This window comes from Pseudomonas sp. SK (assembly GCF_012975065.1).
Lineage (GTDB): Bacteria > Pseudomonadota > Gammaproteobacteria > Pseudomonadales > Pseudomonadaceae > Aquipseudomonas > Aquipseudomonas anuradhapurensis.
Genome location: NZ_CP051857.1, coordinates 4,494,624 through 4,550,720, shown reverse-complemented (window position 1 = coordinate 4,550,720; position 56,097 = coordinate 4,494,624). Strand labels below are relative to the sequence as shown.

Genomic DNA, 56,097 nt, shown 5'->3' with positions numbered 1-56,097 from the left:
TTCGCGCCCAGGCGCATGTAGGCCTTGAGCAGGGGCGGCATTTCGGCAATGACGTTGTTCGGCAAGGCCAGCTTGGGCAGCGGGTTTTTCGGTTCGGCGCGCAGGTGCTCGGTGCACAGGTAGCGGTCGCGCAGGCGTTGCATCACCGCATGGGCCTGTATTCCGCCATCCTGCATGGGGATGCTGGCGCAGCCCATCAGGTAGCTGTAGCGGCCTTCATTGAGGATTTCCGCCAGTTCGCTCCAGAGTACCGCGATGGTGCCGCCATTGCGGTAATCGGGCGCCACGCAGGTGCGCCCCAGCTCCAGGATCGGCCCCTGCAATTGCAACAGGCCATGCAGGCTGAATTCTTCTTCGCTGTAGAAGCGGCCCAGGCTGCTGGCGGCCTGGTGGTCGAGCAGGCGGGTGGTGGCAACCAATTCGCCGGTACTCAGGTCACGTACACCAATGTGCCGGCAGTGCACGTCGTAGTCATCCATGTCCAGGCCGTACTCGGCACCTTTGAGGCGGGCCTGGAATTCGGCGCTGAACACCTTGTAGCGCAGGGCCTGGGCCTCTTGCAGGGCCGCGGCGCCAACCAGGCGTTCGGCTTGCAGACGGCGTTCGGTGCTGTTGTCGCCAGCGTGAGCGATCCGAGTCATTACGAGTCTCCATGAGCCAGCCATGAAAGGTTGCGGCCGGTCGGCTTTGTTGTGCAAAGTCAGCCTAGGTAGACGCGGTGTCACCCCTGTGAAACTTTGGTGATGCTTGCGTGACATCCCACGGCGTTACTTGAAAGCCCCCAGCAAGGAGCCGCCCCATGGCCTGGTTGCAACGACTCAACGACCCGCTTCGCCAAGCGCCGGCGGGTACCCTTGGCGAAACCTACACCGCGCTGCTCGAGCGCCTTGGCCCGGTTGCCCCGTTCGAACTGGCGGTACTCGGCGGGCGGGCGATGGCCACGCCGGGGCTGGCGTTCCTGGTCGGCTACCAGGCCGCGTTGCGCGTGCTGTGGCCCAGTGCACCAGCCAGCCTTGGTGCCCTGTGCGCCAGCGAGCGGCGCAGCGTGCGGCCGGCGGACATGCGAACGCGCCTGGACAGCTTGCGCTTGACCGGCAGCAAGGATTTCGTCACTGCCGGCCTGGAGGCGGAGTGGCTGCTGGTGGCGGCGCGCAGCGAGGCGACGGGCGCGCCAGCGCAGTTGAAGCTGGCGGTGGTCTACCCCGGCGAACCAGGGGTCACGCTGGAAGCGTTGCCGACCCTGCCGTTGATGCCAGAGGTGGGCCATGGGCGGCTGCTGCTGGAACACGCGGCGTGCGAGCTGCTGGCGGGGGATGGCTGGGATGCCTATGTAAAACCGTTCCGTTCGCTGGAGGACTTGTATGTGCTCACGGCGCTGACGGCCTGGCTGTATGGCGTGGGCCAGGCGTGTGCCTGGCCGCAGGCCCTGCGCTTGCAGCTGCTCGGGCTGCTGGCCGGGTGTGCCGAGGGCAGCCGGCAGTGTGCCGATACCGTCGGTTGCCATTTGTTGCTGGGTGGGTTGTTTGCCCAGTTCCAGGCGCTACGGGGGCAAATCGATGCGGCGTTGGCAGCCGGGCCGGCGCATTGGGCAGAGAGCTGGCGGCGCGACCAGGGCGTGATGGCGTTGGCGGCGGCAGCGCGGGAGAAGCGCTTGAACAAGGCGTGGGCGGCTGCGGGATTGTCATGAATGCCGGTTAGGCTTGTGTGATTGCATGAATCCTGGGGCCGCACAGTCGCCCCCGCAAAAAGGCAATCCCGATGAAGGCATTGTTCGTCATTCTGGCGCTGGTTACGGGGTGTGCCTGGGCCGAGGACTGGCCCCAACCCGACTGGCCGATCGATGACGCCAGCCTCGACTGGCAGGCTGTCGACGCCTATGCCTTCCCTGCCCGCACCACCGCGGAACGCGCTGGCATTCGCACCGACGCCCTGCTGATCATCCGCGACGGCCGTATACTTCACGAGCGCTACACGGCACCCACCCGCGCAACCACTGCCCACCTCACCTGGTCGATCAGCAAAAGCGTGCTGGCCACGGTACTGGGCGTGGCCCAGGGCCAGGGGCGCTTCCAGCTGCAAGACCCGGTCAGCCGGTTTTATCCACCCATGCGCAGCCACCCTGGCGTGCGCATGGTCGACCTGCTGCACTGGGCCAGCGGCCTGGACTGGCAGGAAGACTACGAATACGCCCCGCTGAAATCTTCGGTGGTGGCCATGCTCTATACCCGCGGCCACGGGGACATGGCGGCGTACACGGCGGCACGGGGCACGGCAGCCGAACCAGGCCGGCGCTTTCTCTATTCCAGTGGCGACAGCAACCTGCTGGCCGCCGCGCTGCGCGGCATGCTCGGCGCCGACCAGTACCCGGATTACCCCTGGCACGCGCTGTTCACCCCGTTGGGCATCACCAGCGCAGTATGGGAACGTGACCGGGCCGGCACCTATGTCGGCTCTTCCTACCTGTACCTCACGGCGCGCGACCTGGCACGCATCGGCCTGTTGCTGCAGCGCGACGGGCGCTGGCAAGGGCGGCAACTGCTGCCAGAGGCCTGGGTGGTGTTCAACCGCACGCCGTTTGCCCATGCCGACACCGTAGCCGGCGAGGCCAACCCCGGCGGCCACTGGTGGCTCAACCAGCCGTTGGCCGGGGCGGCACGGCCCTGGCCGCATGCGCCCGCAGACACTTATGCCGCCCTTGGTCACTGGGGCCAGGCGCTGTACGTGCTGCCCAGGCAAAAGCTGGTGATCGTGCGCTATGCCGACGACCGCGACGGCAGCTACCGGCACGATGAACTGCTCAGGCGGGTGCTGGCGGTGCTGGCCGGGGAGGGCGCATGAAGCGGGTAGTGCTGCTGGTATTGCTGGGCCTGTCGTACTGGGCCTGGCACGAGCGCCAGGCCCTGGCAGACTTCCCCGACATCCTTGCGGCGTACTCGGCCAAGGAGTATTGCTCGTGCCGCTTCGTCATGGGGTTCGAGCCGGGGTACTGCCAAGGCTATGTGAAACAGTGGCTGGCGCTGAGCCTGCTGGAGGAAGACAGCCAGCAGCGGCTGGTGACCGCCGAAGGCCTGGGGCAGCGCCACCAGGCCGCCTGGCAAGGCCCGCGCGAGGGCTGCCGCTTGCTGCCGTGAAGGCGGGCGGGTAAGGTTGGCGGCCTGGTTTCACGAGATCCGTCATGTTCAAGCTGCCCCGTCTGCTACCCGCCTTGCTGCTGGCTTTGTGCCTACCTGCCCACGCCAACTGGCACCTCGATGGCGAGTCGTCGCGCCTGTCGTTCATAACCGGCAAGAACGGTGACACCGCCGAAGTGCACCGTTTTCTGGTGCTGCATGGCACCGTCGACCGCAAGGGCGCGGCTGGGCTCAGCATCGAGATGGATTCGGTAAGCAGCGGCATTCCCCAACGTGACGAACGCATGCGTGAGGACCTGTTCGAGGTCGAGCGTTTCGCCGAAGCCAAGGTGCAGGCCCAACTGGACCTGCGGCCGATAAACGACCTGGCCAATGGTGCCCAGGTCGAGCTGCGCCTGCCATTGACCGTGACCTTGCACGGCCAGTCCCACAGCTATAACGCCCTGCTGCTGGCGACCCGCCTGGACGAGCGACGCTTCCAGGTGGTGACCCTCGAGCCGCTGGTCCTGCGCGCCGAGGATTTCGGCCTGCTGCCAGGCCTGCAACGCCTGCGCAAGTTCGCTGGGCTCAAGTCCATCAACCCGTCGGTACCGGTGAGTGCGGTGCTGATCTTCACTGCCCGCTGACATGGCCGGGCCAGTCTTCCCCTGGCGGGATGGCAACCACTTCGAACTGCTGATCGACGGCCCCGAGTTCTTTCCGCGCATGCTCCTGGCAATCATGCGCGCCGAGTTCCAGATCGATCTGGAACTGTACCTGGTCGAGGCCGGCGACTGCGCCGATGCGGTGGTCGAAGCGCTTGAGCGGGCGGCGCTTCGCGGTGTGCGGGTACGCTGCCTGTTCGACGACTATGGCTCGTTGGCCTTCACCAGTACATTGCGCCAGCGCCTGCTGGATGCCGGCGTGTACCTGCGCTGGTACAACCGCCTGCGCTGGAAGCGCGGCCTGCGCAACCTGTACCGCGACCACCGCAAGCTGCTGCTAGTGGACCAGCGCTGGGCAGTGGTGGGCGGCACCGGTGTCACCGATGAATTCTGGACGCCGGGCGAGGCGACCAGTGAATGGCACGAGGTGATGGTGCAGATGCAGGGCCCGGTGGTGAACGACTGGCAGTTGCTGTTCGACCGCCAGTGGCACGCCAACAATCGCCGCACCGCCTGGCGCCCTGCCGAGGGCTTTGGCCTGCCGCGCCTGCCCAAGGTACCGGCGCAGGGGCAGGGCATGGGGCGGGTGGCCTATGCCGACGCCCGCCAGCACCAGGACATCCTGCATTCGCTGGTACGTGCGATCAACAGCGGCAAGCGCCGGGTGTGGCTGGCCACGCCCTACTTCCTGCCGACCTGGAGCGTGCGCCGCTCGCTACGCCGGGCTGCCGGCAAGGGCGTCGATGTGCGCTTGCTGCTGACCGGCCCGCGTACCGACCACCCTTCGGTGCGTTATGCAGGGCACCGCTATTATCCCCGGCTGCTGCGCGCCGGGGTGCGCATCTACGAATACCAGCCATGTTTCCTGCACCTGAAAATGGTGCTGATCGACGATTGGGTCAGTATCGGTTCGTGCAACTTCGACCACTGGAACCTGCGCTTCAACCTCGAGGCCAATATCGAGGCCCTCGACCCGCCATTGACGGCTGCCGTGCAAGCCAGCTTCGAGCGTGACTTCGCCTTGAGCGAGGTGGTCGACCTGGGCCACTGGCATGCCCGACCGCTATGGCGCCGGGTGAAGCAACGGCTGTGGGGCTGGCTGGACCGCCTGGTGGTCAACTTGCTCGACCGTCGCGACTGATACCGGCTATCGTGCAGTGACTGTCTCTAGGCAATCGAAGGAGTGGGTGCGATGACGGCGAAGAAGATTCTCATGTTGGTCGGCGACTTCGTTGAAGATTACGAGGTCATGGTGCCATTCCAGGCCTTGAGCATGGTGGGGCATACGGTGCATGCAGTTTGCCCGGAAAAGGTCGCGGGGCAGACCGTGCGCACGGCCATTCATGATTTCGAGGGTGACCAGACCTACAGCGAAAAGCCCGGGCACAACTTTGCCCTGAACTACGATTTCGTGCGGGTGCGCGCCGAGGGTTATGACGCGCTGCTGATTCCCGGTGGGCGCGCGCCGGAGTACCTGCGCCTGGATGAGCGGGTGCTGGAACTGGTACGGGCATTCGACCAGGCCGGCAAACCGATTGCGGCGGTGTGCCACGGGGCCCAGCTGCTGGCGGCTGCCGGCGTGCTGGAAGGGCGTGAATGCAGCGCTTATCCGGCGTGTGCGCCGGAGGTGCGGCTGGCCGGCGGCACATTCATCGATATTGCCGTGGACCAGGCGCATGTCGACCGCAACCTGGTGACCGCACCCGCCTGGCCGGCGCACCCGGCGTGGCTGGCGGCATTCCTCAAGGTGCTCGGTACCCGCATCGCCTGACCGGGCCCGGCTTCCTGGCACCTGCCAGGCAGTGCTCTGGTAGGAGCGGCCTTGTGTCGCGATGGGTGCGTAGCAGCCCTTGGTAATCCTGCATCACGGCTGAGCATCTGGGGCTGCTGCGCAGCCCATCGCGACGCAAGGCCGCTCCTACACACACACGCACACCGTTTTCAGGGTCGTTGCTGTTGGCCTCGTGCCACTCAACCGACCTGCTCAACCCAGTCATTGAGGTTGTAGTAGTTGGTCACCCGGGCAATCTTGCCGCAGTGGATATAGAAGAACGCCCCCGCCGGCAGCACGTAGGTCTGCCCGTTGGCCGGCGGCAGGCCTTCGTCATCGGCCAGGTATTCGCCATGCACGGTGAACTCCGCCGCCGCCCGGCTGCCATCTGCGTTCTGCATTACCACGATGTCGGCCAGGCGTTCGCGGTAGCAGCGGTTCATCTTGTCCATGAACGCGGCAAACCGTGCCTTGCCCATCTGCCGCTCACCCTGGTTGATGTCGTGGATCACGTCCTCGCTGAGCAGGGCGAGGAAGGCTGGCATGTCGCCGGCGTTGAAAGCCGCGTAGTACGCATTTACCAGTTCGGTAGCGGTCATGGAACAATACCTGTCGTAGAGGGAAAAGGCGGGTCGTGGCTTCGGATGATAGGGTTTCCCCTCAAGCCCGGCTTAGCCGAGCGCGTCATCCACATCGACAAAACGACCGCCAAGCATGGAAATACGCCTGTTGCACGGCGCCGCTATCGCGCCTTACATCGATGACCTCGCTCGCCTGCGCCTGACCGTGTTTCGCGAGTTTCCCTACCTTTACGACGGCACCCCGGAGTACGAGGCCGACTACCTGGCCACCTATGCCCGCTCCGGGCGCAGCCTGGTGGTGCTGGCGCTGGACGACGGCAAGGTGGTCGGCGCCTCCACCGGCCTGCCGCTGGTGGATGTCGGCGCCGAATTCCAGCAGCCATTCCTGGCCCAGGGGCGCGACCCGGCCAGCGTCTACTACTTCGGTGAATCGGTGGTGCTGCCGGAGTACCGTGGCAGGGGCCTGGGCGTGCGCTTTTTCATCGAGCGCGAGTCCTATGCGCACAAACTGGCCGAGTTCGATTACTGCGCGTTCTGCGCGGTGGAGCGGCCCGGCGTGCACCCGCGGCGGCCTGCAGACTACAAACCCCTGCATGGCTTCTGGCGTAATCGTGGCTTCCTGCACGACCCATCGCTGCGCACCCGCTACGCCTGGCGTGACCTGGACGAAGCGGAAAGCTCCGACAAACTGATGTCGTTCTGGCTCAAGGAACTGCCGATATGATCCGCCTGGCGGCCTGCCAGTATGCGATCGAGCTGCATGAAACCTGGGAGGCCTACGCCGCGCACCTGCAAGGCCTGTGCGCCGAGGCTGCGGCGGCGGGGGCGCGCCTGCTGCTGTTGCCGGAGTACGCCGGGCTGGTGCTCAGCGGGCAGTTGCCGGCCGAGCAGCGTGGCGACCTGAAGGCCTCGATTGCCGGTATCCAGCCGCTGGTCGAGCCGTGGCTGGCGCTGTGCGAGGGCATTGCCCGGCGCTGGGGGATCTATCTGCAGCCCGGCAGCCTGCCGGTGCAGGACGGCGACGGGCAGTACCGCAACCGAGCCTGGCTATTCGGCCCCGACGGCGTGCTGGGCTTCCAGGACAAATTGCTGATGACCCGTTTCGAACGCGAGCAGTGGGGCATCGCCGCGGGCCAGGGGCTGCAGGTGTTCGACACCGAACTGGGGCGCCTGGGGATCCTGATCTGCTACGACAATGAATTCCCGATGCTGGCCCGGCACCTGGCCGAGCAAGGCGCCGACCTGATCCTGGCGCCGAGCTGTACCGACACCGAGGCGGGCTACCACCGGGTGCGCATTGGCGCGCAGGCGCGGGCACTGGAGAACCAGATTGCGGTATTGCAGAGCCCCACGGTCGGGCTGGCCGCCTGGTCACCGGCGCTGGACGAGAATATCGGGCGGGCAGGCTTGTTCGTGCCACCGGATCATGGCATGCCGGGGGACGGCGTGATGGCGTTGAGTGAGCAACTGAGCCCGGTGCATAGCCAGTGGCTGCTGTGCGAGGTGGACCTGGAGGAAGTGCGGCGGGTGAGGCGGGAAGGGCAGGTGTTTACCCGCAGGGACTGGCCGGAGCAGTTTGACAAAATCCTGTGAAAACAGTGGCGGCCTCTTCGCGGGCTTGCCCGCTCCCACAGGTACAGCGCAAGCCTGAGGGCTACGCGTTACCTGTGGGAGCGGGCAAGCCCGCGAAGAAGCCGCCGCAGTTACATCAGGCTTACTTCACTTCGACTGCCAGGCTCTCGGCAATCTTGCTCTGCCACAGGGCAGGGCCAGTGATGTGTACCGACTCACCGTTGCTGTCCACGGCGACGGTCACCGGCATGTCCTTGACCTCGAACTCGTAGATCGCTTCCATGCCCAGCTCGGCGAAGGCCAGGACCTTCGACTTGCGGATGGCCTGGGCCACCAGGTAGGCGGCGCCGCCAACAGCCATCAGGTATACGGCCTTGTTGTCCTTGATCGCTTCGATGGCGGCAGGGCCGCGCTCGGACTTGCCGATCATGCCCAGCAGGCCAGTCTGCTCGAGGATCTGGCGGGTGAACTTGTCCATGCGGGTCGCGGTGGTCGGGCCGGCTGGGCCTACCACTTCGTCACCTACCGGGTCGACCGGGCCGACGTAGTAGATGAAGCGGCCTTTCAGGTCTACCGGCAGCTCTTCGCCACGGTTGAGCATCTCCACCATGCGCTTGTGCGCGGCATCGCGGCCGGTGAGCATCTTGCCGTTGAGCAGGATGGTCTCGCCCGGTTTCCAGCTGGCGACTTCTTCCGGGGTGATGGCGTCGAGGTTGACGCGACGGGCGCTCGGGCCGGCTTCCCAGACGATTTCCGGGTAGGCGTCCAGCGACGGCGCTTCCAGCTCGGCCGGGCCGGAACCATCGAGCACGAAGTGGGCGTGGCGGGTGGCGGCGCAGTTGGGGATCATGCACACCGGCAGCGAAGCGGCGTGGGTCGGGTAATCCATGATCTTGACGTCGAGCACGGTGGTCAGGCCACCCAGGCCCTGGGCGCCGATGCCCAGCTGGTTGACCTTGTCGAACAGCTCCAGGCGGATTTCTTCCAGACGGTTCTGCGGGCCACGGGCTTTCAGCTCGTGGATGTCGATGGACTCCATCAACACTTCCTTGGCCATCACCGCAGCCTTCTCGGCGGTACCGCCGATGCCGATGCCGAGCATGCCCGGCGGGCACCAGCCAGCACCCATGGTCGGCACGGTCTTGAGCACCCAGTCGACGATCGAGTCGGACGGGTTGAGCATGGCCATCTTCGACTTGTTCTCCGAGCCGCCGCCCTTGGCTGCGACATCGACCTCGACCTTGTCGCCGGGGACGATGGAGTAGTGGATCACTGCCGGAGTGTTGTCCTTGGTGTTCTTGCGGGCACCGGCCGGGTCGGCCAGGATCGACGCGCGCAGCACGTTTTCAGGCAGGTTGTAGGCGCGGCGCACACCTTCGTTGATCATGTCGTCGACGCTCATGGTGGCGCCGTCCCAGCGCACGTCCATGCCCACGCGGATGAACACGGTGACGATACCGGTGTCCTGGCAGATCGGGCGGTGGCCGGTGGCGCACATGCGCGAGTTGATCAGGATCTGGGCGATGGAATCGCGCGCGGCAGGCGATTCTTCACGCAGATAGGCCTCGTGCATGGCCTGGATGAAATCGACGGGGTGGTAGTACGAAATGAATTGCAGGGCGTCGGCGACGCTCTGAATCAGGTCGTCTTGCTTGATCACGGTCATGCAGCGCGCTCCTCTTAAAGACGGGAACATTCATAGAGACGCTCGACGGTGCCGACCAGCATGTCGAAACGCCTTGCAAAGGCGCGCCGGCGGCATGGCCGACGCAAAAAGGCGCGGCAGTATAGCGTGCCTCTCGGTGTGAAACACCTGCGTGTGGTCTGGACCATGGTCGGCAGGGCCCAGGCATCCTTTTTGCTGCCATTGCCCGCTTGGCATACAGTGGCCTGATGACCGATGGAGAAAGACCGACCATGCCTGAACTTTGCGTGGGCGAGCGCCGCTGGGCGGTGCCGACCGGCAGCAACCTGCTCGATGCCCTGAACGAGGCTGGGCTCGATGTGCCCTACAGTTGCCGCGCGGGCAGCTGCCATGCCTGCCTGGTGCATTGCCTGGCCGGGCAACCGCTGGATGCCCGGCCCGAGGCCCTGGCGCCGGACAAGCATGCCCAGGGTTGGCGCCTGGCGTGCCAGTGCCAGGTGGTCGAGGACCTGCGTGTGGCGCTGTTCGACCCGCAGCAGGATGGCGTAGCGGCCGAGGTCTGTGCGCTGGATTGGTACGGCGATGTGTTGCGCTTGCGCTTGCGGCCCGAGCGGGCGTTGCGTTACCAGGCCGGGCAGCATGTAGTGCTATGGCATGCTGCGGTCGCGCGGCCCTATTCGCTGGCCAGCCTGCCGGGTGAGGACGATTTCCTCGAGTTCCATATCGACTGCCGGCGCCCTGGCGCCTTTTGTGACCAGGCGCGCGGCTTGCGGCTGGGTGATGTGTTGCGCCTGGGGGCATTCCGGGGCGGCGCCTTGCACTACGACCCGGACTGGCAGGACCGGCCGCTGTGGTTGCTGGCGGCGGGCACCGGGCTGGCGCCGTTGTGGGGCATCCTGCGCGAAGCGTTGCGGCAGGGGCATCGGGGCGAGATCCGGCTGCTGCATGTGGCGCGGGAGCGGTCAGGGCACTATTTGGCGGAGCCGCTGCTGAAGTTGCCAGGGGTTGAGGTCGAGCTGGTGCTGGCGGAGCAGCTGGAGGATGTTCTGGCCGGCTTGCGGCCGTCATCGCGGCAGACGCTGGCGCTGCTGTGCGGGGCGCCGGGGAGCGTCGAGCGGTTTGCCCGGCGGCTGTTCATTGCCGGGGTGCCGCGGGGGCAGGTGTTTGCCGATGTGTTCGTCGAGCATGCCTGAGGCATTTTTGTGGATTGTGCCGGCCCTTTTGCGGGCACGCCCGCTCCCACAGGTACAGCGCTAGCCTCAAGCTTGGCGCGCATCCTGTGCGAGCGGGCGTGCCCGCGAAAGGGCCGCAAAGCGGCCCCTTGCAGCGGATCAACCGACCAGCGGGTCACCCACGTGCAGGATCTTCATGCCGTTGGTGCCACCGATGGTGTGGTAGCTGTCACCCTTGGTCAGGATCACCCAGTCACCTTGTTCCACCAGGCCACGCTTGAGCAGTTCGTCGACCGCCGCCTGGCTCACCTTGTCGGCCGGCAGCGAAGCCGGGTCGAAGGCGATCGGGTACACGCCGCGGAACATCGAGGCGCGAGCCTGGGTGGCGCGGTGCGGCGACAGGGCGAAGATCGGCACGTGCGAACGCAGGCGCGACATGATCAGCGGGGTGTAGCCACTCTCGGTCAGGGCGATGATCGCCTTCACGCCCGGGAAGTGGTTGGCGGTGTACATGGCCGCCAGGGCGATGCTTTCGTCGCAGCGCTCGAAGGTGGTGTGCAGGCGGTGGCTGGACTTCTGGCTGGTCGGGTGCTTTTCGGCACCCAGGCAGATGCGGGCCATGGCCTGGACGGCTTCGATCGGGTAGGCACCGGCGGCACTTTCTGCCGACAGCATGACCGCGTCGGTGTTGTCCAGCACGGCGTTGGCCACGTCGGACACTTCGGCACGGGTCGGCATCGGGTTCTGGATCATCGACTCCATCATCTGGGTCGCCACGATCACCGCCTTGTTGTTGCGGCGGGCGTGCTGGATGATCTTTTTCTGGATGGCGATCAGCTCGGCGTCGCCGATTTCCACGCCCAGGTCACCACGGGCGACCATCACGGCGTCGGAGGCGGCGATCAGCTTGTCGAGGGTGTCGTCGTCGGCAACGGCTTCGGCGCGTTCGATCTTGGCTACCAGCCAGGCGCTGCCGCCGGCCTCGTCACGCAGCTTGCGCGCATATTCCATGTCGCTGGCATCACGCGGGAACGACACGGCCAGGTAGTCCAGGTCCATTTCCGCGGCCAGCTTGATGTCGGCCTTGTCTTTTTCGGTCAGGGCCGGTGCGGTCAGGCCGCCACCTTTACGGTTGATACCCTTGTGGTCCGACAGCGGGCCGCCGATGATCACCACGCAGTGCAGGGCGTCTGCGGTGGCCGTTTCGACGCGCATGACCACGCGGCCATCGTCGAGCAGCAGTTCGTCGCCGACGCCGCAGTCCTTGACCAGGTCGGGGTAGTCGATACCGACGATGTCCTGGTTGCCTTCGGTCAGCGGGTGGGCGGTGGAGAAGGTGAACTTGTCACCGATCTTCAATTCGATGCGCTTGTTGGCGAACTTGGCGATGCGGATCTTCGGACCCTGCAGGTCACCCAGCAGCGCGACATGGCGGCCGTTCTTGGCGGCGATGTCACGGATCAGGCGGGCGCGGGCCTTGTGCTCGTCCGGGGTGCCGTGGGAGAAGTTCAGGCGTGCCACGTCCAGGCCGGCGAGGATCAGCTGTTCGATCACTTCCGGCGAATTGCTGGCGGGGCCAAGGGTGGCGACGATTTTGGTACGGCGGATGGTCATGCACAGACTCCTATAGTGAAGCGCAGCGAAAGGCTACTCCTGAATCTCGCTGTAGTCATTGTTCCGTTGCACTACCTGCGACTTCCTGGGTAGGGCAGCTGCAAGCTGACAGCAACAGGTTACAAGTTGAGGCATGGGCCCAATGCGTGCTGATTTTGCTGGCGCTGAAGAAAACCCGGCCGCGGCCGATATACTGGCCATCAAAGGAGATCCCCATGCGCGCCCTGATCGTTTTTGCCCTGGCTGCCAGCGCCGTCGGCTGCACCCGCTGGTCGATGGACCATCACCTGAACAACGCCTACCGCGCCTATGACCGTGGCGACTGCCAGCGGGTCATGCTCGAGTTGTCGCAAGTCGACCGCACCAGCCGTGCGCGGCCGTTCATCCACCCCGAGGTGTCGCTGCTGCGTGGCCAGTGCCTGGAGCGCCAGGCGCTGTACGTGGACGCTGCGCAGACCTACCAGTACCTGATCCAGCAGTATCCGGGCAACGAGTATGCCTATCGCGCCCAGGCGCGCCTGCAGACCCTGGAAAAACTCGGCCACCTGCGCGGCGAAGCGGCTGTAGCCAGCCCGGTGCAGAGCGCACCTTGGCGTTAACACCAAGGTGTGATTTATTTCACGGGATTTGCTGCGTGCGCTGCGCTAATCTGTAAATCAGCTGTTACAACAACCGCCAGTTCATCGTATTCCTGGCCCCTGGGTACGGACTGCACTGCGATCATGTTCAACAAGCGCTACATAGAACGACACCAGCTACCCTGTGTTCTCAAGGTGTTCAACCGCTTTACCGGCCAGCTCATCGGCCAGTTGGGTAACGCCTCCGAAGACGGGCTGATGCTGATCAGCCAACTGCCGGTGCTGGTAGGGCCCGACTACGAATTGCAATTGCGCTTGCCGTTGGTCGGCGGCGGGCATCAGTTCGTCAACCTGACTGCCAGTTGCCTGTGGTGCCGCGAAGACCAGACACCCGGCCATTACGATTCCGGTTTCATGCTGCTGCAAACGCCCCGCGAGTACGATGAATTCGTCGCTTCGTTGCGCGACTATTTCAGTTTTCTTCCCGCCGACGCTTCGGTCTGAGGCTGCGTTAGAATCGGTCGACCTCGATACAGGACGACCCCGTGACCTCCAGCATTTTCTGGCACGACTACGAAACCACCGGCATCAACCCGCGCTGCGACCGGCCGTTGCAGGTGGCCGGCGTGCGCACCGACTTCGACCTCAATGAAATCGACGAGCCGATCAGCCTTTATTGCCGGCCCTCCGACGACATCCTGCCGCACCCGGCTGCCTGCCTGGTAACCGGCATCACCCCGCAGCAGCTGGCTGAACAAGGGCTATGCGAAGCCGAATTCATGACCCGGGTGCATGAGCAACTGGCCCAGCCAGGCACCTGTGGTGCTGGCTACAACACCCTGCGCTTCGACGACGAAGTGACCCGCTACAGCCTGTACCGCAACTTCTTCGACCCCTATGGCCGTGAATGGCAGGGCGGCAACAGCCGCTGGGACCTCATCGACATCGTGCGCACGGCGTACGCATTGCGCCCTGACGGGATCGAATGGCCGCAGCAGGACGGGCGTGTCAGCCTGCGCCTGGAACTGCTGAGCAAGGCCAATGGCATCGACCATGGGCATGCCCACGAAGCACTTTCCGACGTGCGGGCCACCATCGCCCTGGCCCGTCTGATACGCCAGAAACAGCCGAAGTTGTATGAATGGCTGTTCCAGTTGCGCAGCAAGCATAAAGTCATGGAACAGGTCCGTTTGCTGCAACCGCTGGTACATATATCCGGGCGCTTTTCAGCGGCCCGCAACTACCTGGGTGTCGTTTTGCCACTGGCGTGGCACCCGCGTAATCGCAATGCGCTGGTTGTCTGCGACTTGCATCAGGAAACCCTACCTTTAATACGGGAAAGTGCTGAAGTTCTACGCCAGCGCTTGTATACCCGCCATGAACAACTGGCCGAGGGTGAACTACCCGTGCCGTTGAAACTGGTGCAGATCAACCGCTGCCCGGTACTCGCGCCACTTTCCGTACTGCGCCCGGCCGATCAACAACGGCTAGGCCTGGACTTGACCGCGCTGCAATTGCGCGGCGAACAACTGGCCCAGCAACAGTTGCAATGGCAAGACAAACTGCAACACATCTACGGCGAGGAAGACTTCGCCGCGAACGACGACCCGGAACAACAGTTGTATGACGGTTTTCTTGGCGACCGTGACCGCCGCTTATGCGAGCAAGTTCGCGCGCTGGAGCCGGCGCAGTTGGGCCGTGGCCAGTGGATGTTCGACGACCCGCGCCTGCCGGAATTGTTGTTCCGCTACCGGGCGCGCAACTTCCCCGACACCTTGAGCAGTGAAGAGCGGCAACGCTGGTTCAGCTTCTGCCAGCAGCGCCTGAGCGACCCGAAATGGGGCGCGCCGAATACCCTGGGCGACTTCGAGCAGGCGCGCCAGCAGGCCTGGGCGGGCGCTGACGAGGCGGGGCGGCGTGTGCTGGAGGCCTGGCATGAGCACGCCCGGCAGTTGCAGGCCAGGTTTGCCATTGGCTGAGTGCCAGGGAAAACGCAGGCAAACAAAAACGCCGGCAGGGTGCCGGCGTTGTTGCTGCGATAAGCAACAGGCGTAGATGGACAATCAGTCCAGCAGGGTCGCCCAGCTTTCAACCACATCGCCACCCCATTTGGCTTTCCACTCTTTCAGGGTCTTGTGGTTGCCGCCTTTGGTTTCAATCACTTCATTGTTGTGTGGGTTCTTGTATTGCTTGACCTTGCGCGCACGCTTGGTGGCGGTAGTCTTGACGGCACCGCGAGGCGCTTTGCTCAGTTTCGAATCGGGGTCGAGCAGGGCAATCACGTCGCGCAGCGACTTGGAGTATTCGCCCATCAGGTTGCGCAGTTTGCCTTCGAACTCCAGTTCTTTCTTCAGCTTGTCATCCTGCGACAGATTGGCCAGGCGAGCTTGAAGTTCCTTGATGGCTTCTTCGGTGGCGCGGTATTCGTTGATCAGGGACATGGAGTGTTCCTTAATGCGTGTTCAGAAATGTGTGGGCCAATAATAGACAGGCGATCCGCTCAAGTAAATATATTATTGGGCGGTTAACTGTTAATTAAGCTGTGACAACATTTCTCTAGGTGAACAAAAATTTACATTTAACCCCTGCATTTGTCCTGTCTGTCAGATGCTCTGCACAGCGCGCAGGGTAAGCCTCACAATCCCGGGCGGCTGCGATCAATACTGCGTTTTTGCTGGCGGGCCGCTAGAATGGGCGCCTTTGCGAAGTTCTGGAGTCTCATTCATGCGCACCTATCGTCTGGTGATCGCCTGCCCCGACCGTGTTGGCATCGTGGCGAAAGTCAGTAATTTCCTGGCCTTGTACAATGGCTGGATCAACGAAGCCAGCCATCACTCCGATGAGCAGAGTGGCTGGTTCTTCATGCGTCATGAAATTCGCGCCGAATCGCTGCCGTTCGGTATCGAAGCCTTCCGCGAAGCGTTCGCGCCGATTGCCGAAGAATTCTCCATGACCTGGCGGATTACCGACTCGGCGCAGAAAAAGCGCGTGGTGCTGATGGCCAGCCGCGAATCGCACTGCCTGGCCGACCTGCTGCACCGCTGGCACACCGATGAACTGGACTGCGAGATCCCCTGTGTAATCTCCAACCATAACGACCTGCGCAGCATGGTCGAGTGGCATGGCATTCCGTTCTTCCATGTACCGGTCGACCCCAAGGACAAGGCCCCGGCATTCGCCGAAGTGTCGCGCCTGGTGCAGGAGCACGCTGCCGATGTGGTGGTGCTGGCTCGCTACATGCAGATCCTGCCGCCGCAACTGTGCCAGGACTATGCCGAGAAGGTGATCAACATCCACCACAGCTTCCTGCCGTCGTTCGTCGGCGCCAAGCCTTACCACCAGGCTGCGCTGCGCGGCGTCAAGCTGATCGGCGCGACCTGCCACTACGTCACCGAGGAGCTCGATGCCGGCCCGATCATCGAACAGGACGTGGTGCGCGTCAGCCATGCCGACAGCATCGATGACATGGTTCGCTTTGGCCGTGACGTGGAAAAGATGGTGTTGGCCCGTGGCCTGCGCTATCACCTGGAAGACCGCGTGCTGGTGCATGGCAACAAGACCGTGGTATTCGACTGAGACAACTGGGTTGTCGGGATACCCTGGGGCTGCTTTGCAGCCCATCGCGACACAAGGCCGCTCCTGCAAGAGATGCGCGACGCAATGGCGGAACGCGATTTCTTGCAGGAGCGGCCTTGTGTCGCGATGGGGCGCAACGCGCCCCCGGCAATCCTGGAGGGAACATCAATGACCAAGCAGCGCAACCAACCCACCGCCGCCCCCCCGCCGACCCTCGGCGAAGGCTGCCTGGCCCGCTACGACCCAGAAGCCCTGGCCGACACCGACGGCACCGAGTTCCCCGGCGCCGCCGAACTCTGGCAGCAGCTCAACCAAGCTGACGCCGCCGCCAGCGCTCCAGCAACGGCCGCGCCAGCAGAAACACGAATACCGGCCCACCCGCCAACAGGTAGAAGTAGTAAGTAACCGCCCGCCATATCACGATCGCCGCCGCCGCGGTCGAGCTGCCCACCAAGGGTGTCAGCAGGCTCGCCGAGGTCAGCTCGGCGGCACCGGCACCGCCCGGCAGCAGGCTGAACTGGCCAGCGCTGAGCGACAGCATCTGCACCAGAAAGCTGGGTATCCATGCCAGGTTCACCCCCAGCCCCTGCAACACCAGGTACAACACGCTGTAGCGCAGCCCCCAGTGCACGCAGGTGAGGGTGAAAACCAGGATCAGCGTGCGTTTCGGCAGGCGCCAGGTTTGCGCCAGGGCATCGATGAAGTGCAGCAGTTTGCGCGCCCAGCGGCGTTTGCGCTGCGGGCTCATGCCCAGGCGGTGCAACAGGCGGCCATTCAGGCGCATCACCGTGCGCCGGTAGCGCAACAGCCCAAGCACCCCGGCCAGGGCCGTGCACAGGAGCAACGCGCTGCCCAGTAGCATGCCTTGCTGGCTACGCCCCAGGCTGTGGAACAAGGCGTAGCCGGCAATCGCCAGCATGGCGCAGAAGAAGAACACCAGGTCGTTCAACTGGTCCATGGCGAACACCGCGCCGCTGCGCGCCGGGCCGATCCGGTCGCGGGCCAGCAGGGCCATCAGCGCCAACGGGCCGCCGCTGCCGCCGGGCGTGGTGCAGATGGCGAACTCGGTGGCCATCACCACACCCAGGCTGCGCAGGCGCCCGAGCCTTGCACCTTGCTGGCCGAGCAGCAGGCGCAGGCGAAGGGTATTGATCACCCAGCACAGCAGGATCATGCCAAACAGGGTCAGCAGCAAGCTCGGATCGAAGCGTTGCAGCCTTGGCAGCAGCCCGCTGCCACCGAGCAAGGCCGGCACCAGCACCGCGCCGAGCAGGGCCAGGCCCAGCCATGCCAGGCGGTTCATGCGCCGACCTTGCGGTCCAGCCAGGCCGACTTGGTCAGAGGTTCGCGGCCCTGGGCCAGGAGGTTGCGCAAGGTGTTCAACCAGTAGTCGCGGGAGCTGCGATGGCGCATGTCCACCGGGTGCAGGCCCAGGCGCAGGGTTTCGGCCTCGCGCCAACGCCGGCATTGCCAGTCGCAGACCCACCGTGACAGGCCGCGGCGCCAGGCGCTGCGGGCACTCCAGACCAGGCCTGGGGCCTCGACCGCGGTGAACTCCGGCAAGCGATACAGGTGCTGCGGCGTGCTGGTGTAGCGCAGCGGCAGCTGACGCAAGGCCTGGCGGGTACCTTCGCTCATCAGCCAGGCGGGTGCGACAAAGCCGGCCACTGGCCACCCCTGCTGGCCGAACACGGCCAGGCCGTGCTGCAGGCGTTGCAGTGCCTGTTGCTGGTCGAGCGCGTAGAACTCGCCTTCATGGGTATAGATGCGGCGCATGAAGTACTCGCCGGGCGTGCGCGGCGGCGGGCCGTCATCGGCATGGTAATAGCCGTGCAGCGCCAACTCGTCGCCTTGTGCCAGGCGCCGTTCGAGCAGACGGCAGAAGGCGGGCGAGCGCAGCAGGGGGTTGCGCTGGTGAAAGTCCGGTACCACCAGCCAGGTCATGGGCACGCCGCCGATGGCGTCGACTGCCTGGACGAAGGGTTGGTAGTCCGGCCAGGTCTCGGGGGCCACATCGTGCAGCACCAGCATCAGGCTGCGCGCACCTGGCAATGGCTCAAGCATGGGCGCGAGCCTGCGGCTGGTGGCCGAGCACGGCCTGGTAGTGCTGCAGCAGGCCGGCAACCACATTGTCCCAGGAATAATGCTGTTCGACATGGCGGCGGGCCTGTGCCCCCAGTTTGCGTACGCCGGCCTCAAACGCCTCGCGCACGGCGTCCGCCATGGCCTGGCCATCGTTCGGCCGGCACAGGCGCCCGCAGTGTTCGTTGACGATCTCGCCGAATGCACCGGCGCGCACGGCCACCACCGGGGTGGCGCTGGCCATGGCTTCGAGAATGACCAGGCCGAAGGTCTCCTGGTCGCCGGCATGCACCAGCAGATCAGCGCTGGCCATCAGCCTGGCGACTTCCGGGGCAGGGCAGAAGTGGTCGATCACGCTGACGTTCTGCGGCACGTTGGCCGGCATGTTCGAGCCCACCAGCAACAGGTGGTAGGGGCGGCCAAGGTGCTGCATGCAGTCGAGCAGTACCGGCAGGTTCTTTTCCCGCGAGCCACGGCCGGCATAGATCAGCAACCGGCTGGTGTCGGCAATGCCCAGTTCGGCACGCAGCTGCGGGTCCCGCCGGCTGGGGTGGAAGGTGCCCAGGTCGACGCCCAGGCGCTGCACATGCACGTCCCGCACGCCCAGCCGGCGCAGTTTGTCGGCCATGACCTGGCTGGGCGCCAGGACCCGGTCGAAATTGCCATACAACTTGCTGACGTAAGCTTCGACATTGGGCGTGAACCAGTTGCCCATGCGGTTGCTGACCAGCAGTGGCAGGTCGGAATGGTAGAAGCCGATCACCGGCACATTCAACTGGCGCCTTGCTTCCAGCGCAGCCCAGGCGGTGAGGTAGGGGTCGCCGACTTCGATCAGGTCAGGCTTGAGCTTGCGCAGTACGTTGCACCAAGGGGCCAGGCGTACCGGGAAGCGGTAGCCGTTGCCGAATGGCAGCGGCGGTGCGGGCACCTGGTAGATGCCATCGGCATGTTGCGCGCTGGCGCCGGGTATCAGCAGGCTGTGGCGCACGCCGTGGATGGCGTCGAGGCGGTGGTGTTTGGCATCAAGATAGGTACGTACGCCGCCGCTGGCGGGGGCGTAGAACATGGTGATGTCGGCGATGTGCACGATCAGCATCCCTCCGGGATCGTCTTCGGGTCTGTCATCCGGCGGTAAAGGGCCGGCGATGACGCGCCTTAAAGTTGACCTATCAGAAGGATAGTTTGTTCGATCGGGGTTGGGCGGGGTAAGGCGGGGAGCGGTGTCGGCTCATTCACGGGCGTGCCCGCGAAGAAGCCGACGCGGTCCTGGGTCAGATACGGAAGCTGCCCACCAGGTGCTTCAGGCGGCTGGCCTGTTGCTCCAGGTCGGAACAGGCGCGCAGGGTGGCCTGCAGGTTCTCCACGCCCTCCTGGTTGAGCATGTTGATTTCGTTGATGTCCATGTTGATCGCTTCGACCACGGCGGTCTGCTCTTCGGTGGCGGTGGCCACCGACTGGTTCATCCCGTCGATTTCGCCGATGCGCACGGTAACGCTGTCCAGGCGTTCGCCGGCCTGGTTGGCGATCTGCATGCTGTCCTGGCTGTGGCGTTGGCTCTGGTCCATGGTCTCGACCGACTCGCGGGCGCCGACTTGCAGCTCTTCGATCATGGTCTGCACCTGCTGCGCCGATTCCTGGGTGCGGTGGGCCAGGTTGCGCACCTCGTCGGCGACCACGGCAAACCCGCGCCCGGCCTCGCCAGCACGGGCCGCTTCGATGGCCGCGTTCAGCGCCAGCAGGTTGGTCTGCTGGGAAATGCTGGTGATCACCTCGAGGATCTGGCCGATGTTGACGGTCTTGCTGTTCAGCGTCTCGATGTGCGCGCTGGAGGTGACGATCAGGTCGGACAGGCGGTTCATCGCCGCAATGTTGCGCTCCACCACCTGTTGCCCTTCTTCAGCCAGCAGGCGCGCCGAGCTGGCGTGCTGCGAAGCCTGGGCGGCGTTGCCGGCAATTTCCTGGGCCGCGGCGCCCAGTTCGTTGATGGCCGCGGCCACGCTGTTGGTGCGGTTGGCCTGCTCGTCGGAGTTGGTCATGGACGAGTTGGAGGCGCTGATCACCCGCAGCGCCACTTCGTTGACCTGCTCGGTGGCCGACGACACTTCGCGGATCGAACTGTGGATACGCTCGACGAAACGGTTGAAGGCGCTGCCCAGGATGCCGAATTCGTCGTGGTTGTGGATACGCAGGCGCTTGGTCAGGTCGCCTTCACCTTCGGCGATGTCCTCCATGGCGCGGGTCATGGTGTGCAGCGGCTGCATCAGCACACGGATCAGCAGGCCGAGCAGGCCGATGATGATCACCACCGCCACCAGCGTGGCGATCACGGCCGAGGTGCGGAAGGTGCTGAGCATCGAGAAGGCCTTGTCCTTGTCCACCGACAGGCCGATGTACCAGTTGGCCGACGGCAGCCCGGTGATCGGGGTGAAGGTCAGCAGGCGGGTCTGGCCATCGCTCTGCACTTCGGTCAGCTCACCGGTCAGTTTCGGCGTGTGCTGCGGGAACAGGTCCGACAGCGACTTCATCACCAGGTCTTTGTCCGGGTGCACCAGGATCTTGCCCTGGTCGTTGACCAGGAAGGCGTAGCCCATGCCGCCGAAGTTCAGCGAGTTGATGATCTGCACCAGGCCGTCGAGGGCCAGGTCGCCACCGACTACCCCGACATTGCCGGCGATCTTGCTGATGATGCCGATGACCATCTTGTTGGTGGCCATGTCGATATACGGCTCGGTCAGGATGGTGCCGGTGGCATTCATGCCGTCTTTGTACCAGGGGCGGGTGCGCGGGTCGTAACCGTCCGGCATCTTCGTATCGGGGCGCACGCTGAAGCCGCCATCGACCTTGCCCGCGTAGACCGTGAGGAAGCTCGAAATAAGGGCGTTCTGGCCCAGCAGGGTGTCGGAGCTGGCCGGCTCCTGGGCGATGTTCTGTGCCAGGTTTTCCACCAGCTTGATACGGCCGTCGAACAGGTTGCGGATATTGGTCGAAGTGGAATCGCCCATTTCAGCCAGATAGTTTTCCAGGTCTGCGCGGATCGCATTACGCTGGAGGTAATCGTTGTAGAGCGTGAAAAGGCTGAAGGCGAGGATCACGATCAGTGATGCGGCCAAAAGGATCTTGTGGCTGAAACGAAGGCTTTTGTTCATGGCGTAATCGGTTCCGCTAAGGTGTTGTATCAGGCGTTTGCACGCGTGGCGTCGCAGCCGTGCAAGATCCCGAAAAGTCCCTTTTCGGTTGTCCCTCTCTATTAAGGCGAATATCACCCACTGGTATCGGCCGAACTAAGGCAAAGCTTGAGAAGAGGATTAAAGAGATGTCGGAAATTTCGACCATCGTTGTAGGTGCTGGCCCGGATGGCCAACCAGTCGGGCAGGCGATGAGGCTGGCCAACCGCCATGGCCTGGTAGCGGGTGCTACAGGCACTGGCAAGACTGTCACCCTGCAGCACCTGGCGGAGGCGTTCAGTGATGCGGGAGTGGCGGTGTTCGCCGCCGATGTCAAAGGCGACCTGTGTGGCCTCGGCGCTGTCGGCGCGCCGCAGGGCAAGGTGGCCGAACGCATCGCCGGTATGCCTTGGCTGGGGCACCGGGCGCAGGCCTACCCGGTAAGCCTGTGGGACATCGCCGGGCAGTCCGGGCACCCGCTACGCACCACCCTCAGCGAGATGGGGCCGCTGCTGCTGGGCAATTTGCTGGAGCTGACCGACAGCCAGCAGGCGGCGCTGTATGCCGCGTTCAAGGTGGCCGACCGTGAAGGCCTGTTGCTGCTGGACCTCAAGGACCTGAAAGCGCTGCTGGCGCACCTGAAGGACAATCCGCAACTGCTCGGCGAAGACAGTGCACTGATGACCACGGCTTCCACCCAGGCCCTGTTGCGCAGGCTGGCTACCCTGGAACAGCAGGGGGCCGAGGCGCTGTTCGGTGAGCCGGCATTGCAGCTCGAGGACCTGCTGCGAGCAGACCCGGATGGCCGTGGGCGCATCCACTTGCTGGACGCCAGCCGCCTGGTGCACGAGGCACCCAAGGTGTATGCAACCTTCCTGTTGTGGCTGTTGGCCGAGCTGTTCGAGCAGTTGCCGGAGCGCGGCGATGCCGACAAGCCAGTACTGGCGCTGTTCTTCGATGAAGCGCACCTGCTGTTCAACGATACGCCCAAGGCCTTGCAGGACCGCCTGGAGCAGGTGGTGCGGCTGATCCGCTCCAAGGGGGTTGGGGTGTACTTCGTTACCCAGTCGCCAGGGGACTTGCCGGATGCAGTGCTGGCGCAGTTGGGCTTGCGCATCCAGCATGGCTTGCGGGCATTCACCGCCAAGGAGCAGAAATCGCTGCGAGCGGTGGCAGATGGCTTCCGCCCCAATCCGGCGTTCGACACCTTGGCGGTGCTGACCGAGCTGGGCATTGGCGAGGCGTTGATAGGGACGCTGGAAGAAAAGGGCACGCCGGCGATGGTGCAGCGCGTGTTGGTGGCACCGCCGCAGTCGCGTATCGGGCCGCTGAGCGCCGTCGAGCGTAGTGCGCTGATTGCGGCTTCCCCATTGGCCGGGCGTTATGACAAGCCGGTGGACCGTGAATCGGCTTATGAAATGCTCAGCCAGCGCAAGGGCGAGCCGGTAGAGCCGGCACCACAGCCCCAGGCGGACGAGGAAAGTTTTGCCGACAAGGCCGGCGAGTTTCTGCAGAGTGCGGCCGGGCAGGCGATCAAGTCGGCGGTGCGTCAGGCGGCCAACCAGTTGGGGCGACAGCTGGTGCGGGGGCTGATGGGGTCGTTGCTGGGGGGCAAGAAAAGGTAGGTTGCCTGTACCGGCGCCTTCGCGGCCTGCGCTGTACCTGGAGCGGCCTTGTGTCGCGATAGGGCTGCGCAGCAGCCCTATCGATTGCAAACCAATCGGTTGAACCAGACGTTTCCCGCTCACCATCCTGGGGCTGCTGCGCAGCCCTATCGCGACACAAGGCCGCTCCTACAACAGGCGTGCATGTTTGCGGATATGAAAAAGGCGCCCTCAGGCGCCTTTTTCATTGCGGTTGTCACTCAGCCAATGGCTTTGGACGCCAGCCAGAACAGGCCAGCCGCCAGGCCCATCGACGCCGGCAGGGTCAGGACCCAGGCCAGCAGGATGGTTTTCACGGTGCCGCCTTGCAGGCCGCTCTTGTTGGCGACCATGGTGCCAGCCACGCCGGACGACAGCACGTGAGTGGTCGATACCGGCAGGGCGAACACGTTGGCCATGCCGATGGCGCAGGCCGCAGTAATCTGCGCCGACATGCCCTGGGCATAGGTCATGCCCTGCTTGCCGATCTTCTCGCCAACGGTCAGCACCACGCGCTTCCAGCCAACCATGGTGCCCAGGCCCAGTGCCAGGGCGACTGCCACGATCACCCAGAACGGTGCGTATTCGGTGGTGGCGGTCAGGTCCTTGCGCAGTTTTTCCAGGTCGGCCTTTTCACGGGCCTCCAGGCCTGGCAGCTTGCCGACCTTTTTCGCGGTGTCGTCCAGGCACAGCAGGTAGCGGCGCACTTCAACGCGTTTTTCAGCATCCAGGCTGTGGTAGTCGGTTACGCCCTGCAGCGAAGACTGCAGCGCGGCGATGGTCGGCTCGGTCTGTTGCGGGTTGCAGCTGAACTGCTCCGGCAGGTCGCTGGCATTGGCCTTGCCCAACGCCAGGAATTCGCCCAGGGTGGCGGCATTGCGTTGGTAGAACTGGCTCATGTGCAGGGTGGCGTCGCGGGTACGCTCAATCTGGTAGGTGGTGCTGTTCAGGTCGAGGACGAACTTGGCCGGGACGATACCGATCAGTACCAGCATGATCAGGCCGATGCCTTTCTGGCCATCGTTGGAACCGTGCACGAAGCTCACGCCCATGGCCGAAACCACCAGTACCAGACGGTTCCAGAACGGCGGGTGCTTCTTGTCGTCGAGCTTGCGGCGCTGTTCGGGGGTCTTGTGCATCTTCGACAGCGGGCGCCACCACTTCAGGCCAATCAGCACCAGGGCTGCGACGGCGAAGCCGGCCATCGGCGAGACCACCAGCGACATGGCGATGTCGATCGCCTTTTGCCAGTTGACGCCATCACCAAGCGGGATGTCGTTGATCAGCGCGTTGGCCAGGCCGACACCAAGGATGGAGCCGATCAGCGTGTGCGAACTGGAGGCCGGGATACCGAAGTACCAGGTGCCCAGGTTCCAGGTGATGGCCGCAGCCAGCAACGAGAAAACCATGGCCAGGCCGTGTCCGGTGTTCACGTTGATCAGCAGCTCTACCGGCAGCAGGTGGACGATGGCATAGGCCACCCCGACACCGCCGAGCAGAACGCCAAGGAAGTTGAACACGCCGGAGAAGAACACGGCGAGGTGCGGCGGCATGGCTTTGGTATAGATGACGGTGGCTACCGCGTTAGCGGTGTCATGAAAGCCATTGATGAACTCGAAGGCGAGTACGAAGGTCAGGGCGAGCAGCAAGCTCACCAGTACCCAGGCATCCAGTCCGCTGAATAATTCGATCATGAAGGTTGTCTGGCGGTCATAGGGGGGCGGGATTATGCCAGAAAACCGCGGCAATCGATGCATCTGCTACAGACCGATGGCAGCCTTCCGGCAGTGAACTGAATCTGCGCGGGGAGCCGAGTGCCCAGGGAAATGTCGGCCAAAACGCTTGAAACAGGGCAAAAAATGGCAAAAGCATGAGGAAAATGCCGCTTTTGGATCATTCAAACGGCTGTATGAAATTTGTGTAATTCCATTTCACTCATCGGCTTGGCGGTAAAGATCGAGCGTGCCCGGGCTGGCCGGGCGACGACCCGCTGCTGGCGAGGCCGTGCTCAGGGATTATCGCTGCGCAGTTCCTTTTCCATGCGTTCCAGTTCCTGGCTGAAGGCCTGGTCACGCACGCTGGCACGCTTGCGCCAGGGTTTGCGTTCCGGATCCGGTTGTGCGGCGTAAGTCGTGACTTCACCACCGTAGACGTCCTTGTAACGTTCAGCCTGGCGCTCGAGTTCTGCGCGCAGTTCATCTTTCGTCACATGCAGTACCTGATATTAAGTTTGATGACTGTTTGTCATGCGCAGTGCAGTGTGCGCATGCGTGCTGGCCACGCTTGCGTGATACAGCGGAAGGTTCATTGCCGCGGCAGCGCCATGGCCTGCGCAAGCGATTATAGCAATCGCCATTTCGCCGGACATCGTTATTTACCCAACCGTGACATATCTGACATTAACTAATGAACGCTACCCGACAATAGCCTGCACTCTTCGTACAAGTTCGAAAGGCAAGGCGGATAAAAGTTCGTTCCAGTACCGGCGTGAGGGGGGCGGGCATGCAATGAAAAACGGCCTCGCCTGAAAGGCGAGGCCGTTGCCTGGGACTTCTACGGTGGGTACCTGACCAGTCTCTCCAAAGAAGCCACAAGTGGCCTGAGAAAGGTATAAGCAAAAGTGTCAGCGGTCAATTGCGATTATCGGCCGTTTGTTCGATAATCGCACGAGCTGGCGACTTTTTTTGAGGTATGCAATGAGCGACGAAACCCTGGCCAACGATTCCGTCAATCCAGAGTCGGCCACTCCAGAGCAGGCACGATCTGTCTCGACAGCCCTGGCTCCACCGATCGTGGCTTCCCCGGCCAAGCGCATCCAGGCCTTTACCGGTGACCCGGACTTCATGACCTCCCTGGCCCGTGGCCTGGCCGTGATCCAGGCTTTCCAGGAGCGCAAGCGCCACCTGACCATCGCCCAGATCAGCCACCGCACCGAAATTCCCCGGGCTGCGGTGCGCCGTTGCCTGCATACGCTGATCAAGCTGGGTTATGCCACCACCGACGGGCGTACCTATTCGCTGTTGCCCAAGGTGTTGACGCTGGGGCATGCATACCTGTCATCGACGCCGCTGGCGATTTCTGCCCAGCCATATCTGGATCGCATCAGCGACCAGTTGCACGAGGCGGCCAACATGGCCACCCTCGAAGGTGACGATATTCTTTATATAGCCCGCTCAGCCACGGTGGAGCGGCTGATTTCGGTCGATCTGTCGGTGGGTGGGCGCTTGCCGGCCTACTGCACCTCGATGGGGCGCATCCTGCTGGCGGCGATGGACGATACCAGCCTGCGCGAGTACCTCGAGCGCGCCGACCTGAAGGCGCGCACCAGCCGTACCTTGCACGACCCCGAGTCGCTGTTCGCTTGTATCCAGCAGGTACGCGCCCAGGGCTGGTGCGTGGTCGACCAGGAGCTGGAGCAGGGGCTGCGTTCGATAGCGGTACCGGTGTATGACGCTTCGGGGCAAGTGTTGGCGGCGTTGAACGTGAGCACGCATGTGGGGCGGGTGACGCGCAGCGAGCTGGAGCAGCGCTTCCTGCCGATTCTGCTGGCGGCCAGCCGCGACCTTTGCCACCAGTTGTTTGGTTAAGCCCGCTGCGGGCGCTTTGCGCCCAGCCCGCCGGCAAGCCTGGCTCCGACAGGTCAGCGCCAGCCCGGTATTTCGCGACAACCTGTGGGAGCCGCGCGATTGCGACGCAAAACGGCCGCTTTCAACTTTAGAACAGGCAAAACCCTTTCCTGTGCGATAAACGCACAGTGTCGTTCGCGGCGAATTGCTTCACCTCCGCCCGCTGATTAATGTCTCTCGCAGCGGTCGGCCGTGCTGACCGAACAAGAAAAATACAAGAGGCACTTAGCAATGAATACTGTCCCTTCGCTGGCGCGGCCGCACCCGCGCGCAGTCCCGTTGTATCCAGGCTGACGCAAGCCGCTTTATTGCAATGATTGCCTTCTGTGCCGGTTTACCGTGTGCAGTGGCGTGGCTGTGCCCTCATTCTGGATAACAATAATGAACCAAGTGCAATCCAACGTCGGCAAAAGCCTCGACGTCCAGTCGTTCATCAACCAGCAGCCGCTGTCCCGCTATCAATGGCGGGTGGTGCTGCTGTGCTTCCTGATCGTCTTCCTCGATGGCCTGGACACCGCGGCCATGGGCTTCATTGCCCCGGCCCTGTCGCAGGAATGGGGGATCGACCGGGCCAGCCTCGGCCCGGTCATGAGTGCCGCATTGATCGGCATGGTGTTCGGCGCCCTGGGCTCCGGCCCGCTGGCCGATCGGTTTGGCCGCAAGGGCGTACTGGTCGGGGCGGTGCTGGTGTTTGGCGGCTTCAGCCTGGCATCGGCCTACGCCACCAACGTCGACCAGTTGCTGGTGCTGCGTTTCCTGACCGGCCTGGGCCTTGGCGCGGGCATGCCCAACGCCACCACGCTGCTTTCCGAATACACGCCCGAGCGTCTCAAGTCGCTGCTGGTAACCAGCATGTTCTGCGGCTTCAACCTTGGCATGGCCGGTGGTGGCTTCATTTCCGCCAAGATGATCCCGGCCTACGGTTGGCATAGCCTGCTGGTGATCGGTGGTGTGCTGCCGTTGCTGCTGGCGCTGGTGCTCATAGCCTGGCTGCCGGAGTCGGCGCGGTTCCTGGTGGTGCGCAACCGCGGCACCGACAAGGTGCGCAAGACCTTGTCGCCGATCGCCCCGCAGGTGGTGGCCGAGGCGGGCAGCTTCAGCGTGCCGGAACAAAAGGCGGTGGCCGCACGCAACGTGTTTGCGGTGATCTTCTCCGGCACCTATGGCCTGGGCACCGTGCTGTTGTGGCTGACCTACTTCATGGGCCTGGTCATCGTCTATCTGCTGACCAGCTGGTTGCCGACGCTGATGCGCGACAGCGGCGCGAGCATGGAGCAAGCTGCTTTCATCGGCGCGCTGTTCCAGTTCGGTGGCGTGCTGAGCGCGGTCGGTGTGGGTTGGGCCATGGACCGCTTCAACCCGCACAAGGTGATCGGCATTTTCTACCTGCTGGCAGGGGTGTTTGCCTACGCCGTGGGGCAGAGCCTGGGCAACATCACCCTATTGGCTACCCTGGTGCTGGTTGCCGGCATGTGTGTGAACGGGGCGCAGTCGGCCATGCCGTCGCTGGCGGCGCGCTTCTACCCCACGCAGGGCCGGGCCACGGGGGTTTCGTGGATGCTGGGCATCGGCCGTTTCGGGGCGATTCTCGGGGCCTGGAGTGGCGCGACGCTGCTGGGCCTGGGCTGGAGTTTCGAGCAGGTACTGACGGCACTGCTGGTACCGGCAGGGTTGGCGACCATTGGTGTGATCGTGAAAGGTTTGGTGAGCCACGCTGACGCGACCTGATGTGACGGCCTGATCGCCGGCAAACCGGCTCCCACACGAGTGCGCCGACCGCCGTACCTGTGGCAGCTGGCTTGCCGGCGAAGGGGCCGCTACCGGTAACGAAAGGAGATAGGTAGGGATGCAATAATTGGTTCGATAATCGCACAAATAGTCGATTATCGGATTGTCAGCCCCCCGCGAGCCTCCTTAATCTGAGCTTACCGAAGCATCCTGACCAGGAGTCTCCAAATGGCCGCAATTCTCTCGCTTCACGAGGCCGTGAAGCAGTTCATCCAGGATGGCGATACCGTCGCCCTGGAAGGTTTCACCCACCTGATCCCGACCGCCGCTGGCCACGAAATCATCCGCCAGGGCAAGCGCGACCTGACCCTGGTGCGCATGACCCCCGACCTGATCTACGACCAGCTGATCGGTGCCGGTTGCGCCAGCAAGCTGATTTTCTCCTGGGGCGGCAACCCGGGTGTCGGTTCGCTGCACCGCCTGCGGGATGCCGTCGAAAAGCAATGGCCACATGCCATCGAGATTGAAGAACACAGCCACGCCGACCTGGCCAACGCATATGTTGCCGGTGCCTCCGGCCTGCCCTTCGCGGTGCTGCGTGCCTACGCCGGTTCCGATCTGCCGAAGGTCAACCCGCTGATCAAGAGCGTTACCTGCCCGTTCACCGGTGAAGTGCTGGCGGCGGTACCGTCGGTGCGCCCGGACGTGACCGTGATCCACGCGCAGAAGGCGGACCGCAAGGGCAACGTGCTGCTGTGGGGGATTCTCGGTGTGCAGAAGGAAGCTGCCCTGGCCGCCAAGCGTTGCATCGTCACCGTCGAGGAAATTGTCGACGACCTGCAGGCACCGATGAACGCCTGCGTGCTACCGACCTGGGCCCTGAGCGCAGTGTGCCTGGTGCCGGGTGGGGCACACCCGTCCTACGCTCACGGCTACTACGAGCGTGACAACCGCTTCTACCAGGCGTGGGACCCGATCGCCCGTAGCCGCGAATCGTTCACCGCCTGGATCGACACCTACATCCGCGGCACTGCCGATTTCAACGAATTCAAGGCCAGGCTGGCCAGCACTGCGGAGGCCGCACAATGAGCTACTCCACTTCCGAAATGATGACCGTCGCCGCAGCCCGGCGCCTGCGCAATGGTGCAGTGTGCTTCGTCGGCATCGGCTTGCCATCCAAGGCCGCCAACCTGGCGCGCCTGACCTCGTCGCCTGACGTGGTATTGATCTACGAATCCGGCCCGATCGGCGCCAAGCCAAGCGTGCTGCCGCTGTCGATCGGCGACGGCGAGCTGGCCGAGACTGCCGATACCGTGGTGCCGACCGGCGAGATCTTCCGCTACTGGCTGCAGGGTGGGCGCATCGATGTCGGTTTCCTGGGCGCCGCGCAGGTCGACCGCTTCGGCAACATCAATACCACCGTGGTCGGTGACTACCACGCCCCGAAAACCCGCCTGCCGGGTGCCGGCGGCGCACCGGAGATCGCCGGTTCCGCCAAGCAGGTGCTGATCATCCTCAAGCAGTCTCCGCGTGCCTTCGTCGACAAGCTGGATTTCATCACCTCGGTCGGCCACGGTGAAGGCGGCGACTCGCGCAAGCGTCTGGGCCTGCCAGGCGACGGCCCGGTCGGCATCATCACCGACCTGTGCATCATGGAGCCGGAAGCCGGCACCAACGAGTTCGTGGTCACCGCCATCCACCCAGGTGTGAGCCGTGAGCAGATCATCGCTGCCACTGGCTGGGCGATCCGCTTTGCCGACGATGTGCAGAGCACCGCCGAACCCACCGAAGTCGAGCTGTCCGCCCTGCGCGACCTCGAAGCCCGTACCGCCGCGGCGCATGGCCAGGCGGCAGGAGAAGCCTGATGCGCGACGTATTCATCTGTGATGCCATTCGTACCCCGATCGGCCGCTTCGGTGGCGCGCTGGCTGGCGTGCGTGCCGATGACCTGGCCGCCGTGCCGCTGAAGGCGCTGATCGAGCGCAACCCGAGCGTGCAATGGGAACAGCTCGACGAGGTGTTCTTCGGCTGCGCCAACCAGGCCGGTGAAGACAACCGCAACGTGGCGCGCATGGCCCTGTTGCTGGCCGGCCTGCCGCACAGCATCCCCGGCGTCACCCTGAACCGCCTGTGCGCTTCGGGCATGGATGCCATCGGCACCGCCTTCCGCGCCATCGCCAGCGGTGAAATGGAGCTGGCGATTGCCGGCGGCGTCGAGTCGATGTCGCGTGCCCCGTTCGTCATGGGCAAGGCCGAGAGCGGCTACTCGCGCAACATGAAGCTCGAAGACACCACCATTGGCTGGCGTTTCGTCAACCCGCTGATGAAGAGCCAGTACGGTGTGGATTCGATGCCGGAAACCGCCGACAACGTGGCTGACGATTACCAGGTTTCGCGCGCCGACCAGGACGCCTTCGCCCTGCGCAGCCAGCACAAGGCCGCCGCTGCCCAGGCCGCCGGGTTCTTTGCCGAAGAGATCGTGCCGGTGCGTATCGCCCACAAGAAGGGCGAAACCGTTGTCGAGCACGACGAACACCTGCGCCCGGAGACGACCCTGGAAGCCCTGGCCAGGCTCAAGCCGGTCAATGGCCCGGACAAGACCGTCACCGCTGGCAACGCTTCGGGTGTGAATGATGGCGCTGCGGCGCTGATCCTGGCATCGGCCGAGGCGGTGCACAAGCACGGCCTGACCCCACGTGCCCGGGTCCTGGGCATGGCCAGCGCCGGGGTCGCGCCGCGGGTGATGGGCATCGGCCCGGTGCCGGCGGTGCGCAAGCTGACCGAGCGCCTGGGGCTGGCAGTGCAGGATTTCGATGTGATCGAGCTTAACGAAGCCTTTGCCAGCCAGGGTCTGGCAGTGCTGCGTGAACTGGGCGTGGCCGACGATGCGCCACAAGTGAACCCCAACGGTGGCGCGATCGCCCTGGGCCACCCGCTGGGCATGAGCGGTGCGCGCCTGGTGCTGACGGCGTTGCACCAGCTGGAGAAGAGCGGTGGGCGCAAAGGCCTGGCGACCATGTGTGTGGGCGTTGGGCAAGGGTTGGCGTTGGCCATCGAGCGGGTTTGACCTGTACCGGCTTCTTCGCGGGCATGCCTGCTCTCACAGGGGAACCACGCCTCCTGCTGTGGGGGCGGGCATGCCGGCGAAGAGGCCGAACCTTAGACACAAGGCCAAGGCGGAACGAGCGTGTTACCAGGTGTGTCTAGAATTACCTGCGACCTTCCAGGAGTAAACTCACCATGACCTCAACCTATTACACCGGCGAAGAACGCGGCAAACGCATCTTCGCTATCGTTGGTGCCTCTTCAGGCAACCTGGTGGAATGGTTCGACTTCTACGTCTACGCTTTCTGCGCCATCTACTTTGCCCCGGCTTTCTTTCCCTCCGACGACCCTACCGTGCAGTTGCTGAACACGGCGGGCGTGTTTGCCGCAGGCTTTCTGATGCGCCCCATTGGTGGCTGGATCTTCGGCCGCCTCGCTGACCGCCATGGTCGCAAGAATTCCCTGATGATCTCGGTGCTGATGATGTGCTTCGGCTCGCTGATGATCGCCTGCCTGCCCACCTATGCCAGCATCGGCACCTGGGCCCCGGCATTGCTGTTGCTGGCCCGCCTGATCCAGGGCCTGTCGGTAGGCGGCGAGTACGGCACCACCGCCACCTACATGAGCGAAGTGGCCCTGCGCGGCCAGCGTGGTTTCTTCGCATCGTTCCAGTACGTCACCCTGATCGGCGGCCAGTTGCTGGCGGTGCTGGTGGTGGTGATCCTGCAGCAGTTGCTCACCGAGGACGAGCTGCGCGCCTGGGGCTGGCGCATTCCGTTCGTGGTGGGTGCCATCGCCGCGCTGATCTCGCTGATGCTGCGCCGCTCGCTGCACGAGACCAGCAGCGCCGAAGTCCGTCAAAGCAAGGAAGCCGGCACCATCAAGGGCCTGTTCAGCAACCACGCGGCGGCCTTCATCACCGTGCTCGGCTATACCGCCGGCGGCTCGCTGATCTTCTACACCTTCACCACCTACATGCAGAAATACCTGGTGAACACCGCCGGCATGACAGCGAAGAACGCCAGCTACGTGATGACCGGTGCGTTGTTCCTGTTCATGGTGCTGCAGCCGTTCTTCGGCATGCTCTCCGACCGCATCGGCCGGCGCAATTCGATGCTGCTGTTCGGCGCCCTGGGCACATTGTTCACGGTGCCGCTGCTGATGGCGTTGAAAACCGTGACCAGCCCGTTCATGGCCTTCGTGCTGATTACCCTGGCGCTGTGTATCGTCAGTTTCTACACCTCGATCAGCGGCCTGGTGAAGGCCGAGATGTTCCCGCCGCAGGTGCGCGCGTTGGGTGTGGGCCTGGCCTATGCGGTGGCCAACGCGGCGTTCGGCGGTTCGGCCGAATACGTGGCCCTGGGCCTGAAGACCCTGGGCATGGAAAACACTTTCTACTGGTACGTGACGGCGATGATGGCGATAGCCTTCCTGTTCAGCCTGCGCCTGCCGAGGCAGGCAGCGTACCTGCACCACGATGATTAAGGACGTGGCATGACCAACCAACTGTTCGACGCCTACTTCACCGCGCCGGCCATGCGCGAGATATTCTCCGATCGCGGCCGGCTGCAAGGCATGCTCGATTTCGAAGCGGCGCTGGCCCGTGCCGAAGCTGCAGCCGGGCTGGTCCCGCACAGCGCCGTCGCCGCCATCGAGGCGGCCTGCCACGCCGAACGCTATGAAGTGCGTGCGCTGGCCGACGCGATTGCCACCGCTGGCAACTCGGCAATCCCGCTGGTGAAGGCGTTGGGCAAGGTGATTGCCAGTGGCGTGCCCGAGGCCGAGCGCTACGTACACCTCGGCGCCACCAGCCAGGATGCGATGGATACCGGCCTGGTCCTGCAGCTGCGCGCAGCCCTCGACCTGATCGAGGCCGACCTGGCCAGGCTCGCCGATACCCTGTCGCACCAGGCCTTGCAGCACGCCGATACGCCGCTGGTGGGGCGCACCTGGCTGCAGCATGCCACCCCGGTGACCCTGGGTATGAAACTGGCAGGTGTGCTGGGCGCCTTGACCCGCCACCGACAACGCCTGCAGGAACTGCGCCCACGCCTGCTGGTGCTGCAGTTCGGTGGCGCCTCGGGTAGCCTGGCAGCCCTCGGCAGCAAGGCAATGCCGGTGGCCGAAGCCTTGGCCGCTCAGCTCAAGCTGACCTTGCCCGAGCAACCCTGGCATACCCAGCGCGACCGCCTGGTGGAGTTCGCCTCGGTGCTGGGCCTGGTTGCCGGCAGCCTGGGCAAGTTTGGCCGCGATGTCAGCCTGCTGATGCAGACCGAGGCGGGGGAGCTGTTCGAGCCTTCCGCGCCAGGCAAGGGCGGTTCCTCGACCATGCCGCACAAGCGCAACCCGGTGGGTGCCGCTGTGCTGATCGGTGCGGCGACGCGCGTGCCGGGCCTGGTCTCGACGCTGTTTGCCGCCATGCCCCAGGAGCACGAGCGCAGCCTTGGCCTGTGGCATGCCGAATGGGAAACCCTGCCAGACATCTGCTGCCTGGTCTCCGGTGCGTTGCGCCAGGCCCAGGTGATTGCCGAGGGCATGCAAGTGGATGCCGCGCGCATGCGCGCCAACCTCGACCTGACCCAGGGGCTGGTACTGGCCGAGGCAGTGAGCATCGTCCTCGCCCAGCGGGTGGGCCGCGACCGCGCCCACCACCTGCTGGAGCAATGCTGCCAGCGCGCCGTGGCCGAGCGGCGTCACTTGCGTGCGGTGCTGGGCGACGAACCGCAGGTCAGTGCCGAACTGTCTGGCGAAGAACTCGATCGCCTGCTCGACCCTGCCCATTACCTGGGCCAGGCCCGCGTCTGGGTGGCCCGCGCCGTATCTGAACATCAACGTTTTACTGCCTGAAGGAGACCGCTGTGGCGCACTTGCAATTGGCCGATGGCGTTTTGAACTACCAGCTCGATGGCCCGGAAAACGCCCCGGTGCTGGTCCTGTCCAACTCGTTGGGCACCGACCTGGGCATGTGGGACACGCAGATCCCGCTGTGGAGCCAGCACCTGCGGGTGCTGCGCTATGACACCCGTGGCCACGGCGCATCGCTGGTCACGCAGGGCCCATACACCATTGCACAGCTGGGCCGAGACGTATTGGCCCTGCTCGACGGCCTGGACATCGCCAAGGCGCACTTCGTCGGCCTGTCGATGGGCGGCCTGATCGGCCAGTGGCTGGGCATCAATGCCGGCCAGCGCCTGCACAGCCTGACGCTGTGCAACACCGCCGCCAAGATTGCCAACGACGAGGTGTGGAACAGCCGGATCGACACCGTGCTCAAGGGTGGCCAGCAGGCCATGGTCGACCTGCGCGACGCCTCCATCGCCCGCTGGTTCACCCCGGGGTTTGCCCAGGCCCAGCCAGCCCAGGCCCAGCGCATCTGCCAGATGCTCGCGCAGACCAGCCCGCAAGGGTATGCCAGCAACTGCGCGGCTGTGCGCGATGCCGACTACCGCGAGCAACTGGGCCGTATCCAGGTACCAACGCTGATCGTGGCCGGTAGCGAAGACGTGGTGACCACCCCTGAACACGGTCGCTTCATGCAGGCTGCGATCGAAGCTGCCGAATACGTCGACTTCCCGGCTGCGCACCTGTCCAACGTCGAGGTCGGCGAGCCGTTCAGCCGCCGTGTGCTCGACTTCCTGCTGGCTCATTGAGGATATCGGCATGGACGAGAAACAACGTTACGACGCCGGCATGCAGGTACGCCGGGCAGTGCTTGGCGATGCCCATGTGGACCGCAGCCTGGACAAGCTCAACGATTTCAATGGCGAGTTCCAGGAAATGATCACCCGCCACGCCTGGGGTGACATCTGGACTCGCCCGGGCCTGCCGCGCCATACGCGCAGCCTGATCACCATCGCCATGCTGATCGGCATGAACCGCAACGACGAGCTGAAGCTGCACCTGCGTGCGGCAGCCAACAACGGCGTGACCCGCGACGAAATCAAGGAAGTGCTGATGCAGAGTGCGATCTATTGCGGCATTCCGGCGGCCAATGCCACCTTCCACCTGGCCGAGTCGGTGTGGGATGAGCTGGGGGTGGAATCACGTAGCTGACTCCTGCGCGGTTGAGCTGCGCCCCGGATGTTGGGCACCTGTCCATCATCAGGGGCGCCGATCAGCTATCTGTAGGAGCGGCCTTGCGTCGCGATGGGCCGCAAAGCGGCCCCAGGATCTCAGCTTCGCAACCGCATCCCAGCTTCGCAGCCAATACCGCCGGGGCCGCTTTGCGGCCCATCGCGACGCAAGGCCGCTCCTACAACGAGCGCGCCACAACCGGGCCTGCGTTGCGCTCCACGGCCTGCTTCAGGGCCGGGCACAGGCCCAGCATGAACGCCGCTTCCGCCACCACGAACAGCGGCCCGATGATCAAGCCGCTGATGTCGTCGACAAACGCCGGTTTGCGGCCTTCGTAGTAATGGCCGACGAACTGGATGATCCAGCCCAGCACGAACGCTGCAAGCCCGCTGCCGAGCCACAGCGCCGTGGACTGTACTGCCAGCACCTGGCCGACCCACAGGCAAAGCCCCAGCAGCACGCCCATCACCAGCCCGAAGCGCAGGTCCAGGCGCAGGTAGAACCATACCGCGGCTGCCGCTGCCAGCATCGCCGGAGACAGCCACAGGCCGGCCACGTCCCAGCCAGGGCGTGACAGCAGGATGGTGACTGCCAGTACGATCAAGGGAATGCCCACGAAGTGGGTGGCGATGTTGCGTGGGTCGCGGTGGTAGCTGGCGTATTGGCTCAGGTGGTCGACGAGGTTCTTCATGTTGTGCCTCCCTGGTTTGCCGGATCGGGGTGAATTGCCGGCACCGGCCTGTTCTAACAGGGTTCGCTGGAAACCTCGTGGCAGCGGGGGTTAGCCGCGAAGCGGCCGGTGCAGCAACCGATATAGCTCAGGATAGACCGCTGTCACCACCATCATCAGCCAGGCGAATGGCAGTGGCCCGCACTGCCGTATCCAGCCTGTTCAAAGCAGGTTCAGCGGGTAACTTACAATCAACCGGTTCTCATCGAACGCGTTGGTGCTGAAGTCGCGGCGCATGGTGGAGTTGCGCCACTTCAGCGACAGGTCCTTGAAGCTGCCCGACTGCACCACATAGGCCAGTTCGGTTTCCCGTGCCCATTCCTTGCCGTCGTCCACGGCGCCTGCGGTGACGTTGTCACCCTTGATGTAGCGGTTCATCAGGGTCAGGCCGGGTACGCCGACGGTGGCGAAGTTGAAGTCGTAGCGTACCTGCCAGGAGCGCTCCTTGGCATTGTCGAAGCTGGAGTTGTAGCTGTCGTTGGCCAAGGTGCCGCCGCTGGTGCCGTTGACCCGCATCCAGGCGTTGTCGCCGCTGACCTTTTGCAGGCCGACATAGAAGGTGTGGCCTTGGTAGCGTGCCGAAAGCAGCGCCGAGGCGGTGCGGTTGTCCAGTTCGCCGGCGCGTTCGGCGCCGTCTTCCTTGCCGGTGAAGTAGCCCAGGTTGGCGCCCAGGGTCCAATCGCCCAGCGGCTGGCTGTGCACCAGGTTGAGGTACTGCTGACGGTAGATGTCCTTGAGCTGCGCATCCCACAGGCCAATCATGGTGCGCTTGTCGTTGAAGGTGTACTCGCCACCGGCAAAGTTGAAGCGGTCGGAGGTGAACGCCGCCTTGCCGTTCAGCGACATGTCTTCCATGCTGGCGTCGTTGCGCGGGCTGTTGCCGCGGAACTGGCCGGCGTACAGGGTCAGGCCGGCGATTTCCTTCGAGGTCAGCTGGCCACCGCGGAAGGTCTGCGGCAACGAGCGGCCGTCGTCCGAGCGCAGGATCGGCAGTACCGGCATCCATTCGCCGACCTTCAGCTCGGTTTCGGACAGCCTGGCTTTCAGCGCCACGCCCAGGCGGCCGAAGTCATCGGCAGGGCGGCCATCGTCGTGCACCGGCAACAGGTGGGTGTTGGTGGTGCCTTTGCCGCCGTCGAGCTTGACCGAGTACAGGCCCAATACGTCCATGCCGAAACCGACGGCACCCTGGGTGAAACCGGAGCGGGCGTCGAGGATGAAGCTTTGCGTCCATTCCTCGGCCTTGGCCTGCGGGTGGGCCGGGTCGACGAAGTTGCGGTTGATATAGAAGTTGCGCAGGTTGAGGGTGGCCTTGGCGTCTTCCATGAAGCCACCCTCGGCGGCGAACAGCGGGAAGGCGCAGGACATGGCCAACAGGCCTGGCAGCAGCTGGCGTGCGGGTTGCAAAGTGCTCATCTGTCGTCGATCTCTTGTTTTTATGGGCGAGCCGGTGTGCTGCAGGATGCGGCCTGCAGGTGCGGGTCTGTGGGATGAACCGGGGCAACGTTGCGTGGCGAGGATGGTGCGGGGTGGGGCGGGGGTGAGGCAATTCGCCACAAACGGAAACGGGCGATAATCGAACGGAATGTTCCGGTTGGTTAATTGTTTTCCTGTGCAGGCCTCTTCGCGGGCTCGCCCGCTCCCACAGGATTACCACAGCCTGTGAAACGGTGGTGATTCTGTGGCAGCGGGCGAGCCCGCGAAGAGGCCAGAGCAGGCAACAGAAAACAAAAAGCCCACCGCGAGGGTGGGCTTGATGCGGTTGCTGTCTCGATCAGCCTTGCGGTGCTTCCACCGAGGCCTGCTGGTTGGCCTGCCCGGTCTGCTCGTACCAGCCACCGCCAAGCGCCTTGTACAGGTTGACCTCGCTGGTCAGCTGCGAAAGGCGGTCGCCGATCAGGGCTTGCTGGGCGCTGAACAGGTTGCGCTGAGCATCGAGGAAGGTCAGGTTGCTGTCGATACCGATACGGTAGCGGCGTTCGGCCAGGCGGTAGTAATCCTGGTTCGCCTGCACCAGGTCGCGTTGCGCCTGCAGCTGCTCTTCGAAGGTCTTGCGCGCCGCCAGGCCATCGGAGACTTCCTGGAAGGCCGTCTGGATGGTTTTCTCGTACTTGGCGACGTTGATGTCCTTCTGGATCTTCGAGTAGTCCAGGCTGGCCTTCAGGCTGCCGGCGTTGAAGATCGGCAGGTTGATCTGCGGCTGGAACAGCCAGGTGCCTTGCCCACCCGAGAACAGGTGACCCATGTCCGGGCTCAGGCTGCCGGCATTGGCGGTCAGGCTGATGCTCGGGAAGAACGCTGCACGGGCGGCGCCGATGTTGGCGTTGGCGGCCTTGAGCAGGTGTTCGGCCTCCTGGATGTCCGGGCGCCGCTGGAGGATGTCCGAAGGCAGGCCGGCCGGTACTTCGGCCAGCTGGTCGGCATTGAGCTCCAGTGGTTTGGGCAGGTCGGCGGGGATGCCGGTGCCCAGCAGCACGGTCAGGCTGTTGACGTCCTGGGCGACCAGGCGCTGGTACTGCGAGTACTTGACCCGGGCGCCTTCCACGGCGGTGCGCGCCTGGCTGACATCGAGTGCCGAGGCGACGCCGACTTCATTGCTGCGACGGGTGAGGTTGTAGCTTTCCTCGTAGGTCTTCAGCGTTTCTTCGGTCAGCTTGAACAGCGCCTGGTCGGCCTGCCAGGTGTAGTAGGCGTTGGCCACGCTGGCCACCAGGCTGATCTGCGTGGAGCGCCGCGCCTGTTCGCTGGACAGGTAGGTTTCCAGGGCCTGCTCGGTCAGGCTGCGTACGCGGCCGAACAGGTCCAGCTCGTAGGCACTCACGCCGAGGGTGGCCGAATACTGGCTGCTGATGCCGGCTTCACCGGTTTGCGACATGTTCGCCGGCACCCGTTGGCGGCTGCCGCTGCCGTTGGCCGAAACCGCCGGGAACAGGTCGGCCCGCTGGATGCGGTACTGCGCGCGATAGGCGTCGATGTTCAGTGCCGCCACGCGCAGGTCGCGGTTGTTCACCAGCGCGGTCTGGATCAGCTGCTGCAGCGCCGGGTCATGGAAGAACTGGCGCCAGCCCTGTTCGGCAGCGGCAACGTCCGCCGACTGGGTCGGCGAATAGGCAGGGCCTTGCGGCCACTGCGCGGCCACCGGCGATTCCGGGGTCTGGTAGTCAGGGATCAGCGAGCAGCCGCCGAGAATGAAAGCGGTTACCGCCAGGGACAACAAAGACTTGGTCATTGCCCAGCCTCATAACGTGGAGTTTCAGGGGTGGCGTCCTGTTCCGGCTGTTTGCTGCCGAACAGCGACGACACTGCGACGAAGAACAGCGGTACCCAGAAGATAGCCAGTACGGTCGCACTGATCATGCCGCCGATCACACCGGTGCCGATGGCGTGCTGGCTGCCGGCGCCGGCGCCACTGGCGATGGTCAACGGTACCACGCCGAGGATGAACGCCAGCGAGGTCATGATGATCGGGCGCAGACGCATGCGGCATGCCTCGATCGCTGCGTCGTACAGGCTGCGGCCTTGTTCGTGCAATTCCTTGGCGAATTCGACGATCAGAATGGCGTTTTTCGCCGCCAGGCCGATGGTGGTCAACAGGCCGACCAGGAAGTACACGTCGTTGGACAACCCGCGCAGGTTGGTGGCGATCAGTGCACCGATGATGCCCAACGGCACGACCAGCACCACGGCGATCGGGATCGACCAGCTTTCATACAGGGCTGCCAGGCACAGGAACACGAACAGTACCGAAAGGGCGAACAGCGCCGGCATCTGCGAACCGGAGAGCTTTTCCTCGTAGGACATGCCGGTCCACGAGTAGCCGATACCGCTAGGCAGTTCGCCGGCGATGCGCTCGACTTCGGCCATGGCTTCACCGGTACTGTAGCCAGGTGCCGGTGCACCCAGGATTTCCATCGCTTCGACGCCGTTGTAACGCGACAGCTTGGGCGAGCCGTAGGTCCATTCGCCCTTGGCGAAGGAGGAGAACGGCACCATTTCGCCGGCGCCATTGCGCACGTACCACTTCTGCAGGTCTTCCGGGCTCATCCGCGCGTTCGGTTCGCCCTGGATGTACACCTTCTTGACCCGGCCACGGTCGATGAAGTCGTTGACGTAGCTGGCACCCAGGGCAATCGACAGGGTGTTGTTGATGTCGGCGATGGTCACGCCCAGGGCGCTGGCACGTTCGTCATCAATGGTCAGCTGGTACTGCGGCTCGTCGTTCAGGCCGTTCGGGCGCACGGCGCTGAGGATCTTGCTCTGCGCGGCCTTGGCCAGGAACTGGTTGCGCGCTTCCATCAGCTTGGCATGGCCGACACCGCCACGGTCCTGCAGGAACACGTCGAAACCGGTGGCGTTACCCAGTTCCAGCACTGCAGGCGGGGCGAAGGCGAACACCATCGCATCGCGGAAGGTGAAGAAATGCTGCTGGGCACGTTGGGCCAGGGCGAACACGCTGTTTTCCTTGGAGCGTTCATCCCACGGCTTGAGCATGATGAATGCCATGCCCGAGCTCTGGCCGCGGCCAGCGAAGTTGAAGCCGTTGACGGTGAACACCGACGCCACGGTGTCGGCTTCGTCCTTCAGCAGGTACTCACGCATCTGGTCGACCACCACCTGGGTGCGTTCAGCACTGGAGCCAGCCGGGGTCTGTACCTGGGCGAACAGCACGCCCTGGTCTTCTTCCGGCAGGAACGCGGTAGGGATGCGGGCGAACAGCCAGATCATGCCGACCACGATCAGGGCGTAGGCCAGCAGGAACGGCGCCTTGTTGCGCAGGATGGCACCTACGCTGCGCTCGTAGCCGGTAACGCTGCGGTCGAAGTTGCGGTTGAACCAGCCAAAGAAGCCGCGCTTGGCCACATGGTGCTCGCCCTTCTTCAGCGGCTTGAGCATGGTGGCGCACAGGGCCGGGGTGAAGATCAGCGCCACCAGCACCGACAGGCCCATGGCCGAGACGATGGTGATCGAGAACTGCCGGTAGATCACGCCGGTGGAGCCGCCGAAGAACGCCATGGGCAGCAGTACTGCCGACAGCACCAGGGCGATACCCACCAGGGCACCCTGGATCTGCTCCATCGAGCGCTTGGTCGCTTCCTTGGGCGGCAAGCCTTCCTCGGACATCACCCGCTCGACGTTTTCCACCACGACGATGGCATCGTCGACCAGCAAGCCGATGGCCAGCACCATGGCGAACATGGTCAGCGTGTTGATGCTGAAGCCTGCTGCGGCGAGGATGCCGAAGGTACCCAGCAATACCACCGGGACGGTCATGGTGGTGATGATGGTGGCGCGGAAGTTCTGCAGGAACAGGTACATCACCAGGAACACCAGGACCACGGCTTCGATCAGGGTGTGGATCACGCCGCTGATCGACTCGGTGACCACCGGGGTGGTGTCATACGGGAATACCGCTTTTACCCCAGGCGGGAAGAACGGTTCCAGGTCGGCGATGGTCTTGCGCAGGGCCTTGGCGGTGTCCAGGGCGTTGGCGCCGGTGGCCAGCTTTACCGCAAGACCGGAGGCCGGCTTGCCGTTGAACTGGGCGCTGACTGCATAGTTTTCGCCGCCCAGGCCAACCTGGGCGACGTCACCCAGGCGCACCTGCGAGCCGTCGCTGTTGACCTTGAGCAGGATCTTCTCGAACTGCTCGGCAGTCTGCAGGCGGGTCTTGCCGATGATGGTGGCGTTCAGCTGGGTACCCGGCATGGCAGGCAGGCCGCCGAGCTGGCCGGAAGACACCTGCACGTTCTGCGCGGCCACCGCGGTCTTGACGTCGACCGGGGTCAGCTGGAACTTGTTCAGCTTGGCCGGATCGAGCCAGATACGCATGGCGTACTGCGCACCGAACACCTGGAAGTCACCCACACCCGCAGTACGCGAAATCGGGTCCTGCATGTTGGAGACGATGTAGTTGGCCAGGTCGTCCTTGGACATGCTGCCGTCTTCGGACACCAGGCCGATCACCAGCAGGAAGTTCTTCACTGCCTTGGTGACACGAATACCTTGCTGCTGCACTTCCTGCGGCAACAGCGGGGTAGCCAGGTTCAGCTTGTTCTGTACCTGCACCTGCGCGGTGTCGGGGTTGGTGCCCTGCTCGAAGGTAGCGGTAATGGTCATGCTGCCGTCGGAGTTGCTTTCCGACGACACATAACGCAGGTGGTCGATACCGTTGAGCTGCTGCTCGATCACCTGTACCACGGTGTCCTGCACGGTTTGCGCCGAGGCGCCCGGGTAGGTCACGGCGATGGCGATGGCCGGCGGCGCGATGCTGGGGTACTGGTTGATCGGCAGCTTCAGGATCGACAAGGCGCCGACCAGCATGATCACCAAGGCGATCACCCAGGCGAAGATCGGGCGATCGATAAAGAACTTCGACATGGTTTACTCCGCTTTGGCGTCTGCTTTCGCCGCGTTGGCCTGATCGGGGCCTGCGGGTTTCTTGACGTTGGTGGCTTCGCTGACCTTGACCTCGACGCCCGGGCGCACGTACTGCAGCCCTTCGGTGATCAGGCGGTCACCGGGGTTCAGGCCTACCTCGATCAGCCAGTCGCTGCCCAGGGTACGGTTGGCCTTGAGCTGGCGCAGTTCGACCTTGTTCTGCTGGTTGACCACCAGCGCGGTCGGCGCGCCTTTCAGGTCGCGGGTCACGCCCTGTTGTGGCGCCAGGATGGCGTTGGCATTGACCCCGGCCTTGAGCCGCGCATGCACGAACATGCCAGGCAGCAGGGTGTGGTCAGGGTTGGGGAACAGCGCCCGCAGGGTGACCGAGCCGGTGGTCTCGTCGACCGCCACTTCGGAGAATTCCAGGCGGCCTTCCTGCTTGAACAGGCTGCCGTCTTCCAGCACCAGCTGCACCGAGGCGGCGTTGTCACCGGCCTTCTGCAACTGGCCGCTTTCCAGGTCACGGCGCAGCTTGAGCAGCTCGGCGGTGGACTGGGTGACGTCGACGTAGATCGGGTCGAGTTGCTGGATGGTCGCCATGGCGTTGGCCTGGCCATTGCTGACCAGCGCACCCTCGGTGACCGCGGAGCGGCCGATACGGCCGCTGATCGGTGCCAGCACCTTGGTGTAGCGCAGGTCGATCTGCGCGCTCTTCAGCGAAGCCTCGGCCTGCAATCGTTTGGCATTGGCGTCGTCGTATTCCTGTTTGGACACCGCCTGTTCGTCGATCAGCTGCTTGTAGCGTTCGGCCAGCGAGCGGGTGGCCTGCAGGTTGGCCTGGGCATTGGCCAGGTTGGCTTCGTACACGGAAGGGTCGATCTGGTACAGCTGCTGGCCTTCCTTGACTTCGCTGCCTTCCTTGAACAGGCGCTTGAGAATGATGCCATTGACCTGCGGGCGCACTTCGGCGACGCGGTAGGCACTGGTGCGCCCCGGCAGTTCCGAGGTCAGGGTGAAAGCTTGGGGCTGGATGGTCACGACGCCGACCAGAGGAGCCTGCGCCACAGGCGCTGCTTCTTCTTTCTTGCAGCCACTGAGCAGGGATGCCAGGGCGACGGCGGAAACCAGAGCGGTAACGGCTGGCTTGAATTGCATGAGGATCCTCGGGGCGCTGGAGCTGGGAGACGCTCAAGAGTAGTGGAAGTGTGTTGATCTGGAAAAATTGCTGTCCGGTGGATAAATAGCTTGCTAAGGAATATACTTACATTCATGGTTGTTTGTAAATACCGCTGGGTTGTACTTGGGTACTGCCACAGCCCTTGATTAGCTCATCCGCGAGGCGCCCTGCAGAGGTGCTCCGGAGCATTTCCCGTACGCGCCGAGCGTTCGGGCCAGACGAGGTTGGTACTGCCATGGTCCGTCGAACCAAAGAAGAAGCCCAGGAAACCCGCGCCCAGATCATCGAGGCGGCGGAAAGGGCCTTCTACAAGCGCGGGGTTGCGCGAACCACCCTGGCCGATATCGCCGAACAGGCGGGTGTGACGCGAGGGGCCATCTACTGGCACTTCAATAACAAGGCCGAGCTGGTGCAGGCCTTGCTCGACAGCGTGCACGAAACCCATGACCACCTGGCGCGAGCGAGCGAAAGCGAGGACGAAGTGGACCCGCTTGGCTGCATGCGCAAGCTGTTGCTGCAAGTGTTCAACGAGCTGGTGCTCGATGCCCGAACCCGGCGTATCAATGAAATCCTGCATCACAAGTGCGAGTTCACCGATGACATGTGTGAAATTCGCCAGCAGCGCCAGGCTGCGGTGCTGGATTGCCACCAGGGCATCACCCTGGCGTTGGCCAATGCCGTGCGCCGCGGGCAGTTGCCAGGCGAGCTGGATGTCGAGCGCGCGGCGGTGGCCATGTTTGCCTATGCCGATGGCCTGATCGGGCGCTGGCTGTTGCTGCCTGACAGTTTCGACCTGTTGCAAGATGTCGAAAAATGGGTCGACACCGGGCTGGATATGCTGCGCTTGAGCCCGGCGCTGCGCAAATGACACTTTGTTAAGGATTGTTAGGGAGTGTTTCCTCTTTGTATTAAGAGGGGATTAATGCGGCGGCCTTCAGCGGCCGCGCAACTGCCGGTCTGGCAATGCCAATGCGGCAAACAGCCCCAGCACCGCCACCCCGGCACTCCCCATCAACAGCTGCCGGAACGTTTCCAGCAAGCGCGCCTGCGTCACCAGGTCCACCTCACCGGCCTTGAGGCTGCCCAGCAAGGGATTGCCCAGCGACTCGAACCCGCCTTGCTGCAGCAGGGCCAGCAGCAGGCTGGACATGCATGCCACGCCCATGGCCCCGCCCAGCGAGCGGAACAGGTTGGTGGTGCTGGTGGCGACACCGATGTCCTGGCTGGCCACCGCGCTTTGCGTGCCCACCAGCGAGGTCGGAAACTGCAGCCCGCAGGCAATACCGGTCAGCAGCATGAACAGCGCGCTGAGCCCGCCCGCCTGTGGCGGGGTCAGCGCCATGGCCAAAATGGCCACTGGCATCAGCAGCGCACCGGCCAGGATCTGTGGCTTGTAGCGCCCGGTCCGGCTGGTCAGGCGGCCGCCAGAAAAGGCACCCACGGGCAAGCCCATCACCAGCGGTAGCAGATGCAGGGCAGCGCTGTCGGCACCGGCGCCGGTGATGCCCTGGAAGCGCAACGGCATCAGCATGGTCAGCGAGATCGACTGGAAGCTGGCGAAGAAAATGACGCCCCAGCACAGCACTGCCACACGGTTGCCGAACAGGCTGAGCGGTAGCAGCGGCTCCGGGCAGCGGCGCTCGTGGGCAATGAACAGCAGCAGGCCCAGCCCGGCACAGGCAAACAGGGCCAGTACGGCCGGGTCGGCCCAGGCGTGGCCTTGTCCGACCAAGGTGATGCCCAGCAACAGGCTGCCCAGGCCGAGGATCAATAGGACCGCGCCGAGATAGTCCACCTGCGCCTCGCGGCGTTGCGCCGGCATGCCGCCGAGCGCGCGGCGGATCGCCCACAGCGCGAGCAGCCCCAGGGGCAGGTTGATCCAGAACACCCAGCGCCACGACAAATACGCAGTCAGCCAGCCACCCAGCACCGGCCCGGCGACGCTCGCCACCGCGTACATGCTGCTGAAATAGCCCTGGTAACGGCCGCGCTCGCGCGGTGGTACGAAGTCACCGATGATCGCCTGGCTCACCGAAACCATGCCGCCCGCGCCGATGCCCTGCAGTACCCGAGCCAGCACCAGTTGCGGCATGTCCTGGGCCAGGGCGCAGGCGATCGAGGCCAGGGTGAACAGGCTGATGCCGGTAAGGATCATCCGTCGTCGCCCATACAGGTCACCCAGTTTGCCGTAGATCGGCACGGCCACGGTCATCGCCACCATATAACCGGAGATGACCCAGGCCAGCAGGCCGACATCGTTGAACTGTGCCGAGATCGCAGGCAGCGAGACGGCGACGATGCTCTGGTCCAGTGCGCCGAGAAAGATCGCCAGCATCAGGGCGGTGAGCACGTTGCGCAGGGTGGTGGGGGGTAAGGCGGCGGTCACGGGAATACCTTGTCTGTGTGTGGCGGCCTGTTCGCGGATATCGTTGGGCCCGGGGCCAACGGCGTACTGGTGGGCGCGGCTCTACGCGCGAAAAAGCCGTCCGATTGTAACCTGAGTTAGGTAGCTTCCTATGTACTATGTGCATCCCCTATGCAAGATCGGCATTGGCGCATTCATCCAGTGCTGCATGGCTGCGTGATATCGTTGGTATGCCACAAAGGCTGAAAACCGCGGCTTGCACCAGCTTGGTGCAACATTTTGCCGCAGCTGTTTTGCGCCTTTGTCTCCCACACCTTTTATTCCTCTGCCTGCATGTCGAGCATGACCGCCCAGATGGCGACGGTTGGAACAGGTCAGGTAGACCCGATTACAGGGGTCGGTAGTTACCGTTCGAATTTCAACTCATTTTGCGGAGTGATCATGCCCAAGGCTTCCCATCAAGATCTGCGTTTTGCCTTCCGCGAGCTGCTCGCTTCAGGTGCCTGTTACCACACCGCATCGGTGTTCGACCCGATGTCGGCACGCATTGCCGCAGACCTGGGCTTCGAGGTCGGCATTCTCGGCGGCTCCGTCGCTTCGTTGCAGGTACTGGCCGCGCCGGACTTCGCCCTGATCACCCTCAGCGAGTTCGTCGAGCAGGCCACCCGTATCGGTCGGGTGGCGCAACTGCCGGTGCTGGCTGACGCCGACCACGGCTACGGTAACGCGCTGAATGTCATGCGTACGGTCATCGAACTGGAGCGTGCCGGCGTGGCCGCACTGACCATCGAGGACACCCTGCTGCCGGCACAGTTCGGGCGCAAGTCCACCGACCTGATCCCGGTCGAAGAGGGCGTCGGCAAGATCCGCGCGGCGCTGGAGGCGCGGGTCGATTCCTCGTTGTCGATCATTGCCCGGACCAACGCTGGCGTGCTGCCCACCGAAGAGATCATCGTGCGTACCCAGAGCTACCAGAAGGCCGGTGCCGACGGTATCTGCATGGTCGGCGTGAAGGACTTCGAGCAGCTCGAGCAGATTGCCGAGCACCTGACGGTACCGTTGATGCTGGTCACCTATGGCAACCCGAACCTGCGCGACGACGAGCGCCTGGCGCGCCTTGGGGTACGCATCGTGGTCGATGGCCACGCCGCCTACTTTGCCGCGATCAAGGCTACCTACGACTGCCTGCGGCTGCAGCGCGGCCAGCAGAACAAGTCGGAAAACCTCAGCGCCACCGAGCTGTCGCACACCTACACCCAGCCTGAGGACTACATCCGCTGGGCCAAGGAATACATGAGTGTCGAGGAGTGACAGCGCGACCTCTGTAGGGGCGGCCTTGGGTCGCGAAAGGCTGTACGGCAGCCCCGGCATTTTTTGGGTTTTGAACAGGATCCTGGGACCGCTTTGCGGTCCTTTCGCGACACGAGGCCGCTCCTGCACCGGCGTCACAGGTCCCTGTCCCACTCCGGTTCGTCGCTGAACCGCTGCACCAGGAAGTCCAGCATGCTGCGCAAGGTCGCCGGCATGTGTTTGCGCGAGGTGTACACCGCATTCAGGTTCAGCTCGCGCGGCTTTGCCTCGGGCAGCAGGCGCACCAGCTCGCCCCGGCGCAGCGCCTCGGCGGCCTGATAGGTCGGCAGCATGGCGATGCCGGCGCCGGCCAGCGCCGCCTTCTGCAGGGTCATCGCCTCGTTGGCGCTGATATTCCCTGCCACGGGCACGGCGACCGGCTGCCCGGCCACCTCGAAATGCCACAAGCTGTGGCCGAAATAGGCATGAGTGAGGCAATTATGCCGGCTCAGGTCCTCGACCCGTTGCGGCGTGCCGTGTTCGCGCAGGTAGGCCGGTGCCGCGCAGACTGCCGAGCGGCACACGCTCAGGCGCCGGGCGATCAGGTTGGGGTCCAGGTCGTTGCTGGTGCGGATCGCCAGGTCGATGCGTTCGTCCACCAGGTTGACCGTGCGATCGAGCATTTGCAGCTCCACCTTCACTCCCGGGTAGCGCCGAACGTAGGCAGCGACCGCATCCACCAGCTGGGCCTGGCCGAACGAGGTGCTTACGCTGATGCGCAGCGCGCCTCTGGGGGCGTCATCCGGTTGCTGCACCGCGGCTTGCAGGTCGCCAGCCAGTTCCAGCAGTTGCCGGCAACGGGGCAGGGTTTCCTGGCCGGCGGCAGTGAGGCTGAGCCTGCGCGTGGTGCGCTGCATCAACCGCGCGCCAACCCAGTCTTCCAGCTCTGCCAGGTAGCGCGACACCACTGGCCGGGAAAGCTGCAGATGATCCGCCGCCGCTGACTGGCTGCCGAGGTCGACGACGGTGACGAAAACACGCATGGCGTTGAGGCGGTCCATGATCTGCCCGATTTCAGAAACAAACTATGTGCGAGGATCGCATTTTTTGGCATGGATCGGGCAACTAAGCTGTTGGGCATTGTTCATCTGACGAGCGTTCCCAATGCCTCTTTCCACCACCTTGCGTGGCCTGCTACTGGCCTGCGTTACCCTGGCCGGCCCGGCGCTGGCTGCCGAGCCCTTGCAGCTGGAGGTCTACAACCCAGGCCATGCAGCGATCTTCCCGGTCAGCTCAGTGATCATCAGCGGCGAACATGACGCCGTGCTGGTCGATGCCCAGTTCGGCAAGGCCCAGGCCGAGCAGCTGGTGCAGCGTTTGCGGGCTGGCGGCAAGCACCTGACCAGCATCTACATCAGCCATGGTGACCCGGACTACTACTTTGGCCTGGATACCCTGACCCGGGCCTTCCCCGACGCCAAGGTACTGGCCTCGGCCGCCACGGTTGCCCATATCCGCCAGACCATGGCGGCCAAGCTGGCCTACTGGGGGCCGCAGATGGGCGCGAACAAGCCGGTGCGGCTGGTGCTGCCGCAGGTGCTCGACGGCGACCGGCTGATGCTGGAGGGCCAGGCCCTCGAGGTGGTTGGCCTGGACGGCCCGCAACCCGACCGCAGTTTCGTATGGATCCCGTCGATCAAGGCGGTGGTCGGTGGCGTGGTGGTATCCGAGCACATCCATGTGTGGATGGCCGATACCGCATCGGCCAAATCGCAGGCTGACTGGCTCGCCACCCTGGCGCATATCGAAGCGCTGGCGCCGCGCACGGTCATCCCCGGGCACTACCTGGGGGACAGCAGCCGGTCGCTGCAGGCCGTGCAGTTCACGGCGAACTACATTGGTGATTTCGCTGCCGAGACCGCCAAGGCGAAAGATGCCGGGGCGTTGATCGAGGCGATGAAGCAACGTTACCCAGGCCTGGCCGATGAGAGTTCGCTGGTGTTGGGGGCCAAGGTCGCCAAGGGTGAGATGAAGTGGTAGTTCCTTACTGGATGGAGAGTATCCCATGAAGATCGCGATTATTGGTGCCACTGGCCGTGCTGGCAGCCAGTTGCTGGAAGAAGCCCTGCGCCGTGGCCACAGTGTGCTGGCCATCGCCCGTGACCCTTCGCGCTTGCAGGGGCGTGACGGGGTGACCGTCAAGGCGCTTGACGTCAAGGACAGCGCAGCCTTGCAAGCGGCGGTAGCCGGGATGGATGCCGTATTGAGCGCGGCGCACTTCGCGACCATCGAGCCGCACGCCATCATCGAGCCGGTCAAGCGGGCCGGGGTCCGGCGCCTGCTGGTGGTGGGCGGGGCCGGCAGCCTGTTGCTGCCCTCGGGGCACCGGGTGATCGACAGCCCGGACTTCCCGGAGGCGTACAAGGCCGAGGCGGCGGCCGGGGCGCATTTTCTGCAGGTGTTGCAACGGGAGCCGAACCTCGACTGGACCTTCCTGTCGCCGTCGGCGGAGTTCGTCGAGGGTGAGCGCAGCGGGCATTACACGCAGGGCAAGGACCACCTGCTGATCGGTGCCGACGGCCGGAGTTGGATCAGCTTTGCCGATTACGCGATAGCCATGCTCGACGAACTGGAAAAGCCGCAGCATTCGCGGCAGCGCTTCACAGTCGGCTATTGAGCGGCCCCATGCGCGGGTAAACCCGCTTCCCCTGCCAGGCTCTGTATGAAAAGTCTTGAGACGCAGGTCAGGCAAGGCGAAAACAGCCGAGGAAGCGGAGTGTACTGGAGTACATGAGCATTCCGAGGCTGTTTTCAACGCAGCATGAACAAGTATCAAGGCTTTTCGTACAGAGCCTAGGTCACGGGTGCTGAAACCCGCGCAATGCTTGGTCGTCACAGACCGGCCTGGCGTTCCAGCCAATTCAGCAGTTCCACCAACCCCGGTGGCAAGCCCTTGGCCTGGCTCACCAGGTAATACCCCTTGCCGGTCATTACCTTGAGCGCAAACGGCATGCACAGGCGCCCTCCGCGCAAGTCATCGCCGATCAGCGACCAGTCGCCAATGGCCACGCCGGTGCCCTGTGCGGCCATGGCCATCGCCATGTCCAGGGTCTCGAAATGCTGTTTCGGCCCCTGACTGGCCAACGTCACCCCGGCCGCCTGCAACCACAGCCGCCAGTCGTGCTCATCCCGCGACGGGTGCAGCAGCATGTGCCGGGCCAGATCTTCAACCTGCTGCAGCGGCAGCGGCCCGTTGCGCAGCGAGGGCGCACAGACCGGCGTCAGCTGCTCGTCGAACAGCTTGCGCACGCGCAGCCCCTGGTTCGGTGCATCGCCATAGACCACCGCCGCATCGAAGCCCTCGCGACGCAAGTCCACCCCATGCTGCACCGTGGTGGTCAGTTCCACCGGCACATCCGGGCGTAGCGCCTGCCATTCCATCAGGCGCGGTAGCAGCCAGCGCATCACGCAGGTTGGCGCCTTGAGCTGCAAGGTGGCGCTGCGCCCACCCACCTCCCGCACCCCTTGTTCGATCAGCGCGAATACCTGTTGCACCCGTGGCAGCCAGTCCTGGCCCTCGCGCGTCAGGCTCAGCCCGCGCGCCTGACGCTGGAACAGGGCATAACCCAGGTGCTCCTCGAGGGCTGCAATCTGCCGGCTGACGGCACCTTGGGTAATGTGCAACTGCTGCCCGGCGCGGGTGAAATTGCAGTGCTGGGCGGTGACCAGAAAGGTGTGCAGCGCAGGCAGCGGCGGAAGGCGTTTCATTGTGCTCAGCCATGATCCCAGGACATGGCTAGTATGCGTTTTTTTGCATTGTGAGAGTAGCCGCGGGTTAGGTCCAATAACGCCATAACCCAACAAGATTCACGGTGGACCCCAATGGCAACCTGCGGCGAAGTTTTGGTCAAACTCCTTGAAGGCTATGGCGTGGACCATGTCTTCGGCATCCCTGGCGTACATACCGTGGAGCTGTACCGCGGCCTGGCGGGGTCGACCATCCGCCATATCACCCCGCGCCATGAACAGGGTGCCGGGTTCATGGCTGACGGCTATGCGCGTACCCGTGGCAAGCCCGGGGTGTGCTTCATCATCACCGGCCCGGGCATGACCAACATCACCACCGCCATGGGCCAGGCCTATGCCGACTCGATTCCGATGCTGGTCATTTCCAGCGTGCAGTCCCGCAACCAATTGGGCGGTGGCCGCGGCAAGCTGCACGAGCTGCCGAACCAGGCGGCGCTGGTGGCGGGGGTAGCGGCGTTTTCCCACACCTTGATGAGTGCCGACGACCTGCCACAGGTGCTGGCGCGGGCCTTCGCCGTGTTCGACGGGGCCCGGCCGCGGCCGGTGCATATCGAGATCCCGCTCGATGTGCTGGTCGAGCCGGCCGAGCACTTGCTGCCCGGGCGTGCGGTGCGTGGCAGCCGGGCAGGGGCAGCGCCGCAGGCGGTGGCACAGATGGCCGAGCGCCTGGCCAATGCACGGCGGCCACTGATCCTCGCCGGGGGCGGCGCGCTGGCTGCGGGTGCTGCGCTGGCGCGCCTGGCCGAACACTTGCAGGCCCCGGTGGCACTGACCATCAATGCCAAGGGCTTGCTGCCGTCCTGCCACCCGCTGCAGATCGGCTCGACCCAGTCACTGCCAGCCACGCGGGCACTGGTGGCCGAGGCTGACGTGGTGTTGGCTATTGGCACCGAGCTGGCCGAAACCGATTATGACGTGACCTTCAAGGGTGGCTTCGCGATCCCGGGCAGCCTGCTGCGCATCGACATCGACCCGGACCAGACCGTGCGTAACTACCTGCCCGAGCTGGCGCTGGTGGCTGACGCCGAACTGGCGGCCGAGGCGTTGCTCGGCGCCTTGCAGGCGCAACCGCAGCCCGTGCGCGAAAGCACCTGGGGGGCTGCCCGCGTGGCCAACCTGCGCCAGGCGCTGGCGGCCGGTTGGGACCAGCCAACCTTGAGCCAGACGCGTCTGTTGCAAGCGATCCTCGAATGTTTGCCGAATGCCGTTCTGGTGGGCGATTCGACCCAACCGGTCTACACCGGCAACCTGACCCTGGACATGGACCAGCCACGCCGCTGGTTCAATGCTTCGACCGGCTACGGCACCTTGGGTTATGCCTTGCCGGCGGCCATGGGCGCCTGGTTGGGCAGCGCCGAGCAGCTTGGCGAGCGTGCGCCTGCGGTGTGCCTGATCGGGGACGGTGGTTTGCAGTTCACCTTGCCAGAGTTGGCCAGCGCAGTGGAGGCGCAGGTTCCGCTGGTCGTGCTGCTGTGGAATAACCAGGGGTACGAGGAGATCAAGAAATACATGGTCAACCGTGCCATCGAGCCGGTCGGGGTGGATATCCATACCCCGGATTTCCTTGGCGTGGCGCGGGCACTGGGGGCCGCGGCGGAACATGTGGCCGATGTGGCACAGCTGCAGGCGGCGCTGATGCTGGCGGTGGAGCGCAACGGGCCGACCCTGATCCAGGTTGACCAGAACCAGTGGCAGGCGGCCGTGTTGGCTTGAGCAACCATTGTTGCCTGTACCGGCCGCTTAGCGGTAACACCGCACTCAGCCGGCCGTGGCTCGCAACCGCGCCACATCGCGAATCGGTGGCGCACCATACAGCCGGCTGTATTCCCGGCTGAATTGCGACGGGCTTTCGTAGCCGACCCGATAGGCTGCCACCGCCGCCTCGAGCCCGTCGTTCAGCATCAACCGCCGCGCCTCCTGCAAGCGCAGCTGCTTCTGGTACTGCAACGGGCTCATCGAGGTCACGGCCTTGAATCGGTGGTGCAAGGTCGAGGTACTGAGGTTGACCACCCGTGCCAGGTCCTCGATGCGCAACGGCAACTGGTAGTTCTGGTTGAGCCAGGTGATGGCCTGGCAAACCCGGTGGGTCTGGCTGTTGGCCAGGGCGATTTCATACAACCGGTAGCCCTGCGGGCCTCGCAACAGGCGATAAAGAATCTCTCGGCGAAACAGCGGCGCCAGCATGGCGATGTCGCGCGGCGTGTCCAGCAGGCGAATCAGCCGCAGCAGGGCGTCGAGCAAGGCGGCGTCGGTTCGTTCCACGTACAGGCCACGCCCCGAGGGCCGGTTGGGCACCAGCATCGGCCCGCTTTCGGCAATCAGCTGGCTGATCTCGGCTGGGTCCAGGTCCAGGCGCAGGCCCAGGCTGGGGTGCTCGGGGCTGGCATCGAGCCGCACGCCGCTCAGTGGCAAGGTCACTGAAACCACCATGTAGTGCAGCGGGTCGTAGGCGTACTGTTCATCGCCGAGGAACAGGCTCTTGCTGCCTTGGGCAAGGATGCACAGGGCGGGTTGCGCCAGGGTCGGCACCGAGCGGACATTCTCGGTATAGCGCACCAGGTACAGGTCATCGATGGCCGAGGCCGGGCCATAGGGCTCACCGGCGTGGCGGCTGATCAGCTCGGCCAGCTCCTGGCGTTGCAGTTCCAGGGTGGGGTCGATGGACGTGGCGATGGTCATGATGGCTTTCCTCTGCTGACCGACGCAGCATAGGTTTGGGCAATGGCCGGCGCTAGTCGAAAGCTGCACGCCGATTGCCTGATCCTGCCGCGCTGCAGGATCAGGCAATCGCCAGGCAGTATTGGCCTAACGAGTCGCGTGGGGCAGCGCCTAACCTTGGCAGCCTGGCTTTTCCGTCCGCCTGCTTCAAGGAGATTGTGCAATGACCCCGACACGACCGGTCACCCACCTTGCTTTCATCCGTGCCAGCAGCGGGCGCTCGGCAGAACTGGGCGCACGCCTGCGTGACCTGCTCGAACCCTCGCTGCGGGCACCGGGTTGCCTGAGTTTCACCGTCCAGCGGTCGCAGGCCGATAGCGACCTGTGGCTGCTCAGTGGTAGCTGGCAGGACCAGCAGGCAATGAGCGGGTACTTTGCTTCGCCGACGCTGGAGGTGTTTGGTGAGCTGGTGCAGGCTCAGGTAGTCAGCAGCCTGGACCTGCATACTTTTGATTGAGGTAATGCCTGTACAGGGCCTACCGCCGGCACGCCGGCTCCCGCAGGGGCATCATGGCACTGCAGAGCGGTGTATCGGTGCGAGCAGGCTTGCTGGCAATAGGGCCGGTACAGCCGAATAAGGTAAAATGCCGGCCCTCGATCAACCAGGCGTATAGCGACAATGGCACGTAGAGAATTCCCGCATTTCGAAGCGGTTTCGGCGATGGTCCCGGTGGAAGGCGGCGGTTACAACGCTGCGATTGCGGTCAAGGCCCTGGGCATGGGCGGCGCGCCGCGCTTTCACAAGGTGCTCGAAGGCCAGGTGTTCAAGGGCGCCGTGGCCGCCGACGAGGCGGCCACGGCCGAGCTGCAACGCCTGCAGGGCGTCAGCGATGAAGGTGAACTGATCTGGTGATCAGGCCGGTGGCCGGGCCATCTTGAACAGGTTGCCCAGTTCGAAATAGTCCGCCGGGCCACCGCCACGCAGGATCGGTTCGGCGGCAGCGGTATCGTAGATGCCGTTGTTCAACAGGTGCTCGGCAATGTGCACCGCCACTACTTCACCGAGGATCAGCCAGCTGGGCACCAGTTCCTGGTCGGCCCGCTTGAGCTGGACGATCTGGCTGACCTTGCACTCGAAGGCCACTGGCGTTTCGCCGACGCGCGGCACGCTGACGATGCGCGACGGCGTGGCGGTGAGGCCGCTCAATTCGAGTTCGTTGACCTCGGCGGCAACCGGCGCACAGCTCTGGTTCATTTGCGCGGCCAACGGGCGGGTGGCCAGGTTCCAGACGAATTCGCCGGTCTGCTCGATGTTGTTCAGGCTGTCTTTGCGCCCGACGCTGCAGAAACCGATGATCGGTGGAATGTAGTTGAAGGCGTTGAAAAAGCTGTAGGGCGCCAGGTTCAGGCGGCCTTCGCGGTCCTGTGAAGAGATCCAGCCGATAGGGCGGGGGCCGACGATGGCGTTGAATGGGTCGTGGGGCAGGCCGTGGCCTTTGGCAGGTTCGTAGTAGTACATCTGTGCTGGGCTTGCAGGCCCTACCTCCTGGTGGACAAGACGCCTAGTGTGCCAAGCCTGTGTCCGCCTGCAAATGATCAAGCCCGGCCGAAGCCGGGCTGGTAGCGCGCATCAGTAGATCAGCTGATGCGGTGGGCGTCGGTGCGGTCGAAACCATCTTCAGCGAAGCGCTGGCCACCGGTGCGGTCGAAACCATCTTCAGCGAAGCGCTGGCTACCGGTGCGGTCGAAACCATCTTCAGCGAAGCGCTGGCTACCGGTGCGGTCGAAGCCATCTTCGGCGAAGCGCTGGCCACCGGTGCGGTCGAAACCATCTTCGGCGAAGCGCTGGCCACCGGTGCGGTCGAAGCCATCTTCGGCGAAGCGCTGGCCACCGGTGCGGTCGAAACCATCTTCGGCGAAGCGCTGGCCACCGGTACGGTCGTAGCCGTCTTCGGCGAAGCGTTGGCTGCCAGTGCGGTCGAAACCATCTTCAGCGTAGGTAGCGGCTTGGCTCTGTACCGCTGTGAAGGTGTTGGCCTTGGT

At 64.2% G+C, this 56,097-nt stretch carries 51 protein-coding genes and 2 pseudogenes (2 of these 53 running past the window's edge); 30 read left to right on the top strand and 23 right to left on the bottom strand.

Annotated elements, in window-relative coordinates:
* Positions 1-641 carry the 5' portion of an L-ornithine N(alpha)-acyltransferase gene (olsB, locus tag HG549_RS20790; RefSeq protein WP_170032306.1) on the bottom strand. 115 nt of this gene lie to the left of the window's left edge, so 641 of the gene's 756 nt are visible here — the first part of the coding sequence; it begins with the start codon at positions 639-641; the stop codon falls past the left edge of the window.
* Between the two features lie 158 nt (positions 642-799).
* Here olsB and HG549_RS20785 point away from each other — a divergent pair, with 158 nt between their 5' ends.
* The 6 genes from HG549_RS20785 (at position 800) to HG549_RS20760 (ending at position 5,546) form a co-directional block, all read left to right on the top strand.
* Entirely contained in the window at positions 800-1,687 is an 888-nt protein-coding gene (locus tag HG549_RS20785) for an acyl-CoA dehydrogenase (protein WP_170032303.1), read from the top strand.
* Between the two features lie 71 nt (positions 1,688-1,758).
* A complete protein-coding gene (locus HG549_RS20780) occupies positions 1,759-2,838 on the top strand; it encodes a serine hydrolase (RefSeq protein ID WP_170032300.1) in 1,080 nt (359 codons plus the stop codon).
* Positions 2,835-3,131, top strand: coding sequence for an amidase (locus HG549_RS20775; RefSeq protein ID WP_170032298.1), 297 nt, complete (start codon positions 2,835-2,837; stop codon positions 3,129-3,131). The genes HG549_RS20780 and HG549_RS20775 overlap by 4 nt, the downstream gene beginning before the upstream one ends.
* 44 nt (positions 3,132-3,175) lie before the next feature.
* A complete protein-coding gene (locus HG549_RS20770) occupies positions 3,176-3,757 on the top strand; it encodes a YceI family protein (protein ID WP_170032296.1) in 582 nt (193 codons plus the stop codon).
* Position 3,758: 1 nt separating this feature from the next.
* The gene (locus HG549_RS20765) at positions 3,759-4,916 is read left to right on the top strand and encodes a phosphatidylserine/phosphatidylglycerophosphate/cardiolipin synthase family protein (protein ID WP_170032294.1); all 1,158 of its coding nucleotides are present in this window, start codon (positions 3,759-3,761) and stop codon (positions 4,914-4,916) included.
* Positions 4,917-4,967: 51 nt separating this feature from the next.
* Complete coding sequence (locus HG549_RS20760) at positions 4,968-5,546, top strand: DJ-1/PfpI family protein (protein ID WP_170032292.1); 579 nt, start codon at positions 4,968-4,970, stop codon at positions 5,544-5,546.
* 200 nt (positions 5,547-5,746) lie between these two features.
* On the opposite strand, the gene HG549_RS20755 is transcribed toward HG549_RS20760, so the two are convergent.
* Positions 5,747-6,145: a nuclear transport factor 2 family protein gene (locus tag HG549_RS20755; RefSeq protein ID WP_170032290.1), complete on the bottom strand. Its 399-nt coding sequence runs from the start codon at positions 6,143-6,145 to the stop codon at positions 5,747-5,749.
* Positions 6,146-6,260: 115 nt separating this feature from the next.
* On the opposite strand from HG549_RS20755, the gene HG549_RS20750 reads away from it, so the two are divergent.
* Together HG549_RS20750 and HG549_RS20745 are read left to right on the top strand one after the other, a co-directional pair.
* On the top strand, positions 6,261-6,851 hold the full coding sequence (locus HG549_RS20750) for a GNAT family N-acetyltransferase (RefSeq protein ID WP_170032288.1): 591 nt from the start codon (positions 6,261-6,263) through the stop codon (positions 6,849-6,851).
* Complete coding sequence (locus tag HG549_RS20745; RefSeq protein WP_170032286.1) at positions 6,848-7,720, top strand: carbon-nitrogen hydrolase family protein; 873 nt, start codon at positions 6,848-6,850, stop codon at positions 7,718-7,720. Before HG549_RS20750 ends, HG549_RS20745 begins: the two co-directional genes overlap by 4 nt.
* A gap of 121 nt (positions 7,721-7,841) precedes the next feature.
* On the opposite strand, the gene HG549_RS20740 is transcribed toward HG549_RS20745, so the two are convergent.
* A complete protein-coding gene (locus HG549_RS20740; RefSeq protein ID WP_170032283.1) occupies positions 7,842-9,365 on the bottom strand; it encodes a fumarate hydratase in 1,524 nt (507 codons plus the stop codon).
* 251 nt (positions 9,366-9,616) lie between these two features.
* Here HG549_RS20740 and HG549_RS20735 point away from each other — a divergent pair, with 251 nt between their 5' ends.
* On the top strand, positions 9,617-10,537 hold the full coding sequence (locus HG549_RS20735; protein WP_170032281.1) for an iron-sulfur-binding ferredoxin reductase: 921 nt from the start codon (positions 9,617-9,619) through the stop codon (positions 10,535-10,537).
* Between the two features lie 138 nt (positions 10,538-10,675).
* Here HG549_RS20735 and pyk read toward each other — a convergent pair whose 3' ends face one another.
* Positions 10,676-12,130 (bottom strand): pyruvate kinase, encoded by a 1,455-nt coding sequence (gene pyk, locus HG549_RS20730; protein WP_170032278.1) that lies wholly within the window; start codon positions 12,128-12,130, stop codon positions 10,676-10,678.
* Between the two features lie 215 nt (positions 12,131-12,345).
* On the opposite strand from pyk, the gene HG549_RS20725 reads away from it, so the two are divergent.
* The 3 genes from HG549_RS20725 (at position 12,346) to sbcB (ending at position 14,687) form a co-directional block, all read left to right on the top strand.
* Positions 12,346-12,729 (top strand): tol-pal system YbgF family protein, encoded by a 384-nt coding sequence (locus tag HG549_RS20725; RefSeq protein ID WP_170032275.1) that lies wholly within the window; start codon positions 12,346-12,348, stop codon positions 12,727-12,729.
* A gap of 123 nt (positions 12,730-12,852) precedes the next feature.
* Positions 12,853-13,212, top strand: coding sequence for a PilZ domain-containing protein (locus HG549_RS20720; protein ID WP_170032271.1), 360 nt, complete (start codon positions 12,853-12,855; stop codon positions 13,210-13,212).
* Positions 13,213-13,253: 41 nt separating this feature from the next.
* The gene (gene sbcB, locus HG549_RS20715; RefSeq protein ID WP_170032268.1) at positions 13,254-14,687 is read left to right on the top strand and encodes an exodeoxyribonuclease I; all 1,434 of its coding nucleotides are present in this window, start codon (positions 13,254-13,256) and stop codon (positions 14,685-14,687) included.
* A gap of 84 nt (positions 14,688-14,771) precedes the next feature.
* Here sbcB and mvaT read toward each other — a convergent pair whose 3' ends face one another.
* Positions 14,772-15,149 (bottom strand): histone-like nucleoid-structuring protein MvaT, encoded by a 378-nt coding sequence (mvaT, locus tag HG549_RS20710; protein WP_170032265.1) that lies wholly within the window; start codon positions 15,147-15,149, stop codon positions 14,772-14,774.
* Between the two features lie 283 nt (positions 15,150-15,432).
* Between mvaT and purU the strand changes: the two genes are divergently transcribed.
* Positions 15,433-16,284 carry a formyltetrahydrofolate deformylase gene (gene purU, locus HG549_RS20705; protein ID WP_023662871.1) on the top strand — a complete coding sequence of 284 codons (852 nt, stop codon included), beginning with the start codon at positions 15,433-15,435 and terminating at the stop codon, positions 16,282-16,284.
* Positions 16,285-16,591: 307 nt separating this feature from the next.
* Here purU and HG549_RS20700 read toward each other — a convergent pair whose 3' ends face one another.
* From HG549_RS20700 to HG549_RS26380, 5 genes and pseudogenes are all read right to left on the bottom strand, one after another.
* Complete coding sequence (locus tag HG549_RS20700) at positions 16,592-17,587, bottom strand: lysylphosphatidylglycerol synthase transmembrane domain-containing protein (protein WP_170032263.1); 996 nt, start codon at positions 17,585-17,587, stop codon at positions 16,592-16,594.
* Positions 17,584-18,348, bottom strand: coding sequence for a DUF2334 domain-containing protein (locus tag HG549_RS20695; protein WP_170032260.1), 765 nt, complete (start codon positions 18,346-18,348; stop codon positions 17,584-17,586). The genes HG549_RS20700 and HG549_RS20695 overlap by 4 nt, the downstream gene beginning before the upstream one ends.
* Positions 18,341-19,462: a glycosyltransferase family 1 protein gene (locus tag HG549_RS20690; RefSeq protein ID WP_170032256.1), complete on the bottom strand. Its 1,122-nt coding sequence runs from the start codon at positions 19,460-19,462 to the stop codon at positions 18,341-18,343. The genes HG549_RS20695 and HG549_RS20690 overlap by 8 nt, the downstream gene beginning before the upstream one ends.
* Before the next feature lie 175 nt (positions 19,463-19,637).
* Positions 19,638-20,402 (bottom strand): methyl-accepting chemotaxis protein, encoded by a 765-nt coding sequence (locus HG549_RS26385; RefSeq protein WP_372241584.1) that lies wholly within the window; start codon positions 20,400-20,402, stop codon positions 19,638-19,640.
* A gap of 141 nt (positions 20,403-20,543) precedes the next feature.
* Positions 20,544-21,368 (bottom strand): annotated as a pseudogene (locus HG549_RS26380) (cache domain-containing protein); the annotation flags it as partial.
* Between the two features lie 311 nt (positions 21,369-21,679).
* Here HG549_RS26380 and HG549_RS20680 point away from each other — a divergent pair.
* Positions 21,680-23,155, top strand: coding sequence for a helicase HerA-like domain-containing protein (locus HG549_RS20680; RefSeq protein WP_170032250.1), 1,476 nt, complete (start codon positions 21,680-21,682; stop codon positions 23,153-23,155).
* Positions 23,156-23,394: 239 nt separating this feature from the next.
* Here HG549_RS20680 and HG549_RS20675 read toward each other — a convergent pair whose 3' ends face one another.
* Both HG549_RS20675 and HG549_RS20670 read right to left on the bottom strand, forming a co-directional pair.
* Positions 23,395-24,867 carry an inorganic phosphate transporter gene (locus tag HG549_RS20675; protein ID WP_170032247.1) on the bottom strand — a complete coding sequence of 491 codons (1,473 nt, stop codon included), beginning with the start codon at positions 24,865-24,867 and terminating at the stop codon, positions 23,395-23,397.
* Positions 24,868-25,181: 314 nt separating this feature from the next.
* On the bottom strand, positions 25,182-25,382 hold the full coding sequence (locus tag HG549_RS20670; RefSeq protein WP_063913241.1) for a hypothetical protein: 201 nt from the start codon (positions 25,380-25,382) through the stop codon (positions 25,182-25,184).
* 487 nt (positions 25,383-25,869) lie between these two features.
* Here HG549_RS20670 and pcaR point away from each other — a divergent pair, with 487 nt between their 5' ends.
* The 9 genes from pcaR to pcaC all read left to right on the top strand — a co-directional run bounded on the left by pcaR (position 25,870) and on the right by pcaC (position 35,625).
* The gene (gene pcaR / locus HG549_RS20665) at positions 25,870-26,760 is read left to right on the top strand and encodes a pca regulon transcriptional regulator PcaR (RefSeq protein WP_225931900.1); all 891 of its coding nucleotides are present in this window, start codon (positions 25,870-25,872) and stop codon (positions 26,758-26,760) included.
* A 420-nt stretch (positions 26,761-27,180) separates the two neighbouring features.
* Positions 27,181-28,527 carry an MFS transporter gene (locus HG549_RS20660; RefSeq protein WP_170032244.1) on the top strand — a complete coding sequence of 449 codons (1,347 nt, stop codon included), beginning with the start codon at positions 27,181-27,183 and terminating at the stop codon, positions 28,525-28,527.
* A 228-nt stretch (positions 28,528-28,755) separates the two neighbouring features.
* Positions 28,756-29,616 (top strand): CoA transferase subunit A, encoded by an 861-nt coding sequence (locus HG549_RS20655; protein WP_170032241.1) that lies wholly within the window; start codon positions 28,756-28,758, stop codon positions 29,614-29,616.
* A complete protein-coding gene (locus HG549_RS20650; RefSeq protein WP_170032238.1) occupies positions 29,613-30,392 on the top strand; it encodes a CoA-transferase subunit beta in 780 nt (259 codons plus the stop codon). Before HG549_RS20655 ends, HG549_RS20650 begins: the two co-directional genes overlap by 4 nt.
* Positions 30,389-31,594 carry a 3-oxoadipyl-CoA thiolase gene (gene pcaF / locus HG549_RS20645; protein ID WP_170034269.1) on the top strand — a complete coding sequence of 402 codons (1,206 nt, stop codon included), beginning with the start codon at positions 30,389-30,391 and terminating at the stop codon, positions 31,592-31,594. The genes HG549_RS20650 and pcaF overlap by 4 nt, the downstream gene beginning before the upstream one ends.
* A 173-nt stretch (positions 31,595-31,767) precedes the next feature.
* A complete protein-coding gene (locus HG549_RS20640; protein ID WP_170032235.1) occupies positions 31,768-33,057 on the top strand; it encodes an MFS family transporter in 1,290 nt (429 codons plus the stop codon).
* Positions 33,058-33,066: 9 nt separating this feature from the next.
* Positions 33,067-34,419 (top strand): 3-carboxy-cis,cis-muconate cycloisomerase, encoded by a 1,353-nt coding sequence (locus HG549_RS20635; protein ID WP_170032232.1) that lies wholly within the window; start codon positions 33,067-33,069, stop codon positions 34,417-34,419.
* An 11-nt stretch (positions 34,420-34,430) separates the two neighbouring features.
* A complete protein-coding gene (pcaD, locus tag HG549_RS20630) occupies positions 34,431-35,222 on the top strand; it encodes a 3-oxoadipate enol-lactonase (protein ID WP_170032229.1) in 792 nt (263 codons plus the stop codon).
* Positions 35,223-35,232: 10 nt separating this feature from the next.
* The gene (pcaC, locus tag HG549_RS20625) at positions 35,233-35,625 is read left to right on the top strand and encodes a 4-carboxymuconolactone decarboxylase (RefSeq protein WP_170032225.1); all 393 of its coding nucleotides are present in this window, start codon (positions 35,233-35,235) and stop codon (positions 35,623-35,625) included.
* Positions 35,626-35,824: 199 nt separating this feature from the next.
* On the opposite strand, the gene HG549_RS20620 is transcribed toward pcaC, so the two are convergent.
* From HG549_RS20620 to ttgA, 5 genes are all read right to left on the bottom strand, one after another.
* Complete coding sequence (locus tag HG549_RS20620; RefSeq protein ID WP_170032222.1) at positions 35,825-36,337, bottom strand: DUF962 domain-containing protein; 513 nt, start codon at positions 36,335-36,337, stop codon at positions 35,825-35,827.
* A 201-nt stretch (positions 36,338-36,538) separates the two neighbouring features.
* Positions 36,539-37,792 carry an OprD family porin gene (locus HG549_RS20615; RefSeq protein ID WP_170032219.1) on the bottom strand — a complete coding sequence of 418 codons (1,254 nt, stop codon included), beginning with the start codon at positions 37,790-37,792 and terminating at the stop codon, positions 36,539-36,541.
* A gap of 358 nt (positions 37,793-38,150) precedes the next feature.
* Complete coding sequence (locus HG549_RS20610) at positions 38,151-39,605, bottom strand: AdeC/AdeK/OprM family multidrug efflux complex outer membrane factor (RefSeq protein ID WP_170032216.1); 1,455 nt, start codon at positions 39,603-39,605, stop codon at positions 38,151-38,153.
* Positions 39,602-42,754 carry a multidrug efflux RND transporter permease subunit TtgB gene (gene ttgB, locus HG549_RS20605; RefSeq protein WP_170032214.1) on the bottom strand — a complete coding sequence of 1,051 codons (3,153 nt, stop codon included), beginning with the start codon at positions 42,752-42,754 and terminating at the stop codon, positions 39,602-39,604. Before ttgB ends, HG549_RS20610 begins: the two co-directional genes overlap by 4 nt.
* A 3-nt stretch (positions 42,755-42,757) precedes the next feature.
* The gene (gene ttgA, locus HG549_RS20600) at positions 42,758-43,912 is read right to left on the bottom strand and encodes a toluene efflux RND transporter periplasmic adaptor subunit TtgA (RefSeq protein ID WP_170032211.1); all 1,155 of its coding nucleotides are present in this window, start codon (positions 43,910-43,912) and stop codon (positions 42,758-42,760) included.
* Between the two features lie 257 nt (positions 43,913-44,169).
* Here ttgA and ttgR point away from each other — a divergent pair, with 257 nt between their 5' ends.
* Entirely contained in the window at positions 44,170-44,802 is a 633-nt protein-coding gene (gene ttgR, locus HG549_RS20595; protein WP_170032208.1) for an efflux transport transcriptional regulator TtgR, read from the top strand.
* Positions 44,803-44,868: 66 nt separating this feature from the next.
* On the opposite strand, the gene HG549_RS20590 is transcribed toward ttgR, so the two are convergent.
* Entirely contained in the window at positions 44,869-46,320 is a 1,452-nt protein-coding gene (locus tag HG549_RS20590) for an MDR family MFS transporter (RefSeq protein ID WP_170032205.1), read from the bottom strand.
* A gap of 420 nt (positions 46,321-46,740) precedes the next feature.
* Between HG549_RS20590 and HG549_RS20585 the strand changes: the two genes are divergently transcribed.
* Positions 46,741-47,610 (top strand): oxaloacetate decarboxylase, encoded by an 870-nt coding sequence (locus HG549_RS20585; protein WP_170032202.1) that lies wholly within the window; start codon positions 46,741-46,743, stop codon positions 47,608-47,610.
* A 134-nt stretch (positions 47,611-47,744) separates the two neighbouring features.
* On the opposite strand, the gene HG549_RS20580 is transcribed toward HG549_RS20585, so the two are convergent.
* Entirely contained in the window at positions 47,745-48,650 is a 906-nt protein-coding gene (locus HG549_RS20580) for a LysR family transcriptional regulator (protein ID WP_170032199.1), read from the bottom strand.
* Positions 48,651-48,753: 103 nt separating this feature from the next.
* Here HG549_RS20580 and HG549_RS20575 point away from each other — a divergent pair, with 103 nt between their 5' ends.
* Together HG549_RS20575 and HG549_RS20570 are read left to right on the top strand one after the other, a co-directional pair.
* Positions 48,754-49,629, top strand: coding sequence for an MBL fold metallo-hydrolase (locus tag HG549_RS20575; protein ID WP_170032196.1), 876 nt, complete (start codon positions 48,754-48,756; stop codon positions 49,627-49,629).
* A gap of 25 nt (positions 49,630-49,654) precedes the next feature.
* Positions 49,655-50,266 carry an NAD(P)-dependent oxidoreductase gene (locus HG549_RS20570; RefSeq protein WP_170032193.1) on the top strand — a complete coding sequence of 204 codons (612 nt, stop codon included), beginning with the start codon at positions 49,655-49,657 and terminating at the stop codon, positions 50,264-50,266.
* Positions 50,267-50,481: 215 nt separating this feature from the next.
* Here the strand turns inward: HG549_RS20570 and HG549_RS20565 are convergent, their stop codons facing one another.
* Positions 50,482-51,357 carry a LysR substrate-binding domain-containing protein gene (locus tag HG549_RS20565; RefSeq protein WP_170032190.1) on the bottom strand — a complete coding sequence of 292 codons (876 nt, stop codon included), beginning with the start codon at positions 51,355-51,357 and terminating at the stop codon, positions 50,482-50,484.
* Between the two features lie 114 nt (positions 51,358-51,471).
* On the opposite strand from HG549_RS20565, the gene HG549_RS20560 reads away from it, so the two are divergent.
* Positions 51,472-53,109 (top strand): 5-guanidino-2-oxopentanoate decarboxylase, encoded by a 1,638-nt coding sequence (locus tag HG549_RS20560; RefSeq protein WP_170032187.1) that lies wholly within the window; start codon positions 51,472-51,474, stop codon positions 53,107-53,109.
* Positions 53,110-53,154: 45 nt separating this feature from the next.
* On the opposite strand, the gene HG549_RS20555 is transcribed toward HG549_RS20560, so the two are convergent.
* Positions 53,155-54,075: an AraC family transcriptional regulator gene (locus tag HG549_RS20555; RefSeq protein ID WP_170032184.1), complete on the bottom strand. Its 921-nt coding sequence runs from the start codon at positions 54,073-54,075 to the stop codon at positions 53,155-53,157.
* Positions 54,076-54,277: 202 nt separating this feature from the next.
* On the opposite strand from HG549_RS20555, the gene HG549_RS20550 reads away from it, so the two are divergent.
* Together HG549_RS20550 and HG549_RS20545 are read left to right on the top strand one after the other, a co-directional pair.
* Entirely contained in the window at positions 54,278-54,571 is a 294-nt protein-coding gene (locus HG549_RS20550) for a putative quinol monooxygenase (protein ID WP_170032181.1), read from the top strand.
* Between the two features lie 162 nt (positions 54,572-54,733).
* Positions 54,734-54,967, top strand: a complete 234-nt coding sequence (locus HG549_RS20545; protein WP_170032178.1) for a hypothetical protein — start codon at positions 54,734-54,736, stop codon at positions 54,965-54,967.
* Here HG549_RS20545 and HG549_RS20540 read toward each other — a convergent pair whose 3' ends face one another.
* Both HG549_RS20540 and HG549_RS26155 read right to left on the bottom strand, forming a co-directional pair.
* A complete protein-coding gene (locus HG549_RS20540) occupies positions 54,968-55,573 on the bottom strand; it encodes a flavin reductase family protein (RefSeq protein ID WP_170032175.1) in 606 nt (201 codons plus the stop codon).
* Between the two features lie 239 nt (positions 55,574-55,812).
* A pseudogene (locus HG549_RS26155) lies at positions 55,813-56,097 on the bottom strand (heme utilization protein) (its annotated part continues 78 nt past the right edge of the window); the annotation flags it as partial.

Bases quoted from the DNA above. Each gene is read 5' to 3' on its own strand.
- ttgR (WP_170032208.1), top strand. From the start codon at position 44,170: ATGGTCCGTCGAACCAAAGAAGAAGCCCAGGAAACCCGCGCCCAGATC.
- HG549_RS20620 (WP_170032222.1), bottom strand. From the start codon at position 36,337: ATGAAGAACCTCGTCGACCACCTGAGCCAATACGCCAGCTACCACCGC.
- HG549_RS20575 (WP_170032196.1), top strand. From the start codon at position 48,754: ATGCCTCTTTCCACCACCTTGCGTGGCCTGCTACTGGCCTGCGTTACC.
- HG549_RS20750 (WP_170032288.1), top strand. From the start codon at position 6,261: ATGGAAATACGCCTGTTGCACGGCGCCGCTATCGCGCCTTACATCGAT.
- pcaC (WP_170032225.1), top strand. From the start codon at position 35,233: ATGGACGAGAAACAACGTTACGACGCCGGCATGCAGGTACGCCGGGCA.
- HG549_RS20660 (WP_170032244.1), top strand. From the start codon at position 27,181: ATGAACCAAGTGCAATCCAACGTCGGCAAAAGCCTCGACGTCCAGTCG.
- HG549_RS20640 (WP_170032235.1), top strand. From the start codon at position 31,768: ATGACCTCAACCTATTACACCGGCGAAGAACGCGGCAAACGCATCTTC.
- HG549_RS20580 (WP_170032199.1), bottom strand. From the start codon at position 48,650: ATGGACCGCCTCAACGCCATGCGTGTTTTCGTCACCGTCGTCGACCTC.
- HG549_RS20560 (WP_170032187.1), top strand. From the start codon at position 51,472: ATGGCAACCTGCGGCGAAGTTTTGGTCAAACTCCTTGAAGGCTATGGC.
- ttgA (WP_170032211.1), bottom strand. From the start codon at position 43,912: ATGCAATTCAAGCCAGCCGTTACCGCTCTGGTTTCCGCCGTCGCCCTG.
- ttgB (WP_170032214.1), bottom strand. From the start codon at position 42,754: ATGTCGAAGTTCTTTATCGATCGCCCGATCTTCGCCTGGGTGATCGCC.
- HG549_RS20770 (WP_170032296.1), top strand. From the start codon at position 3,176: ATGTTCAAGCTGCCCCGTCTGCTACCCGCCTTGCTGCTGGCTTTGTGC.
- HG549_RS20695 (WP_170032260.1), bottom strand. From the start codon at position 18,348: ATGCTTGAGCCATTGCCAGGTGCGCGCAGCCTGATGCTGGTGCTGCAC.
- HG549_RS20690 (WP_170032256.1), bottom strand. From the start codon at position 19,462: ATGCTGATCGTGCACATCGCCGACATCACCATGTTCTACGCCCCCGCC.
- HG549_RS20540 (WP_170032175.1), bottom strand. From the start codon at position 55,573: ATGTACTACTACGAACCTGCCAAAGGCCACGGCCTGCCCCACGACCCA.
- HG549_RS20675 (WP_170032247.1), bottom strand. From the start codon at position 24,867: ATGATCGAATTATTCAGCGGACTGGATGCCTGGGTACTGGTGAGCTTG.
- HG549_RS20565 (WP_170032190.1), bottom strand. From the start codon at position 51,357: ATGAAACGCCTTCCGCCGCTGCCTGCGCTGCACACCTTTCTGGTCACC.
- HG549_RS20780 (WP_170032300.1), top strand. From the start codon at position 1,759: ATGAAGGCATTGTTCGTCATTCTGGCGCTGGTTACGGGGTGTGCCTGG.
- HG549_RS20740 (WP_170032283.1), bottom strand. From the start codon at position 9,365: ATGACCGTGATCAAGCAAGACGACCTGATTCAGAGCGTCGCCGACGCC.
- pyk (WP_170032278.1), bottom strand. From the start codon at position 12,130: ATGACCATCCGCCGTACCAAAATCGTCGCCACCCTTGGCCCCGCCAGC.
- HG549_RS20745 (WP_170032286.1), top strand. From the start codon at position 6,848: ATGATCCGCCTGGCGGCCTGCCAGTATGCGATCGAGCTGCATGAAACC.
- pcaR (WP_225931900.1), top strand. From the start codon at position 25,870: ATGAGCGACGAAACCCTGGCCAACGATTCCGTCAATCCAGAGTCGGCC.
- purU (WP_023662871.1), top strand. From the start codon at position 15,433: ATGCGCACCTATCGTCTGGTGATCGCCTGCCCCGACCGTGTTGGCATC.
- HG549_RS20650 (WP_170032238.1), top strand. From the start codon at position 29,613: ATGAGCTACTCCACTTCCGAAATGATGACCGTCGCCGCAGCCCGGCGC.
- HG549_RS20700 (WP_170032263.1), bottom strand. From the start codon at position 17,587: ATGAACCGCCTGGCATGGCTGGGCCTGGCCCTGCTCGGCGCGGTGCTG.
- HG549_RS26385 (WP_372241584.1), bottom strand. From the start codon at position 20,402: ATGACCAACTCCGACGAGCAGGCCAACCGCACCAACAGCGTGGCCGCG.
- HG549_RS20775 (WP_170032298.1), top strand. From the start codon at position 2,835: ATGAAGCGGGTAGTGCTGCTGGTATTGCTGGGCCTGTCGTACTGGGCC.
- HG549_RS20680 (WP_170032250.1), top strand. From the start codon at position 21,680: ATGTCGGAAATTTCGACCATCGTTGTAGGTGCTGGCCCGGATGGCCAA.
- HG549_RS20755 (WP_170032290.1), bottom strand. From the start codon at position 6,145: ATGACCGCTACCGAACTGGTAAATGCGTACTACGCGGCTTTCAACGCC.
- HG549_RS20585 (WP_170032202.1), top strand. From the start codon at position 46,741: ATGCCCAAGGCTTCCCATCAAGATCTGCGTTTTGCCTTCCGCGAGCTG.
- HG549_RS20635 (WP_170032232.1), top strand. From the start codon at position 33,067: ATGACCAACCAACTGTTCGACGCCTACTTCACCGCGCCGGCCATGCGC.
- HG549_RS20765 (WP_170032294.1), top strand. From the start codon at position 3,759: ATGGCCGGGCCAGTCTTCCCCTGGCGGGATGGCAACCACTTCGAACTG.
- HG549_RS20615 (WP_170032219.1), bottom strand. From the start codon at position 37,792: ATGAGCACTTTGCAACCCGCACGCCAGCTGCTGCCAGGCCTGTTGGCC.
- HG549_RS20655 (WP_170032241.1), top strand. From the start codon at position 28,756: ATGGCCGCAATTCTCTCGCTTCACGAGGCCGTGAAGCAGTTCATCCAG.
- mvaT (WP_170032265.1), bottom strand. From the start codon at position 15,149: ATGTCCCTGATCAACGAATACCGCGCCACCGAAGAAGCCATCAAGGAA.
- HG549_RS20555 (WP_170032184.1), bottom strand. From the start codon at position 54,075: ATGACCATCGCCACGTCCATCGACCCCACCCTGGAACTGCAACGCCAG.
- HG549_RS20550 (WP_170032181.1), top strand. From the start codon at position 54,278: ATGACCCCGACACGACCGGTCACCCACCTTGCTTTCATCCGTGCCAGC.
- HG549_RS20725 (WP_170032275.1), top strand. From the start codon at position 12,346: ATGCGCGCCCTGATCGTTTTTGCCCTGGCTGCCAGCGCCGTCGGCTGC.
- HG549_RS20760 (WP_170032292.1), top strand. From the start codon at position 4,968: ATGACGGCGAAGAAGATTCTCATGTTGGTCGGCGACTTCGTTGAAGAT.
- HG549_RS20570 (WP_170032193.1), top strand. From the start codon at position 49,655: ATGAAGATCGCGATTATTGGTGCCACTGGCCGTGCTGGCAGCCAGTTG.
- HG549_RS20610 (WP_170032216.1), bottom strand. From the start codon at position 39,605: ATGACCAAGTCTTTGTTGTCCCTGGCGGTAACCGCTTTCATTCTCGGC.
- HG549_RS20720 (WP_170032271.1), top strand. From the start codon at position 12,853: ATGTTCAACAAGCGCTACATAGAACGACACCAGCTACCCTGTGTTCTC.
- HG549_RS20785 (WP_170032303.1), top strand. From the start codon at position 800: ATGGCCTGGTTGCAACGACTCAACGACCCGCTTCGCCAAGCGCCGGCG.
- HG549_RS20735 (WP_170032281.1), top strand. From the start codon at position 9,617: ATGCCTGAACTTTGCGTGGGCGAGCGCCGCTGGGCGGTGCCGACCGGC.
- HG549_RS20545 (WP_170032178.1), top strand. From the start codon at position 54,734: ATGGCACGTAGAGAATTCCCGCATTTCGAAGCGGTTTCGGCGATGGTC.